Origin of the sequence: Serratia oryzae (assembly GCF_001976145.1) — a bacterium.
GTDB lineage: Bacteria > Pseudomonadota > Gammaproteobacteria > Enterobacterales > Enterobacteriaceae > Chania > Chania oryzae.
Genome location: NZ_MOXD01000003.1, coordinates 1 through 56,793, shown reverse-complemented (window position 1 = coordinate 56,793; position 56,793 = coordinate 1). Strand labels below are relative to the sequence as shown.

The 56,793-nt window shown below is 52.0% G+C and carries 58 protein-coding genes and 1 pseudogene (1 of these 59 only partly in view); 40 read left to right on the top strand and 19 right to left on the bottom strand.

Features of this window, described 5'->3' with window-relative positions; genetic code table 11:
- Both BMI79_RS06240 and BMI79_RS06235 read left to right on the top strand, forming a co-directional pair.
- A protein-coding gene (locus BMI79_RS06240; RefSeq protein WP_076941294.1) for a glycosyltransferase crosses the window boundary here: on the top strand, positions 1-253 show its 3' end. 755 nt of this gene lie to the left of the window's left edge; 253 of the gene's 1,008 nt are visible here — the last part of the coding sequence; the start codon falls outside the window, past its left edge; its stop codon occupies positions 251-253.
- 63 nt (positions 254-316) lie between these two features.
- Positions 317-556, top strand: a complete 240-nt coding sequence (locus BMI79_RS06235) for a YoaH family protein (protein WP_076941293.1) — start codon at positions 317-319, stop codon at positions 554-556.
- 36 nt (positions 557-592) lie between these two features.
- Here the strand turns inward: BMI79_RS06235 and purT are convergent, their stop codons facing one another.
- Together purT and BMI79_RS06225 are read right to left on the bottom strand one after the other, a co-directional pair.
- A complete protein-coding gene (gene purT, locus BMI79_RS06230) occupies positions 593-1,771 on the bottom strand; it encodes a formate-dependent phosphoribosylglycinamide formyltransferase (protein ID WP_076941292.1) in 1,179 nt (392 codons plus the stop codon).
- Positions 1,772-1,921: 150 nt separating this feature from the next.
- On the bottom strand, positions 1,922-2,479 hold the full coding sequence (locus tag BMI79_RS06225) for a fimbrial protein (RefSeq protein ID WP_125828741.1): 558 nt from the start codon (positions 2,477-2,479) through the stop codon (positions 1,922-1,924).
- Between the two features lie 425 nt (positions 2,480-2,904).
- Here BMI79_RS06225 and dbpA point away from each other — a divergent pair, with 425 nt between their 5' ends.
- The 5 genes from dbpA (at position 2,905) to BMI79_RS06200 (ending at position 7,952) form a co-directional block, all read left to right on the top strand.
- Positions 2,905-4,287, top strand: a complete 1,383-nt coding sequence (gene dbpA / locus BMI79_RS06220) for an ATP-dependent RNA helicase DbpA (protein ID WP_076941290.1) — start codon at positions 2,905-2,907, stop codon at positions 4,285-4,287.
- Between the two features lie 85 nt (positions 4,288-4,372).
- Complete coding sequence (locus tag BMI79_RS06215; protein ID WP_076941289.1) at positions 4,373-4,702, top strand: YebG family protein; 330 nt, start codon at positions 4,373-4,375, stop codon at positions 4,700-4,702.
- A 31-nt stretch (positions 4,703-4,733) separates the two neighbouring features.
- The gene (gene yqfB / locus BMI79_RS06210) at positions 4,734-5,042 is read left to right on the top strand and encodes a N(4)-acetylcytidine aminohydrolase (RefSeq protein ID WP_076941288.1); all 309 of its coding nucleotides are present in this window, start codon (positions 4,734-4,736) and stop codon (positions 5,040-5,042) included.
- 152 nt (positions 5,043-5,194) lie between these two features.
- Positions 5,195-5,848, top strand: a complete 654-nt coding sequence (locus tag BMI79_RS06205; RefSeq protein ID WP_076941287.1) for a tellurite resistance TerB family protein — start codon at positions 5,195-5,197, stop codon at positions 5,846-5,848.
- A 70-nt stretch (positions 5,849-5,918) separates the two neighbouring features.
- Positions 5,919-7,952 (top strand): S9 family peptidase, encoded by a 2,034-nt coding sequence (locus BMI79_RS06200; RefSeq protein ID WP_076941286.1) that lies wholly within the window; start codon positions 5,919-5,921, stop codon positions 7,950-7,952.
- 33 nt (positions 7,953-7,985) lie between these two features.
- On the opposite strand, the gene exoX is transcribed toward BMI79_RS06200, so the two are convergent.
- Positions 7,986-8,654 carry an exodeoxyribonuclease X gene (gene exoX / locus BMI79_RS06195; protein ID WP_076941676.1) on the bottom strand — a complete coding sequence of 223 codons (669 nt, stop codon included), beginning with the start codon at positions 8,652-8,654 and terminating at the stop codon, positions 7,986-7,988.
- Between the two features lie 403 nt (positions 8,655-9,057).
- On the opposite strand from exoX, the gene dksA reads away from it, so the two are divergent.
- Both dksA and pip read left to right on the top strand, forming a co-directional pair.
- Entirely contained in the window at positions 9,058-9,495 is a 438-nt protein-coding gene (gene dksA, locus BMI79_RS06190; RefSeq protein ID WP_076941285.1) for an RNA polymerase-binding protein DksA, read from the top strand.
- 109 nt (positions 9,496-9,604) lie between these two features.
- Positions 9,605-10,564 (top strand): prolyl aminopeptidase, encoded by a 960-nt coding sequence (gene pip / locus BMI79_RS06185; RefSeq protein WP_076941284.1) that lies wholly within the window; start codon positions 9,605-9,607, stop codon positions 10,562-10,564.
- Positions 10,565-10,598: 34 nt separating this feature from the next.
- On the opposite strand, the gene BMI79_RS06180 is transcribed toward pip, so the two are convergent.
- Complete coding sequence (locus BMI79_RS06180; protein WP_076941283.1) at positions 10,599-10,829, bottom strand: DNA polymerase III subunit theta; 231 nt, start codon at positions 10,827-10,829, stop codon at positions 10,599-10,601.
- A 384-nt stretch (positions 10,830-11,213) separates the two neighbouring features.
- Here BMI79_RS06180 and ftnA point away from each other — a divergent pair, with 384 nt between their 5' ends.
- The 4 genes from ftnA (at position 11,214) to BMI79_RS06160 (ending at position 13,673) form a co-directional block, all read left to right on the top strand.
- Positions 11,214-11,732 carry a non-heme ferritin gene (ftnA, locus tag BMI79_RS06175; protein WP_076941282.1) on the top strand — a complete coding sequence of 173 codons (519 nt, stop codon included), beginning with the start codon at positions 11,214-11,216 and terminating at the stop codon, positions 11,730-11,732.
- Between the two features lie 262 nt (positions 11,733-11,994).
- Positions 11,995-12,378 (top strand): CopC domain-containing protein YobA, encoded by a 384-nt coding sequence (gene yobA / locus BMI79_RS06170; RefSeq protein WP_076941281.1) that lies wholly within the window; start codon positions 11,995-11,997, stop codon positions 12,376-12,378.
- A 3-nt stretch (positions 12,379-12,381) separates the two neighbouring features.
- Complete coding sequence (copD, locus tag BMI79_RS06165) at positions 12,382-13,263, top strand: copper homeostasis membrane protein CopD (protein ID WP_076941280.1); 882 nt, start codon at positions 12,382-12,384, stop codon at positions 13,261-13,263.
- A 68-nt stretch (positions 13,264-13,331) separates the two neighbouring features.
- Positions 13,332-13,673: a YebY family protein gene (locus BMI79_RS06160; RefSeq protein ID WP_076941279.1), complete on the top strand. Its 342-nt coding sequence runs from the start codon at positions 13,332-13,334 to the stop codon at positions 13,671-13,673.
- 314 nt (positions 13,674-13,987) lie between these two features.
- Here the strand turns inward: BMI79_RS06160 and BMI79_RS06155 are convergent, their stop codons facing one another.
- Positions 13,988-14,239 carry a tyrosine-type recombinase/integrase gene (locus BMI79_RS06155; protein WP_338326067.1) on the bottom strand — a complete coding sequence of 84 codons (252 nt, stop codon included), beginning with the start codon at positions 14,237-14,239 and terminating at the stop codon, positions 13,988-13,990.
- 101 nt (positions 14,240-14,340) lie between these two features.
- Here BMI79_RS06155 and BMI79_RS06150 point away from each other — a divergent pair, with 101 nt between their 5' ends.
- The 8 genes and pseudogenes from BMI79_RS06150 (at position 14,341) to BMI79_RS06120 (ending at position 18,043) form a co-directional block, all read left to right on the top strand.
- Positions 14,341-14,649, top strand: a complete 309-nt coding sequence (locus tag BMI79_RS06150) for a hypothetical protein (protein WP_076941278.1) — start codon at positions 14,341-14,343, stop codon at positions 14,647-14,649.
- Between the two features lie 540 nt (positions 14,650-15,189).
- On the top strand, positions 15,190-15,384 hold the full coding sequence (locus BMI79_RS06145) for a hypothetical protein (protein WP_076941277.1): 195 nt from the start codon (positions 15,190-15,192) through the stop codon (positions 15,382-15,384).
- Positions 15,385-15,697: 313 nt separating this feature from the next.
- A complete protein-coding gene (locus tag BMI79_RS06140; RefSeq protein WP_076941276.1) occupies positions 15,698-16,279 on the top strand; it encodes a hypothetical protein in 582 nt (193 codons plus the stop codon).
- Positions 16,230-16,533 (top strand): annotated as a pseudogene (locus tag BMI79_RS24185) (LysR family transcriptional regulator); the annotation flags it as partial. The gene BMI79_RS06140 and the pseudogene BMI79_RS24185, both read left to right, overlap by 50 nt.
- Before the next feature lie 211 nt (positions 16,534-16,744).
- On the top strand, positions 16,745-16,900 hold the full coding sequence (locus BMI79_RS23755) for a hypothetical protein (RefSeq protein ID WP_158069105.1): 156 nt from the start codon (positions 16,745-16,747) through the stop codon (positions 16,898-16,900).
- The gene (locus BMI79_RS06130) at positions 16,897-17,289 is read left to right on the top strand and encodes a DUF2570 family protein (protein ID WP_076941275.1); all 393 of its coding nucleotides are present in this window, start codon (positions 16,897-16,899) and stop codon (positions 17,287-17,289) included. The genes BMI79_RS23755 and BMI79_RS06130 overlap by 4 nt, the downstream gene beginning before the upstream one ends.
- Positions 17,192-17,422 (top strand): Rz1-like lysis system protein LysC, encoded by a 231-nt coding sequence (lysC, locus tag BMI79_RS24550; RefSeq protein WP_076941274.1) that lies wholly within the window; start codon positions 17,192-17,194, stop codon positions 17,420-17,422. The genes BMI79_RS06130 and lysC overlap by 98 nt, the downstream gene beginning before the upstream one ends.
- 237 nt (positions 17,423-17,659) lie before the next feature.
- On the top strand, positions 17,660-18,043 hold the full coding sequence (locus BMI79_RS06120) for a hypothetical protein (RefSeq protein ID WP_083704381.1): 384 nt from the start codon (positions 17,660-17,662) through the stop codon (positions 18,041-18,043).
- Positions 18,044-18,283: 240 nt separating this feature from the next.
- Here BMI79_RS06120 and BMI79_RS06115 read toward each other — a convergent pair whose 3' ends face one another.
- On the bottom strand, positions 18,284-19,126 hold the full coding sequence (locus BMI79_RS06115) for a class I fructose-bisphosphate aldolase (protein ID WP_076941273.1): 843 nt from the start codon (positions 19,124-19,126) through the stop codon (positions 18,284-18,286).
- A gap of 491 nt (positions 19,127-19,617) precedes the next feature.
- Between BMI79_RS06115 and BMI79_RS06110 the strand changes: the two genes are divergently transcribed.
- The 3 genes from BMI79_RS06110 to BMI79_RS06100 all read left to right on the top strand — a co-directional run bounded on the left by BMI79_RS06110 (position 19,618) and on the right by BMI79_RS06100 (position 23,178).
- Positions 19,618-20,547, top strand: coding sequence for a sugar ABC transporter substrate-binding protein (locus tag BMI79_RS06110; RefSeq protein WP_076941272.1), 930 nt, complete (start codon positions 19,618-19,620; stop codon positions 20,545-20,547).
- 88 nt (positions 20,548-20,635) lie between these two features.
- Positions 20,636-22,120 carry a sugar ABC transporter ATP-binding protein gene (locus tag BMI79_RS06105; protein ID WP_076941271.1) on the top strand — a complete coding sequence of 495 codons (1,485 nt, stop codon included), beginning with the start codon at positions 20,636-20,638 and terminating at the stop codon, positions 22,118-22,120.
- Positions 22,121-22,137: 17 nt separating this feature from the next.
- Positions 22,138-23,178, top strand: a complete 1,041-nt coding sequence (locus tag BMI79_RS06100) for an ABC transporter permease (RefSeq protein ID WP_076941270.1) — start codon at positions 22,138-22,140, stop codon at positions 23,176-23,178.
- Positions 23,179-23,275: 97 nt separating this feature from the next.
- Here BMI79_RS06100 and BMI79_RS06095 read toward each other — a convergent pair whose 3' ends face one another.
- The 5 genes from BMI79_RS06095 to BMI79_RS06075 form a co-directional block, all read right to left on the bottom strand.
- Positions 23,276-23,806, bottom strand: a complete 531-nt coding sequence (locus BMI79_RS06095; RefSeq protein ID WP_076941269.1) for an NlpC/P60 family protein — start codon at positions 23,804-23,806, stop codon at positions 23,276-23,278.
- Between the two features lie 390 nt (positions 23,807-24,196).
- The gene (pcaD, locus tag BMI79_RS06090) at positions 24,197-24,952 is read right to left on the bottom strand and encodes a 3-oxoadipate enol-lactonase (protein ID WP_076941268.1); all 756 of its coding nucleotides are present in this window, start codon (positions 24,950-24,952) and stop codon (positions 24,197-24,199) included.
- Position 24,953: 1 nt separating this feature from the next.
- A complete protein-coding gene (gene pcaF, locus BMI79_RS06085) occupies positions 24,954-26,156 on the bottom strand; it encodes a 3-oxoadipyl-CoA thiolase (RefSeq protein ID WP_076941267.1) in 1,203 nt (400 codons plus the stop codon).
- Positions 26,134-26,814 carry a 3-oxoacid CoA-transferase subunit B gene (locus BMI79_RS06080; RefSeq protein WP_076941266.1) on the bottom strand — a complete coding sequence of 227 codons (681 nt, stop codon included), beginning with the start codon at positions 26,812-26,814 and terminating at the stop codon, positions 26,134-26,136. The genes pcaF and BMI79_RS06080 overlap by 23 nt, the downstream gene beginning before the upstream one ends.
- A 9-nt stretch (positions 26,815-26,823) precedes the next feature.
- Positions 26,824-27,510 (bottom strand): 3-oxoacid CoA-transferase subunit A, encoded by a 687-nt coding sequence (locus tag BMI79_RS06075; RefSeq protein WP_076941265.1) that lies wholly within the window; start codon positions 27,508-27,510, stop codon positions 26,824-26,826.
- A 242-nt stretch (positions 27,511-27,752) separates the two neighbouring features.
- Between BMI79_RS06075 and BMI79_RS06070 the strand changes: the two genes are divergently transcribed.
- Positions 27,753-28,586, top strand: a complete 834-nt coding sequence (locus BMI79_RS06070; protein WP_076941264.1) for an IclR family transcriptional regulator domain-containing protein — start codon at positions 27,753-27,755, stop codon at positions 28,584-28,586.
- Between the two features lie 6 nt (positions 28,587-28,592).
- Here BMI79_RS06070 and BMI79_RS06065 read toward each other — a convergent pair whose 3' ends face one another.
- Entirely contained in the window at positions 28,593-29,498 is a 906-nt protein-coding gene (locus BMI79_RS06065) for a LysR family transcriptional regulator (RefSeq protein ID WP_076941263.1), read from the bottom strand.
- A gap of 112 nt (positions 29,499-29,610) precedes the next feature.
- On the opposite strand from BMI79_RS06065, the gene BMI79_RS06060 reads away from it, so the two are divergent.
- The 8 genes from BMI79_RS06060 (at position 29,611) to BMI79_RS06025 (ending at position 37,500) form a co-directional block, all read left to right on the top strand.
- Positions 29,611-30,720, top strand: coding sequence for a muconate/chloromuconate family cycloisomerase (locus BMI79_RS06060; protein WP_076941262.1), 1,110 nt, complete (start codon positions 29,611-29,613; stop codon positions 30,718-30,720).
- A 29-nt stretch (positions 30,721-30,749) separates the two neighbouring features.
- The gene (gene catC, locus BMI79_RS06055; RefSeq protein ID WP_076941261.1) at positions 30,750-31,040 is read left to right on the top strand and encodes a muconolactone Delta-isomerase; all 291 of its coding nucleotides are present in this window, start codon (positions 30,750-30,752) and stop codon (positions 31,038-31,040) included.
- 153 nt (positions 31,041-31,193) lie between these two features.
- Entirely contained in the window at positions 31,194-32,114 is a 921-nt protein-coding gene (catA, locus tag BMI79_RS06050) for a catechol 1,2-dioxygenase (protein WP_076941260.1), read from the top strand.
- A 157-nt stretch (positions 32,115-32,271) separates the two neighbouring features.
- On the top strand, positions 32,272-33,663 hold the full coding sequence (antA, locus tag BMI79_RS06045) for an anthranilate 1,2-dioxygenase large subunit (RefSeq protein ID WP_076941673.1): 1,392 nt from the start codon (positions 32,272-32,274) through the stop codon (positions 33,661-33,663).
- A 17-nt stretch (positions 33,664-33,680) separates the two neighbouring features.
- Entirely contained in the window at positions 33,681-34,181 is a 501-nt protein-coding gene (antB, locus tag BMI79_RS06040; RefSeq protein ID WP_076941259.1) for an anthranilate 1,2-dioxygenase small subunit, read from the top strand.
- Positions 34,182-34,243: 62 nt separating this feature from the next.
- The gene (antC, locus tag BMI79_RS06035) at positions 34,244-35,257 is read left to right on the top strand and encodes an anthranilate 1,2-dioxygenase electron transfer component AntC (protein ID WP_076941258.1); all 1,014 of its coding nucleotides are present in this window, start codon (positions 34,244-34,246) and stop codon (positions 35,255-35,257) included.
- A gap of 36 nt (positions 35,258-35,293) precedes the next feature.
- Entirely contained in the window at positions 35,294-36,622 is a 1,329-nt protein-coding gene (locus tag BMI79_RS06030) for an MFS transporter (RefSeq protein ID WP_076941257.1), read from the top strand.
- 53 nt (positions 36,623-36,675) lie between these two features.
- Positions 36,676-37,500, top strand: a complete 825-nt coding sequence (locus tag BMI79_RS06025; protein ID WP_076941256.1) for an alpha/beta hydrolase — start codon at positions 36,676-36,678, stop codon at positions 37,498-37,500.
- A 177-nt stretch (positions 37,501-37,677) separates the two neighbouring features.
- Here BMI79_RS06025 and BMI79_RS06020 read toward each other — a convergent pair whose 3' ends face one another.
- Entirely contained in the window at positions 37,678-40,614 is a 2,937-nt protein-coding gene (locus BMI79_RS06020) for an HD domain-containing phosphohydrolase (protein ID WP_076941255.1), read from the bottom strand.
- Between the two features lie 312 nt (positions 40,615-40,926).
- On the opposite strand from BMI79_RS06020, the gene aegA reads away from it, so the two are divergent.
- From aegA to fdhF, 3 genes are read left to right on the top strand one after another with little or no spacing between them, the layout of a single operon-like run.
- The gene (aegA, locus tag BMI79_RS06015) at positions 40,927-42,936 is read left to right on the top strand and encodes a formate-dependent uric acid utilization protein AegA (protein ID WP_083704380.1); all 2,010 of its coding nucleotides are present in this window, start codon (positions 40,927-40,929) and stop codon (positions 42,934-42,936) included.
- A 21-nt stretch (positions 42,937-42,957) separates the two neighbouring features.
- Entirely contained in the window at positions 42,958-43,488 is a 531-nt protein-coding gene (locus BMI79_RS23055) for a 4Fe-4S dicluster domain-containing protein (protein ID WP_083704379.1), read from the top strand.
- A gap of 22 nt (positions 43,489-43,510) precedes the next feature.
- Complete coding sequence (gene fdhF / locus BMI79_RS06010) at positions 43,511-45,658, top strand: formate dehydrogenase subunit alpha (protein ID WP_076941254.1); 2,148 nt, start codon at positions 43,511-43,513, stop codon at positions 45,656-45,658.
- Positions 45,659-45,714: 56 nt separating this feature from the next.
- Here the strand turns inward: fdhF and BMI79_RS06005 are convergent, their stop codons facing one another.
- Positions 45,715-45,996, bottom strand: coding sequence for a hypothetical protein (locus tag BMI79_RS06005; RefSeq protein ID WP_125828739.1), 282 nt, complete (start codon positions 45,994-45,996; stop codon positions 45,715-45,717).
- Positions 45,997-46,442: 446 nt separating this feature from the next.
- Between BMI79_RS06005 and nagZ the strand changes: the two genes are divergently transcribed.
- From nagZ to BMI79_RS05990, 3 genes are all read left to right on the top strand, one after another.
- On the top strand, positions 46,443-48,329 hold the full coding sequence (nagZ, locus tag BMI79_RS06000) for a beta-N-acetylhexosaminidase (protein WP_076941252.1): 1,887 nt from the start codon (positions 46,443-46,445) through the stop codon (positions 48,327-48,329).
- A gap of 71 nt (positions 48,330-48,400) precedes the next feature.
- Positions 48,401-49,396, top strand: a complete 996-nt coding sequence (locus tag BMI79_RS05995) for an OmpG family monomeric porin (protein WP_076941251.1) — start codon at positions 48,401-48,403, stop codon at positions 49,394-49,396.
- 172 nt (positions 49,397-49,568) lie between these two features.
- Positions 49,569-51,671 carry a family 10 glycosylhydrolase gene (locus BMI79_RS05990; RefSeq protein WP_076941250.1) on the top strand — a complete coding sequence of 701 codons (2,103 nt, stop codon included), beginning with the start codon at positions 49,569-49,571 and terminating at the stop codon, positions 51,669-51,671.
- Positions 51,672-51,813: 142 nt separating this feature from the next.
- Here the strand turns inward: BMI79_RS05990 and BMI79_RS05985 are convergent, their stop codons facing one another.
- Genes BMI79_RS05985 through BMI79_RS05965 form a run of 5 tightly spaced genes read right to left on the bottom strand, consistent with a single transcriptional unit; the run spans position 51,814 to position 55,961 of the window.
- Positions 51,814-52,425, bottom strand: a complete 612-nt coding sequence (locus BMI79_RS05985) for a tetratricopeptide repeat protein (RefSeq protein ID WP_125828737.1) — start codon at positions 52,423-52,425, stop codon at positions 51,814-51,816.
- Positions 52,422-53,231, bottom strand: coding sequence for an SDR family oxidoreductase (locus tag BMI79_RS05980; protein WP_076941249.1), 810 nt, complete (start codon positions 53,229-53,231; stop codon positions 52,422-52,424). The genes BMI79_RS05985 and BMI79_RS05980 overlap by 4 nt, the downstream gene beginning before the upstream one ends.
- Entirely contained in the window at positions 53,228-53,884 is a 657-nt protein-coding gene (locus BMI79_RS05975) for an iron-containing redox enzyme family protein (protein ID WP_076941248.1), read from the bottom strand. Before BMI79_RS05975 ends, BMI79_RS05980 begins: the two co-directional genes overlap by 4 nt.
- Complete coding sequence (locus BMI79_RS05970) at positions 53,881-55,320, bottom strand: AMP-dependent synthetase/ligase (RefSeq protein WP_076941247.1); 1,440 nt, start codon at positions 55,318-55,320, stop codon at positions 53,881-53,883. The genes BMI79_RS05975 and BMI79_RS05970 overlap by 4 nt, the downstream gene beginning before the upstream one ends.
- On the bottom strand, positions 55,317-55,961 hold the full coding sequence (locus BMI79_RS05965; RefSeq protein WP_076941246.1) for a thermostable hemolysin: 645 nt from the start codon (positions 55,959-55,961) through the stop codon (positions 55,317-55,319). Before BMI79_RS05965 ends, BMI79_RS05970 begins: the two co-directional genes overlap by 4 nt.
- A gap of 628 nt (positions 55,962-56,589) precedes the next feature.
- Between BMI79_RS05965 and BMI79_RS24095 the strand changes: the two genes are divergently transcribed.
- Positions 56,590-56,793, top strand: a 204-nt coding sequence (locus BMI79_RS24095) for a hypothetical protein (protein ID WP_208611178.1), incomplete at its 3' end; no start/stop codon positions are given.

The following is a 56,793-nucleotide window of genomic DNA, read 5'->3' as shown; positions in this document are numbered from 1 at the left end:
GAAAATTTCCCTTTGCCCGGCGTTTCACTGGCAAATCACGCGCGAAGCGCTGGGGGTCTGCCACAGTATTCGCCGCGAACCCGAGCCAGAGGCGCGGCAACAGATCATCGAAGAGTTCTATCGGCGTGGCATCCATCGAGCGATGATCGCCAATATGCGTGGAATCAAGCAGGTTTGGCAGGTCATACTGTGGTTGCGCCGCCTGAAACAGTGGCGCAGCCACAGTCGCTACCCGGCGGGGGCTCCTGAATAACAGAGGTAGGGTTCAACGGTTTTAAGGCGTATAATCCACGTCCATTTTATCGGGGAGAAACACATGCTTGCAGGTATGCCATCACTGAGTCATCAAGAGCAGCAGGAAGCTGCTGAACGCATCCATTACTTGATGGAACAAGGCATGAGCAGTGGGGAAGCCATTGCGCGCGTCGCACAGGAAATCCGCGAAAAGCACCAAGGGGATCGGGTAACCGCCCTGTTCGACGACGAAGAGGAAGAAACGCAGGAAGAACCGACCGAATATCTGGAAGACGACGCGGAAGACGACGAAAATTATTGATCTTATCGGGGTTCGGCATGCCGAACCCCTGCGTTATCAGCCCTGAACTTTCACTGCCGCAGCCGCTTGTTTCGCCAATTCTACCGCTTGCTCAACGTTTGCCGCGCTGGCTAGTGCCACACCCAGGCGACGTTTACCACTGATCTCCGGCTTGCCGAATAAACGTACCTGATTGTGGCCGCTTAACGCCTGAGTCAACCCGCCGAATCGCACGTTTTGACTGGTCAGTTCAGGCAGGATCACCGCAGAGGCTGAAGGCCCGAACTGGCGGATGGTGCCGATCGGCAGCCCGAGAAATGCGCGCACATGCAGGGCGAATTCGGACAGACCCTGCGAAATCAGCGTAACCATGCCGGTATCGTGCGGGCGCGGCGACACTTCACTGAAAATCACGTCGTCACCGCAGACAAACAGCTCAACCCCAAACAAGCCAAAGCCCCCCAAGGCGTTCACCACGTTTGCGGCAATCGCCTGAGCACGGCTTAACGCCAGCTCAGACATCTGCTGGGGCTGCCAGGACTCACGGTAGTCGCCATCTTCCTGACGATGGCCGATCGGGGCACAGAAATGCACGCCATCAACGGCATTGATGGTCAGCAAGGTGATCTCGAAATCAAATTTCACTAACCCTTCCACAATCACCCGGCCACCGCCGGCGCGGCCGCCTTGCTGCGCGTATTCCCAGGCGCTGCCTAGCTGCTGTTCGCTGCGGATCAGGCTTTGCCCTTTACCAGACGAGCTCATGACCGGTTTGATGATGCACGGGTAGCCAATTTCCGCCACGGCCGCACGGAAACCCTCTTCGCTGTCGGCAAAGCGATAGGTCGAGGTTGGTAAACCGAGGGTTTCTGCCGCCAGGCGGCGGATACCTTCGCGGTTCATGGTTAGGCGCGTGGCTTCGGCGCAGGGCACCACGCGGTGCCCCTGTTGCTCCAACTCAACCAGCATGCTGGTAGCGATGGCTTCAATTTCCGGCACGATATAATCAGGGTGCTCTAACTCAATAACCGCTTTCAGCGCCTGACCATCCAGCATATTGATCACATGGCTGCGATGGGCGACATGCATGGCAGGAGCGTTTTGGTAACGATCGACGGCTATCACTTCTAGCCCTAAGCGCTGGCATTCAATGGCAACTTCTTTACCCAACTCGCCGGAGCCGAGCAGCATAACGCGGGTGGCGGACGGGCGCAGGGCGGTTCCAATGGTTAACATAGTTTCGTACCTGGGTCTGATAGGAATAATGCGGTCTGATAATGGTGGCGCATTATATACGAAAACGATTGCGTGTGCAGGTGAAGGCAACCTGCGAAGCTGCAAAAGAAGGCCGAGCCACCGCGCAATTAGCGGCCCGGCTGAGGAAAATTATGGATAGATGATGCTGAACTGGGTGGTTACATTGGCTGTGCCAGCCTTGATGTCGTTGCTTACTGCCACATAGCGGCCAGTGAAGATGAGTTTATTGATATTCCCGGGCGTAGTATCCAACTCGACCTTGTAGGAAAGGGTGTTAGGGGCTATTGAGGCATAGATATTGTACTTGGGATCGTTTTGTATCTGGAATGCAATGCCTTTAGCGGTTGTTGGCGCATCCTGATCATCAAGAGCAAAAGCGCGGTAAGCGGTGTATTCTGAAGCGGTACCTTCAAATCGAATTTGCGCATTTTTCACCTGTGGAGGGCAGTTGCTCAGTTCTATTTCAAACTCCTTTAGGGCAGCGGTTGCACCAGGCGAAGGAAATTGCCCGATAGCCATATCATCAAGCACAATATTTTGAGATGGAGTAATCATACAGGCGGTTCCCAGCAGCTTTGAGCTGAAAAGCAATGTGCCATCGCTGGCCATCGTCGCGTAGGTGCTTAATCCTGCCAGTATGCTGGCCAGGGTAATAACACGAGAAGTAAAGGATTTTTTCATCATCATACATTTCCTTATTTAATGGGGAGTTTCCTGGAAAATAAAAAATGACCGCCTGCGTAGTTATAATCATTTTTGTTTTTCAGTGAAGTTGCGAATTATCTTATTGAATATGTCTAATAAGGTGAGTTTTAAATGCTTCTTTTGTTTGTTTAAAAATGACGTTTTAATATTTTTCACTTTATGAAAATTCTTAACGTAAAAGTGATGTTTTTTGTTTCTTTATGGTTAAATATTTTATTGGCTTTTGTTTGATTTAAATCAAATCTTGCGTGGAACACTGACACTTTGTTGCCTGGTGCAACGCGATTTTGTGCAGTTTTTTTACTGCTGCAATCCGGAATCTGCATTAACTCTGTTATCATCTGCGCCTGATCCGGTGCCAGCCTGCGTGCCGCGCCGCCTTTCCACTTGCTATAAGAGTTATTGCCGTGAGCACAGTTTCCTTTTCTTCCCTGCCGCTGCCAGCCGAACAGTTGGCCAACCTCAACGAACTGGGGTATGCCGAAATGACGCCGGTACAGGCCGCAGCGCTGCCCGCCATCCTGAAAGGGCAGGACGTTCGTGCCAAAGCGAAAACCGGCAGCGGTAAGACGGCAGCATTCGGCATTGGCCTGCTGGATAAAATCAACGTTACCCAAGTAGCGGCTCAGGCGCTGATCCTGTGCCCGACCCGTGAATTGGCCGATCAGGTGAGCAAAGAACTGCGCCGCTTGGCGCGCTTCACGCAGAACATCAAAATTCTAACCTTGTGCGGCGGCCAGCCGGTAGGGCCACAGCTCGATTCGTTGGTGCATGCGCCGCATATCGTGGTGGGGACACCGGGGCGCATTCAGGAGCATCTGCGTAAGAAAACGCTGGTGCTGGATGATTTGAAGGTGCTGGTGCTGGATGAAGCCGATCGCATGCTGGATATGGGCTTTGCCGATGATATCGACGACGTGATCAGCTATACCCCACAGCAACGCCAGACGTTGCTGTTTTCCGCCACCTACCCGGCAGGTATCGAGCGCATCAGTGCCCGCGTGCAGCGCGAGCCGCTGAACGTGGAGGTGGATGGCGATGACGAGCCAACCACCATCGAGCAGCGTTTCTATGAAACCACACGCGATCAGCGCCCGGCGGTGTTGGTTGCGGCGATCCGCCATTACCAACCCGCTTCCTGCGTGGTGTTCTGCAACACCAAGCGTGACTGCCAGAGCGTGTTTGAAGCGCTGGAAGCGCGCGGCATCAGCGTGCTGGCACTGCATGGCGATCTGGAACAGCGCGATCGCGATCAGGTATTGGTACGCTTTGCCAACCGTAGCTGCCGTGTACTGGTGGCGACCGACGTCGCGGCCCGGGGGTTGGATATCAAAGATCTGGAACTGGTCGTAAACTACGAATTGGCGTTTGACCCGGAAGTGCACGTACACCGCATTGGCCGCACTGGCCGTGCGGGTATGGACGGGCTGGCCATCAGCCTGTGTACGCCACAGGAAATGGCGCGTGTCCATGCGATCGAAGAGTATCTGCAAATGACGGCTAATTGGCTGCCGGTTTCAGAACTCAGCGGTGCGTCAAATGTCTCGTTAGAAGCCGAAATGGTCACACTATGTATCGACGGTGGGCGCAAGGCGAAAATCCGCCCTGGCGATATTCTCGGTGCGCTGACTGGCGATGCCGGGCTGACGGCGGCAGAGGTGGGCAAGATTGATATGTTCCCGGTGCATGCTTATGTAGCGATCCGCAAGGCCAGCGCACGCAAGGCGCTGCAACAGCTTCAGCAGGGCAAGCTCAAAGGTAAAAGCTGCAAAGCGCGGCTGCTGAAATAATAAACGGCGGGGCGCTTGCGCTCCTGTCCGGTATGATATTATACTGTATAAAATTACAGTATAATTACCTTTGAGGAATGCGCACATGGCTGTTGAAGTGAAATACGTGGTAGTAAGAAACGGTGAGGAAAAAATGACTTTCGCTAACAAGAAAGATGCCGATGCCTACGACAAAATGCTGGATCTGGCCGACAGCCTCGGTGAATGGCTACAACAGGCACCGATCGCCCTGGAAGAGGAGCAGCGTGAAGGGCTGAGCTTCTTCCTGGCTGAAAATAAAGAAGCCTTAGCACAGATCTTGCGTGGTGCCGCGCCGCAGGAAACGGTGAAAAAACCGGCGAAAACCAAAGCAGAAAAACCGGTTGTCATCCTGCCAGAAGCGTCCGTACCAGAGTCAGAACAGCAGGCGGCATAATCTGCGGCACAATGATGAACCAGGAAGTGACATGGCTCGTGAGATAACCTTCTTCAGCCGCTTCGAGCAAGATATTATGGCCGGGCGCAAAACCATCACCATTCGGGATGCCAGTGAGTCTCATTTTCAACCCGGTGAGGTGTTGCGCGTGAGCCGTAACGAAGACGGCGTATTTTTCTGTTTTATTGACGTGCTGTCGGTCACGCCGATACGTTTAGGCGCGTTGACCGAGGCTCATGCTCAGCAGGAGAATATGACGCTCAGCGAGCTGAAGCAGGTGATCAACGATATTTATCCAGGGCTGGATGAGCTGTTTGTGATTGCTTTCAGCAAACGCTAATCCCTCGCTTTATACAACCTGCCAGCCTTCCGCGACACAATTTTGCACCTTTTATACATTTATTGACAAATAATCCCCTACTCTGAAGATTGATCGGCGCTTTGGCACTGGTAGTGCCTTCGTGCCACATTGCACCTGTTTAGAGGTAGATAATGAAAAATAACTGGATACAACAGATTCAATCCATGTTGGGTGATAAAGCCAACTCAATGGGAGGGGCGGAAGGCCTTGGTAAATTACTGGCCCCAACCGCGCTGGGCGGCCTGGTAGGCGTGCTATTAGCCAATAAGTCTTCCCGCAAAATGGTGGGCAAGTTGGGTAAAAACGCGTTGATAATCGGTGGCAGTGCGGCGTTAGGGGCTGTGCTGTGGAACAAATACAAACAGCGGGTCAAAGAAACGCATCAGGAAGAAGCACAGTTTGGCCAGCAGAGTACGCCAGCTGATTTGCGCGCCAAACGGCTGGTACAAGCGCTGGTGTTTGCGGCCAAAAGCGACGGCCATATCGACGAAGAAGAAAAGCAGGCGATCGACCACAGCCTGGAGCAGTTGCAGGTGGGTGAGGAAGCGCAACGCTGGGTGCAACAAGCCATTGAGCAGCCGCTGAATCCGGATCTGATTGCGCAAAGCGTGAAAAATGAAGATGAAGCGTTAGAAGTGTATTACCTGAGCTGTATGGTGATTGATGTCGATCATTTTATGGAGCGTAGCTACCTTGACGCGTTGGCACAATCGCTGAAAATTCCGGCTGACGTCAAGCAGGGCATCGAAAACGACGTTCATGAGAAAAAACGTGATTTGGTGTAGCTCCGCCGCTTGTTAATCCGAGGGGGATCGGTCACTCTTGTTTTAATCAAGGTAAGCGGATGATTTAGCAATGATGACACCCCCTAAGGCAGATAAACGTCCTTATCCGATCACCACTCACGGTGACACGCGCGTTGATGATTATTACTGGTTGCGTGATGACGAACGCGCAGATCCACAGGTACTGGACTATTTACGGGCTGAGAATGCCTATACGGATGCACAGTTAAAGCCGCAGCAGGCGCTGCGCGAAGCGCTGTATCAGGAAATGGTCGCACGTATCCCGCAACAGGAACATTCCGTGCCTTACGTAAAGCGCGGTTTCCGTTATCAGACCCGCTACGAGCCGGGTAATGAATATGCGCTCTATGTCCGCCAGCCAGAAGCGGCACGCGAGCAGTGGAGCACCTTGATCGACGGTAATCAGCGCGCCGAAGGGCACGAGTTTTATACGTTGGGTGGGTTGGACGTGAGCCCAAATAACCAGCGCCTGGCGGTGGCGGAAGATTTTCTGTCACGCCGCCAATATGATATTCGTTTCAAGAACCTGGATGATGATAGCTGGTTCGGTGAGGTGCTGGAGAACACCTCCGGCAATTTTGAGTGGGCGAACGACTCCGCCACCGTTTATTACGTTCGCAAACATGCGAAAACGCTGCTGCCATATCAGGTATACCGGCACGTGGTGGGCAGCGATCCGCAGCAGGATGTGCTGATTTATGAAGAACAGGATGACACTTTCTATGTCGGCCTGGAAAAAACCACCTCTGAACGTTTCATCCTGATCCATCTCAGCAGCACCACCACATCAGAGATTCTGTTGCTGGACGCGGATGATGCCAACAGCACGCCGCAGATGTTTGCCCCACGACGGAAAGATCACGAATACGGCCTTGACCACTACCATCAGCATTTCTATATCCGCTCCAACAAAGACGGCAAGAACTTTGGTCTTTACCAAAGCGAGCAAGGCGATGAGGCGCAATGGCAAACGCTGATCGCACCACGTGCCGAGGTAATGATTGAGGGGTTCAGCCTGTTTCGCGACTGGCTGGTGGTGGAAGAGCGTATCGCAGGCCTGACGCAGCTGCGCCAGATTCATTGGCGTAGCGGAGAAGACAAAAGCATCGTCTTCGACGATCCAACCTATGTCACCTGGCTGGCGTACAACCCGCAGCCAGAAACTGCTCTGCTGCGGTATGGCTATTCTTCTATGACCACGCCTTCCACGATGTATGAATTGAATCTGGACAGCGGCGAGCGCGTGCAGCTCAAGCAGCAGGAAGTGAAAAACTTTACTGCGGAAAACTACCGCAGCGAACGGGTGTGGGTGAAGGCGCGCGATGGCGTTGAAGTGCCGGTATCGCTGGTTTACCGTACCGATCGCTTTGCTCAGGGTGCGAATCCGTTATTGGTCTATGGCTATGGTTCTTACGGTAGCAGCATGGATCCGGCGTTCAGCGCCAGCCGCCTTAGCCTGCTGGACCGTGGCTTCGTTTTCGCTCTGGCACACATTCGCGGCGGCGCCGAACTGGGCCAACTGTGGTATGAAGACGGCAAGCTGTTCAAAAAACAGAATACCTTCAACGACTTTATTGACGTGACCGAAACGCTGGTGGCGCAAGGTTATGGTGACGGCCAACGGGTATTTGCCATGGGCGGCAGCGCGGGTGGGCTATTGATGGGGGCAATCATCAATCAGGCACCTCAGTTGTACCATGGCGTGGTCGCGCAGGTTCCGTTTGTGGACGTGGTGACTACCATGCTGGATGAGTCGATCCCGCTGACCACCGGTGAATATGACGAGTGGGGTAATCCAAACGACAAGGCCTACTACGACTATATCAAACAGTACAGCCCTTATGATCAGGTGCAAGCGCAGGATTACCCGCATCTGTTAGTCACCACCGGCTTGCATGATTCGCAGGTGCAATACTGGGAACCTGCGAAGTGGGTGGCAAAACTGCGTGAGCTGAAAACTGACGATCGCCAGCTGTTGCTGCATACCGATATGGATGCGGGCCACGGCGGCAAGTCAGGCCGTTTTAAGGCTTATGAAGATATCGCGTTGGAGTATGCGTTCATTCTTTCGCTGGCCGAGTAGCGAAAACGCGGGTGGCAGAAGCCGCCCGCACCGTTATCCGATCAGATAATACTTCAGCGTATGTTTCATGTCGGGGCTGAGATCGTCAATGGATTTCAGCATCCAGCGCAGATAGCCGGGATCGTCCTGCGCCACTCGTTCAATCTCTTGTCCACGATATTTGCCGAATTTGAACTTTTTCAGCAATACCGGCTGTTCGGTGATCTGCACCATCTGTTCTGGCGTCCAGCCCGAATCCCGCATAATGCGTTGCAGCAGCGCAGCGGTTACATAGCAGTCATACAGCGCACGGTGCGGATAAAGCGTGGTGTCCTGCGGCAGTTGGACATCCAGATTCAGGGCATAACGCAGGTATTGATTACCATATTTAATGTCTGGGTAGAGCGCTCGCGCCAGCTTTACGGTACAAATCCAGGCACCATGCATTTCTGGCAATACCCCGCGATCGAATGCCGCATTGTGTGCCACATAGTATTTACTGCCCTGATAGCGGCCAATCGCCACCGCGATGCGTGGCTTACCTTCAACCATTTGTTCGGTGATATGGTGAATGGCCATGGCATCAAGGCTGATGGGGCGATCGGGGCTGATCAGATCGTTCATCGGGTTGGTAATGCGCCCGTCAATAACATCGACAGAGGCCACTTCCACTACGCCGCCGTCCAGCCCGCAGGTTTCGGTATCTATGACACGTAAGCTCATATTTTTCTCGATGATAGTCGCTTGTTTTCGCTTAACGATACGTGACATAGGGGTTTTCAGACAACAAAAAACCCGCCTTGGCGGGTTTAACTACGGTCGGAAGTGCGCTTATTCGCCAGATGATTGACCTTTCTTGGCACGCTTGCCAGCCCGTTTTTCGGCTGGAGTTTTTAACGGCTTCTTCTTCGCATTTTTCTTGCTATCCATTCCCTTACTCATTATGGCCTCTCAGTTACCTATGGTTGGGTAGGTTGCCGCTCTATTAACCCTTTAACGGCTACCCTATGCAAGCAGTAAAGCGGGCTTGAGTATCAACACGTTGTTAATCCGATGATTATTCTTTATTAACATTCCATGCATTAAAAATGTTATAGTATAACAAATTTGCGTACCGGAGAGTTCCATGACAGTAATGACGTTGTTAAGCGAGCAGCAACTGCTGGCGATGCCGGAATCTGATTACATGAATACGGAGCAGCGGGCGTTTTTCCGCCAGCGTTTGCTGGAGGAACAACAGAGGCTTTGGCAACACATTGACGTGCTGAAGCGAGATATCGATAGCGGTGATGTGAGTGGTGACGAAGCTGACAAGGCAGCGCGGGAAGAAGATCTGCGTTTGCTGTTCCGCCAGTTGGATCGAGAAAGCCGCCTGCTACCGAAGATGACTGCGGCATTAGCAAGGCTGGAGAAGGGTGACTACGGCTATTGCCTGGAGACGGGGGAACCGATTGGGCTGGCGCGATTATTATTACGCCCGACGGCAGAGTTGTGCATTGAAGCCAAAACGGCTCAGGAGATGCGTGAACCGCATTTACGTAAGAACAAATCGGCGTCATTTTAAGCAACTATCGCTAACATACTGGCGTAATTAAGTGTTTTCTCGTTTTAACGTTGACCAGATGCGCGGCTTCGGCTTTGATGAATGAATAACTCACACAGACGGAAACGCCATGGAACAGTTACGAGGTTTGTACCCGCCATTAGCAGCTTATGATAGCGGTTGGTTGGACACCGGGGAGGGGCACCGGATCTACTGGGAATTGAGTGGTAACCCAAACGGTAAACCTGCCGTATTTCTCCACGGCGGCCCCGGCGGCGGGATTGCTCCTTACCACCGTCAGCTGTTTGATCCTGAGCGCTATAAGGTGCTGCTGTTTGATCAACGCGGCTGCGGTCGTTCCAAGCCCCATGCCAGCCTGGATAATAATACCACCTGGCATCTGGTGGCGGATATTGAACGGCTGCGCAAGATGATCGGTGTGGAACAATGGCTGGTGTTTGGCGGTTCCTGGGGCTCGACTCTGGCGCTGGCATATGCCCAAACGCATCCGCAATGCGTCAGTGAGATGGTGTTACGCGGTATTTTCACACTGCGCAAGCGGGAGCTGAGTTGGTATTATCAGGATGGCGCCTCACGTTTTTTCCCCGACAAATGGGAACGCGTATTGTCCATTCTGTCTGCAGAGGAGCGTAAAGACGTTATTGCCGCTTATCGCCAGCGTTTGACGTCGCCAGACCTGCAGATCCAGCTCGAAGCCGCCAAGCTATGGAGCGTGTGGGAAGGTGAAACTGTGACGCTGTTGCCAAACAGCGCCTCAGCTTCTTTTTCTTTCGGTGAGGATGATTTCGCTTTGGCCTTTGCGCGCATCGAAAATCATTACTTTACCCACCTGGGTTTTCTTGAGAGTGACGATCAACTCCTGAAAAACGTCCACCTGATCCGCCATATCCCAGCGGTGATTGTGCATGGCCGCTATGACATGGCCTGTCAGGTGCAAAACGCTTGGGATCTGGCGCAAGCTTGGCCGGAGGCTGAGCTGTATATCGTTGAAGGGGCAGGGCACGCAACGGATGAGCCTGGCATTCTGCACCACTTGATGCTGGCAACCGATCGCTTTGTTGGCAAGTAACTGACCAGTAAGCCTGCCGCAACGGCAGGTTCTTCTACTTCGCTTTAGGCTCATACGGCAGGCGCGAGAACTTGTGCGATTCAGCACGATAGTGTGCCACGCGCTCACGAAAGTAGTCCCGCAGGTGCGTAGGTTGTTCACGCTCCACCATCTCTGGGATCACCGGCATGTTGTAGCGTTCTTTGAATGCTACACCTGAAGCGGCCAGATCGACGTTAATTTTGTCCATCTCGTCTTTGGAGAGCTCGGCCAGATTATAACCCATGGTATCGTCCTTCCTGTTGTCGCATTAAATCAGCGCAGAAGGTAATTCACCCATGGCCACTTGGCAAGTCTGAAACAAGCATAAATTGCCAGGATATTCCTGCAGGCAAGGTTCACTGGAGAAAAGTAGGGTTATTTTATTACCATGTAATAGAAGAGGGGGATTTTCTCTCTAAATAATAACTATTCGCTTTACAAGCCAGCGTAAAGGCTGGGGATATTATCCTGGTGTTCTTTGAACTATTATGGAAAATATTTAACCGAATGAAAATTAAAAGTAATCTATATGGGTGAAGAGAGGTTAATCAAGAGTGTTTATTTTGTTTGAATCAGGGCATAATACGAGGAACTCAATTTTATGGTCTGAAAAATAAAAGGAATCATCATGTTGCCGCAAGAAATGATAAAAAAACTCAATGAACAACTTAACCTGGAGTTTTATTCTGCCAATCTGTATTTGCAGATGAGCGCTTGGTGTAGCGACAAGGGCTTTGAGGGGGCTGCAGGGTTCTTGAAAAAACATGCTCAGGAAGAGATGCAGCACATGCAACGTCTCTTTGATTACCTTAGTGACACCGGAGCTTTACCCCTGCTGGGCAGCATTGCGGCACCGCCGACCGAGTTTGAGTCGCTAGCTGATGTTTTCCAGCAAACTTACGAACATGAGCAACTGATCACCCGCCAAATCAACGAATTGGCGCATGTGGCAATGACTACCCATGATTATTCCACTTTCCACTTCCTGCAATGGTATGTGGCTGAGCAGCATGAAGAAGAAAAGCTGTTCAAATCGGTGCTGGACAAACTGGCGTTGGTGGGCAACAGCGGCAAAGCCTTGTTCTTTATTGATAAAGATTTGAAGAGAATGAGCGCAGCGTCTGAAGGTGGCAACGGCCAGGCTTGATGACAGCTTCTGTAAACCGCGTATCTTCAAGGTATGCGGTTTTTTATACCCTGCATTTATAGTGGCTTTACAGCGATACGTGCTGCCAAACACTAAAATACCAGTGATGTGCTCGACTTGGTGATTCACCATCGTTATTATTTAACGCGATACGTTGCTACAACCTGCAGCGCAATCATGTGGTAGGGTAAGGTTGCGGAAACATCGCTCCGGTTAACGGCCTGCCCCTGATCACCTTCATTATGATAAAAGGGACACCTCTGTGATCGCTAAAATCCGTTCATCCTATCGCCTGCTTTCTACCCTTTTTGTCCTGTTTGTCGGGCTTTCCTCCCAGCAGGCTCTGGCGCATGCTCATCTTAAAATGCAGACGCCAGCGGCTGATACCACCACCCATTCCGCTCCGAAAATGTTGACGCTGAATTTCTCTGAAGGCATCGAGCCGAACTTCAGTGGGGTGAAAGTCACCGGCCCTGACCATAGCGTGGTGAAAACCGGCAAGCTGACCCTGGATCCCAATAACAGCACGCAGATCAACGTACCGATTGAAACGGAACTGACGGCGGGGAAATATAGCGTCAGTTGGCATGTGGTTTCCGTTGATGGCCACAAAACCAAAGGTCAATACAGTTTTACCGTAAACTGACCGATGACTCTGGCGGCTCTTTTTATTCTGTGTCGCTTTGCGCACTTTGCGGCGGTGATGCTGATGTTTGGAAGCAGCCTGTTCACCGCCGTGCTGTCACCTCAGCGTTTCTCTCCGCTCATTACCCGCGATTTACACCCGCTACTGCTGGCATCGACCTGGCTTTCTGCGTTTACCGCATTGCTGATGCTGGCGGTGCAGGCCGGGCTGATGGGGGATGGTTGGGCCGATACCTGGCAGTTGGCAACCTGGTGGGCGGTTCTGGGCACGACGTTCGGTGAGGCCTGGCGCTGGCATTTGGCGGTGGCGTGGTTGGTTTTGTTGGCGCTACGCCTACCGGTTCCCTATCGTGCTAAGGTGCTCGCCGGGTGTTCCGCGCTGTTACTGGTCAGCATGGCGTTTATCGGCCATGCGGCGATGCACGCGGGCGCGCTGGGCGTTTTGCACCGTTTTAACCATGCGTTACACCTGTTGGCAGCAAGTTATTGGTTTGGCTGCTTGCTACCGCTGCTGGCCTGTCTGCGTTATCTAGTTCAGCCGCAGTGGCGCAGCGATGCGCTGGTGGCGCTGATCCGCTTTTCTCGTTGGGGCCATGCTGCGGTCGCGGTGGTGATCCTCACCGGCGTGATTAACAGCCTGATTATTCTTGGGCATTGGCCGTTGAATATCGACTCCCCTTATCAGCGTTTGCTGGTGCTTAAAATCGCGTTGGTGGCGCTGATGGTATTGGCCGCGCTGGCCAACCGTTACGCTATTGTGCCTGCGATGGGGAGCGTGCCCACATTGGCACAACGCGGGCTGATCTTGGCCTGCTGGTGCGAAGTGGTGTTGGGGGGGGCCGTTTTGTTACTGGTCAGTGTTTTTGCAACCTACGCACCCGTGTGACATTGCGGCTTGCCGCAGCCCCTTAGTTGCGGGAAAATCGAATTAAATTGCAACCTTAAGGCCATCTCATGAAATCTGTAATTCTTGGTATCGCACTGCTGGCGACGGCAACCAGCGCATTGGCGGCAGATAAACTGATTAACGTCACTAAACTGGAATACGGCAAACAGTGGGCGTTCACCAAAGAGGAAGTGACGCTGCAATGCCGCAAGGGTAATGCGCTGTTTGTGCTCAACAACAGTACGTTAATGCAGTATCCACTGAACGATGCCGCCCAGGCGCAGGTGAAAGCGGGGCAACAGCGAGCCCAGCCTCTGGATGTGATTCTGCTGGATGATGCCCATAATCCAGGCAAGAAAATGAGCGTTGAAGTTTTTCGTACAAGAGCGGAAAAACTTTGTGCCGAGTAATTGGTTGTCAACCAATAGGTTATGAAAAGGTTGACGGAGAAGTGGGATTATCTCTAATTAATTTCTTTGCGAAATTATCACTTGCCGTGCGGCTGGCTGGCAAAACTAGCACCTTAAGCTACTCTTAAAGTGCATGGCTGAGTAAGCCCTGCATAAATGCCAACTTTTAGCGCACGGCTCTATCCCAAGAGCCATTTCCCTAGACCGAATATAGGAATCGTATTCGGTCTTTTTTTATCCAATTGATTTATAAGGGAAATTTATCTCATGTCCGAAAATGTCCGAAATTTGTTCGAATTTTGATATCCGGTCTTTTATAGCATCACGTACTCTTTCCCCCTCGTATCGAGATACTTGTCCGTCATTTTCACCGATTTGTGCCCTAGTAATTTCATTGCAAACTCCTTCCCTTTCTCCCTCTCATACAGTCGCCCCGCCAGGCTCCGGATCTCATGGAATGTCGGCGGCGAATCCTCAAGAGCAATCTCGGCTGATTGCAGGAGTGCCGATAAAGTGCAGGAACAGCGATTTGGTGCAAGTAGGTTAGTGGGGAAATTTCGTGACACTAGTCACATTAAATAATTTTTAGGTAATTTTAAGTGGGATAGCCCCTAGTTAAGTGCTACTTTTTCCCGGTTGTTACCATTTGTATTTTTAAGGACAAAAAATGAAACGAAAATCAAAAATTATATTGTCTGCTGCGGTTGCTCTCACTTTGACAGGTTGTGCTACAGGCGCGCCAGATACGATGCTATTGCAACAAGGTACGGTCAATGTGCTGGGGCTGGCTTCAACCGATGAACTGACCCTTTCAAATATTCAGAAGGGAGAGGCAAATGCGTTAGGCAGCAGTAATGTTGTTTTTGATGCTGTAACTGCTAAAGGGCGTAAATTTAGCTGTCAGACGTTGATGATGCCTAGCTTGAACCCTCTGGATAAGCCAACGTACGGTGAGTTTAAGTGCCAACCTAAATAAAGCAAGTCTCAAGTTATCAAGTACGGCGAACATTGAGCTGCTACATAACGACTAGTACAACTAAAATCACATATGACGTAAATGAAATGCCTCGCAAATGCCGAGGCATTTTTTCGATAATTGCAAATTAAGAGTGTGAAGCAACATACCCGCGAAGTCTATTACCCCCCGACCGCAAGACTTCCAACGTTTTTGTGCAGGCGACAGAGAAGCCAGAAAAGACGTTATGGATAGCCAGCCAATACTGACCTTCATTATCATGCCAGACGCAGAACAATGCTACGGTGTCCGGATCGGGCGATGGGTAAACATTGTTCTTGTTCATTAAGGAAATGGCCATTCCCATGACGGTTAACTTCTGTATATACGGATCCTGGCCACTATCAATATCAGATGCAGATAGCGGCGTTGAAACTGGTTCTGTTGGCGAGTCTGACGGCGACGAAGCCAAGGATTAACTACAAAGCCGGGAGAAATCCCGGCCATGCGTTAATTGTTAATGTATTGTAGACATTTACATAAGGCAAAGGAGAAAACGGAATGCGGCCAGGCATCAGCAAAGAAGAGGTCACATTGTTTCTTGATGATCTCACCATGCTTTTAGAGGAGGGGATCGACAAGGCAGTGGTTTATAATGTGTTACGGATTTTAGAATTCAGGCGACAAACCGCGAAATTGGAGTTCATCAAACGCTTATTAACCACTTCAAGTGATAATTGCGATATCGACAGTTGAAATCCTCCAAACCGCCACTACATAGCAGTTAAGGCTGCCCCGTACCGGCTTCGTGATGTTTGTTTAGGGGTAAACATCGGGAGGGGCAGCGGTCAGAAGCTTTCTTCATCGCTCACGCCCATAGCCCTCAAAGGGCGGATTTTCCTTTCCCCTTCATTCCCATGCCTAATGATAGAGTGCAGTATGATACTGTGAAAATCTGATTTTATGTGTTGGTAACATAAGCATTAAAAAACCTGCAAAAAACATTGCCATATGATTGTTTTTTATTTAATAATTTCAAGGCTAATGAAATTATTCACGAGGGGCGATTGTGGGTACCAAATTCATTCTAAACCTATTTTTTTTCTCGTTTTTAAGTTGTCTATTTTGTCCTGATGCACGTGCGACTAAGACAGGAACAATTACGATAAAGTTTGGAGAAACAACAGAGGATACGTTTAAAAAAATACATCCTAGTGCAGTAAAAATAGGTTTCAATAAAGCCCTGAAGGGTAATATTTACCTATTAACCCCTAATTTAAACAAAGATGTGCGTAAGGATATCGTCCCTGAAGATCTCGACAAAGTATTATTACTCTTTGATGAAAGTAAAAACCTGGTTGCATTACAACTAAAATTTATAAAGGATTCTTTCGGATTGGGCAGTTCCGTGCTTGCTAAAAAATACGCTGTAATAACTGAGGAAAAGACAATTTTCGGCACTAAGTACATAGAGTTGTACAATGAGGGAGTTTTTATTTATCTTATTACGCCATCCTACTTCTCAGGTTCCACGCTGTTTTTTATAAGAAGTGACAGTAAAGAATATATTCTAAAAAAGGCTCCTGAAAGTCTATTGATGAATGAGGTTAAATTTCTTGATTTCATGGCAGATAAATGTTTTACGCCCTGATAGTCTTTATTTTTTCACCGTCGCCCGTGAAATAAGTTTTACCCGCGCGGCGGCCCATCTTGGTGTGACGCAACCTACGGATTTCTGCGCTAGAAGAACGCCCGAAAATCCAACTCATTACGCGAACCACACGCAGTGTATCGCCAACCGCTGCAGAAGAACGGCTGTTGCAGGCCATCGGTAACCGCCTTGATGAGATTGAAGCCGAATTGGATATGCTTACGGAGTTGCGTGACAAAACCGTTGGTACGGTGTGAATTACCTGTGGGCCAGGCGTTTTGCGCAACAGGAGCTTTTTCATGTCTGTTCCGAGCTAATGTGTGTTGTACCAGTGATAGCCAAACGCTTTCTGCTATCTGTTCTCCGGCCATCTTGAAATACTGTTTATTCAAACAGCTCTTTTGGGCTTTAGAGTCAAAGATGAAAAACGATTGTGCCTTGGGCGGATGAATATAAGGAGAAATTATGGCTAAACCTGTTACTACCACAACGGCAGCGGTGTCTGATACGGTGCACCAGGCTGGCAAAGAACGGGAGAGTCCCCTGTGTACCTGGACGAGCAATCTGCGTGACACGCCAGCCAAGTTCCTGGACGCGCCACATGCGGGAATTCCAGCATGAACCAATACGGATTAATTAGCCTGCTGCTGGTAGCCATCTGTCTCGGTTGGTATGCCTCTTCGCTGTCAGAAGATCTCAACATCACGAAGAAGGAAAACAAATCGCTGGTGGCTGCAGTGAAAGATCGTGACGGGACAATCAGTGCGCTGAAAGATGCCACAGATGCTGACCGCCGCGCCACCGAGGAACAGTTGAAGATTGAACAGCAGAAGAGGGCAAAAGCCGATGCTGAAAACGAAAAGCTACGCAAGGCGTTGGAGAATAACGGTTGCAGCAATCAGCAGTTGCCAGATGATGTTCGCCGTATCTTGCGCAGAGAAACCGAAGCCGCTGCCAGCCGCGCAACTGATCTACGTGTATCCCCCCGCGGCACTGCTCCAGCAATGTAAACAAACGCCATTTGCCGGAGAAACTTTCGGAGATGCGGTAATGGCGCTGCAGGTGACTCAGAACGAGCTTGATATATGCGCTTCGCGTATTGATGGGCTGATTAAGTGGCAGCGGGATAACGCAGGAAAGTAACATTACAGATGGCACTCAATAAGCGCCATCGCTAATGTGGCTTCACGGCTATAACAAACTGCAGGCAATCAAGTTGTCAGCAGCTGAATGTTCGCCGTCTTTCACCTAAGTACTTACACCCCTGCACCAGCAACGCAAGGCCTAGCCTCGTTGAAAAATAACGTTAATGATGATTGTCCTCTTCCCTTGCTCTGCTACCATGTAATGAATTGTTACTTGTCTATGGGAAGGGATGAAATGAAAAAGATTTTTGCCGTAGTACTGCTGGCATCGTTGTTGACGGGTTGCGCATCTTCAGCGGGCAACGAAAACCTACATAAAGAAACCCAAGCGAGCATAAAAAGTAAGATTAAAGAAGGTGTGACAACCAAGGCTGAAGTCAAAGGGATTCTGGGTTCTCCGGATAACGTTAGTTTTACCGATAAAAAAAATGAAATCTGGAAATACGAATATGTCGAAGCGACAGTCGCCGGGGAATCATACATTCCATTCTATGGCTTATTCCATAACGGGATGAAGGGCACCCAAAAAGATCTTGCCGTTATTTTTAATGGTGACGTGGTTGAGAAGTACACCATGTCAGAGTCACCTCTCGAAACCAAGACCGGATGGGCTGACTAAAGGTTATCGATTCTTCCGGCTAAATCACTCTATTAAGCCCACTTATGTGGGTTTTTTGTTGTAAAGTCAATAAAAGCGCTGAAATCCCGGCAGCGTCAGACAATGAGGAGGTCTATAAACATTTTCAAAGCCCCTAATAATCATTCAAACTGAAATAATGCGGTTTAATGCTTCAATAGGACGCTCCGTCGCATTTTGCCCGATATTGATTCGGGAGCGTTATCGGGCGTAGCAGCAAAATCAACCCTGCTGATAAATCTCCAATGCCTGCTCACCGCTGGCGCCTTGGTGGACGATCGCCATCAGTGCGCTGACCACCCGTGACGGATTGCTGTGCTGATACACGTTGCGGCCATACACCATCCCACTGGCGCCTTGAGCCATCAACGCGGCGGATTTTTCTAGTACCGCGCTCAATTCACCTTTGCCACCGCCGCGCACCAGCGTCGGGCAGCGCGCCGCCTCTACAATGCGGTGGAAGTCCTGCACCCGGTCGGTGGGATCGGCTTTAATGATATCCGCCCCCAACTCCCGTGCCAGCCTGACCAATGGCACCATTTTCTCGACATCCCCCAGTGAACCGTAGGCAGCCCCCAATCCCGCCGGGGCCATTACCAGCGGTTCAATCATCAGCGGCATGGCGTAGCGCTCGCAGGCGTGGCGCAGGCGGCCGATATTCTCTACGCACTGGCGGAAAATGCCGGGCTCGTCAGGAATCATGTACAGATTCACCACCACGGCGGCGGCGTCCATCTGCAATGCCGCCAGAATAGGGGCTTCCGGGTTGTGCAGCACCGCCCACATTTCGCGGTGGCGAGCGGCGTTATAGGCGTTGCCAACGTCGGTGCGCATCACCAGAGCCGGTTTATTGCGCAGCGGTGTATTTTGCAGCAGGTCAGCCTGACCATAGTTGACCTGAATCGCATCCGGCTGTGCCGCAATCAGGCTGTGCATAACCTGCGCAATATTTTCCAGCCCAATCAAGAAATCAGGCTCGTTAGCGATGCCGTGATCGATCGCGACATCAAGGCATTTTCCCTGATTAAACAGGCGGTTCATCCGTACTTTACTGCTCAATTGCATGCCAATACCTCCTGACGATGTGGTTATTTCAGTATTGCCGAGCGGGGGAGATTACGACAGGTGGGATGCATAAATTGCGTTGCTGTTCGCACATTTAAGCCAAAAAACAGGCAGGCCTGCCGAGCTATCGCTGGCAGTAGGGGGCGCTTAGGCGCCATTTGTTAGATCCGTGTCATATTTTTGTTACCCATTCATTCCAAAACGCATGTTTCGCTTGTTTAGGTTAAAAAATTTCAATATTCTAAATTATGAAATAAATATTTGATTTTAACGTGTGGAACAAGATCAGCATTAGAAAGAGTATTTTAATGCATTGTTTTTAATCTGTTTAAAGGTTTCACCGAAACGTTTTAATCCCGTGTGATTAGGGCAGTAAATCACCGCATAAAGGAGATCGTTACAGGCAAGTTGCTGTTTGAATGTAAAAAATATTTTTCATTGGCTGTCGAGTCAACCGGCCTCTTCATTCTAACGATAAAAGGGTACAGAACATGAAGCTGAAGAAATTGATCGTCACCTCGGTGCTGCTGTGTATGTTGCCAGTCAGCGTGTTTGCCAAAGACATCAAAATCGGCGTATCGATGGCGCATTTTGATGACAACTTCCTCACCATTTTGCGCCAGGCAATGCAAAGCAAAATGAAAGAAACCGGCGGTGTCAGCGGCCAGTTTGAAGATGCTAAAGGGGACATCGCTCAACAGATCCAGCAGGTGGAGAACTTTGTCAGCCAGGGGGTGGATGCCATTATCCTGAACCCGGTGGATACCCAAGGGGTGAAACCGATGATCAAGCTGGCAGAAAACGCCAAAATCCCGCTGGTATTTGTCAACCGTCGCCCTGAAGCCACGTTGCCTGCCAGCATGGCCTATGTCGGGTCCGATTCCAAGCTGGCCGGCAAACTGCAGATGGAAGAACTGGCCAAGCTGATGAAGGGTAAAGGCAACGTCATGATCTTGCTGGGTGAGCTGTCCAGCGAAGCGACTCGCGATCGGACTCGCGGCGTTGAGGAAGTGGCTGCCCAATATCCAGGTATTCATATCGTCGATAAACAGACGGCCAAGTTTTTCCGTAAAGAAGCGGTGGATGTCACCACCGATTGGATCCTTTCCGGGCAGCAGATTGATGCCATTGCTTCCAATAACGACGAAATGGCGATCGGGGCGATTCTGGCGCTGAAACAGGCGAAAAAAAGCGGCGTACTGGTTGCCGGAATTGATGGTACACCGGATGCGCTGGAGTTTATCAAGAAAGGCGATCTCAGCCTCAGCATCTTCCAGGACGCTAAAGGCCAGGGGGAGGGAGCGGTCCAGACTGCCATCCAACTGGTGAAAGGTGAAAAGGTCGATAGCAGCGTGATGATCCCTTATCAACTGATCACCGAAGCTAACTATCAGCAATTTGCTGGTAAAAACAACAAGTAAAGGTTAGCTCCTGAGCTTTCCCTTCGTACCTGATTGCTGCGATCAATCAGGTACGGATGCGATAGGTATAAAGGCGGAGGTGAGCGATATGCATCCCTATGTGCTTGAGGCTGAGGGTATCAGCAAGCAATTTCCCGGTGTCAAAGCGTTGGATAACGTCTCTATTAAAATCAAACCGGGCAGCGTGCATGCGTTAATGGGCGAAAACGGTGCCGGTAAATCGACGCTGATGAAATGTCTGATCGGTATTTATCGTCCTGACGCAGGCACAATAAAAGTCAAAGGCCAGACTATGGCGTTCAGCGATACGCTGGAGGCCCTGCATTCCGGGATTTCGATGATTCACCAGGAACTGAATCTGGTGCCGCATATGACGGTAGCCGAAAATATCTGGCTGGGGCGCGAACCAGCCAGATTGGGTTTTGTGAACCACGGCGAACTCAACCGGAAAACCCGCGAATTGCTGCTGCGGCTCAATATTAAATTAACGCCGGAAACGTTGGTGGGGGATTTAAGTATCGCCAGCCAACAGATGGTGGAAATTGCCAAGGCGGTGTCCTACAACGCCGACGTATTGATTATGGATGAACCCACCTCGGCATTAACCGAAGGGGAGGTCATACACCTGTTTGCGATTATTCGCGAGCTGCGTGAGCAGGGGAAAGGGATTATTTATATCAGCCACAAGATGGATGAAATCTTTGCGATTACTGATGAAGTGAGCATCTTCCGTGATGGCACCTTTATCGCCAGCGATAAAACCGCAAACCTGACCAAACAATCGCTGATCACCATGATGGTGGGCCGCGAATTAACCCACATGTTCCCCAAGTTCAATAACAACATTGGTGAAGAGGTGCTGCGGGTTGAAGGTTTGCGCCGTGCAGGCTGGTTCCAGGATATCTCTTTTAGCCTCAAACGCGGTGAGATCCTCGGTGTGGCCGGGCTGGTGGGCGCGGGCCGCAGCGAAGTGATGGAGAGCCTGTTTGGCATGCATCCTGCCGAGGGGGGCAGGATCTTGATTGAAGGCCAGCCGGTGAAAATAGATTCACCGTCAAAAGCCATCGAGCAGGGGCTGGCTTTTCTGACGGAAGATCGCAAAAAGTCCGGGCTGTTTCTGGTGCTGTCGGTGGTGGAGAACATGAGTATTGTCAATCTCTCCGAATATATCGGCAAAAACGGTTTTGTCAGCCATGTGCAAATGGCGCAAGACTGCATGGAGCAGATTAAGAAGCTCAATATCAAAACGCCAACCATGGATCAGATTATTAATAATCTCAGCGGCGGTAATCAGCAAAAGGTGTTAATTGCCCGCTGGCTGTTAGCGCAACCGAAAATATTGATCCTCGATGAGCCTACGCGCGGTATCGACGTCGGGGCAAAGGCGGAAATATATCGGCTGATCAGTGAACTGGCGAACCGTGGCGTAGCCATTATTTTAGTGTCATCGGAATTGCCAGAAATTCTTGGCATGAGCGATCGCGTCATGGTCATGCATGGGGGGCGCATCACCGGGATCCTGGATAAAAATGAAGCAGACCAGGAAAAAGTCATGGCGCTAGCCTCGGAATAACCTAAAGGTGACCCACAATGAGTAACGCAAACCTGGATAAATCTTTCACGGCCGCAGCGCCGAATAAAACCTCGCTGCTTTCCGGCCTGAATGGCAAGATGCCGAAAGACACCGGTATTTTTATTGTCATGATCGGCATTGCGCTGATCTTTGAAATTCTCGGTTGGTCGATACGCGATCAATCATTCCTGCTGAACCCCAACCGCTTGTTGCTGATTGTGCTGCAGGTGGCGATTATCGGGATTATTGCGGTGGGGGTGACGCAGGTCATTATTACCACCGGTATCGATCTTTCCTCCGGCTCACTGATCGCCCTGACGGCGGTGGTGGCCGCCAGCCTGGCGCAAACCTCAGACAGCATCTCCCCTATGTATCCTGCTCTGCTCGATCTGCCCGCTGTTATTCCGATCGGCGCTGGGATCGGCGTTGGGATCCTCTGCGGATTTATCAACGGTTTCCTCATTACCCGTACCGGTATTCCACCGTTTATTGCCACGCTGGGGATGATGGTTTCGGCACGAGGTCTGGCGCAGTACTACACCAAGGGGAACCCGGTCAGTTTCCTGTCAGACGGTTTTACGGCGATCGGGCAAGGTGCGATGCCGGTGATTATTTTCCTGGTGATCGCGGTGATCTTCCACGTCGCCCTGAAGCATACCCGCTATGGTAAATACATTTATGCCATTGGCGGCAACATGACTTCGGCCAAAGTGTCGGGCATCAACGTCAATAAATATCTGGTGACGGTCTACACCATTGCCGGGGGATTGGCGGGGCTGGCTGGCGTGGTACTGGCGGCGCGCGTCAGCAGCGGGCAGTCGAGCATGGGGGTTTCTTATGAGCTGGATGCTATCGCAGCCGCGGTGATCGGCGGCAGTAGCTTGATGGGGGGAGTCGGGCGCATTACCGGCACCCTGATTGGGGCGGTGATCCTCGGGCTGATAAAAAGTGGCTTCACCTTTATCGGCGTGGATTCCTATATTCAGGACATTATCAAAGGCATCATCATCGTGGCCGCAGTGGCCATCGATATGCGTCGCAACCGCAAAAAAGTATAAGCGCCTTACTCAACATAATTCGAGTTGCTTGTAGGCGACAGTACGTAGCTTACAAGCAGCTTGAAGTATAACGAGTATAACCGCCGGCTGAGTGAACTCAGACTTCGGCATGATTGATGCGCCGTGCCTGAACGTACTTTGTCTTCCAGTATTGATTGTCCAATTCTGAAACCGTCACGCCCACTTTGGTGGAAGCATGCAGGAATTTGCCATCCCCGATGTACACGCCAACATGGCGTTCACGCGCAGAGGTTTTAAAAAATACCAGATCGCCCGTAGCAAGATCGTCTTTGGCAACGTGCGAGCCTAACTTGCTCTGTTCATGCGAGCTTCTTGGCAAATTGAGCGAAAACTCATCGGCAAAAATGCGCTGCATGTAGGCAGAGCAATCGATGCCTTTACGCGAATTGCCACCGAATTTGTAGCGTACGCCTTCCCATTCATCATAGTGTGACAGGATTTTTTTAAGTCTCTGCGTGTCGCTATCGCCTGATTTATCAGGGCTATTGCTGCTGGCAAAGGATGAATTAAAAAAATCCTGCTTGATGTTGGTACTGGTGCTCGCTGCGGCAGAAAAAACGGATAACGAGGTTAAAACAACAAGTAACGGAGTAAAAATCTTTAGCATGAGTGACATCAAAAGTGAAAACTAAACAACTATCCCTGGTTACAACGCCCGGATGGATCCTTGAAGAAGGCGAAACTCTACACATTTTTTGCTCAAAAATAAACCAATAATTGGCTGTAAATTGTCCTGTTTTGGAGTGGGTGAGTTAAGCCACTGATCGTAATCTTTTAATTAATATGATTTTTAGCCGTGAGTCTGAGTTTATTACCGTATTAAACCAGGTAATAAGGACGCAGCGCCTGGCGTTACCGAGCCGGGCTGCGAGGGCAGATCGGGAGAAAACGTTCTCTTGAAGGAGCGCAATACGGAATATGGCTTAGCGCCAGAAAAAATAGAGTCGTCCAGCATGTTAAAGCCAGACAGGTCACCCAACCTGCCTGGCTTGGAGACTTACGCTGTGAAGAACTGCATTACCTGCTGGCTGAACCGCACCGGGCAAGCCACGTTAGAGATGTGCGAGGTGGGTAAGATGGCCAGCACGGCATTCGGTGCGTTGGCCACCAGCCATTCGGCATCGGTGACGGTGGTAACCGGATCATGTTCCCCGGCAATCGCCAGCAGCGGGGCCGCCATGTGCGGCACTTCTGCCCGCAGATCGGCCTGTGCCAGCGCTTGGCAGCAGGCAGCGTAGCCCGCCGCATTGCCCTGTGCCAGTTGTTTTACCAAGCTGGCGACCAGTTGCGCTTGGTCACGCTGGAAATCCTCCGTAAACCACCGGGCGGGAGAAGCGGCAGCGATAGGGGCCAACCCTGTTTGCTGCACTTGTTGCGCGCGCTGTTGCCAACCTTCTGCGCTGCCGATCCGCGCGGCGGTGTTGGCCACCGCCAGCTTGTGGAAACGTTGCGGATGATAACGGTTGAGCCACAGGCCGGTCAGCCCGCCCATCGAAATACCGCAGAAATAGGCGCGTTCCATATCCAGCTTATCGAGCAGGGCGATCACGTCCTGCCCCAAAATATCAAGCGTCAGCGGCATCGCTGGCAGCGGCGTGGTGCCGTGGCCCCGCTGGTTGTAACGCAGCACGCGGAACCGTTGCGTCAACGCTGCCATTTGCGGTTGCCACAGTTCAAAAGTGGTGCCCAGCGAGTTAGACAGCACCAACAAAGGTGCTGTACTTGGGCCATCCAGGCGATAGTCGATAGTCATCTCACACTCTCTCGATAATCAGGGCGATACCTTGGCCGACGCCGATACACATAGCGCACAAGCCATAGCGACCACCGGTTTTTTGCAGTTGCCAGGCGGCATTCATCACCAGCCTGCCGCCAGAGGCACCCAAAGGATGGCCGAGAGCAATGGCACCGCCGTTCGGGTTCACCTGCGGCGCGTCGTCCGCCAGCCCCAGTTCGCGGGTAACCGCCAGCGCCTGTGCGGCAAAGGCTTCGTTTAGTTCGAATACATCCATCTGATCCAGCTTCAGCCCGGCAAGATTCAACACTTTGCGCACCGCTTGCACCGGGCCAAAGCCCATAATGCTCGGTTCAATGCCGGTTACGGCACTGGCCACGATGCGCGCCAGCGGTTGCAGGCCATGCTGCTGCATACCGTGTTCGCTGGCTAACAGCAATGCACAAGCGCCGTCGTTAAGGCCGGACGCGTTGCCCGCGGTGATGGTTCCCTGTGGGGTGACTACTGGCTTCAGTTTTTCCAGCGCCTGAAGCGTGGTCGCTCTAGGGTGTTCATCCAGAGTGAACAGCAGCGGCTCGCCCTTTTTCTGCGGGATACTGACTTCCGTCAATTGGCTAGCGAAGAAGCCACTCTCTTGTGCGGCGGCGGTGCGTTGCTGGCTGCGTAACGCAAAAGCATCCTGATCGTGGCGGTTAATGCCAAACTTCAGCGCTACGTTTTCAGCAGTTTGAGGCATGGATTCCACACCGTACAGCGCTTTCATCTGCGGATTGATAAAGCGCCAGCCCATGGTGGTATCTTCCAGTTGCATGCTGCGGCTGAACGCGCTTTCCGCTTTGCCCATCACGAACGGCGCACGCGACATGCTCTCTACGCCACCGGCGATCAGCAAATTGCTTTCCCCGGTTTTGATGGCGCGTGCGGCCATCGCTACCGCATCCAGGCTGGAACCACACAGGCGATTAATGGTGCAACCGGGGACGGAGGTAGGCAGGCCCGCCAGCAGCAGCGCCATCCGCGCCACGTTGCGGTTATCCTCACCGGCCTGATTGGCGCAGCCCAGTAGCACATCGTCCAGCGCACTCCAGTCCAGCGCCGGGTGGCGCTGTTGCAGAGCTTTAAGCGGCAGGGCGGCCAGATCGTCGGCGCGGATGCTGGCCAGGCTGCCGTTGAGCTTGCCGAACGGGGTACGGACGGCATCACACAGATACGCTGGATTCATGCTGTTTCTCTCTCTGTTGAAGGGCAAAAGTCAGTTCGACCGGGGTGATGTCCTGCAGCTGCTGTGGCGTCAGGCCGCCAAAGATTTCGCGCACCACCAAACCCTGTGGCGTAACGTCGATCACCGCCAGATCGCTGTAGATGCGGTCGATACAGCCAACGCCGGTCAGAGGATAAGTGCACTCTTTGACGATCTTACACTCGCCTTTTTTGGTCAGGTGTTCGGTCATTACATACACCTGGCGAGCACCGATCGCTAAATCCATCGCGCCGCCCACCGCCGGGATGGCACCAGGCGCGCCGGTGCTCCAGTTGGCCAAATCACCACGCTGCGAAACCTGATAGGCACCCAAGACACAAATATCCAGGTGCCCGCCGCGCATCATGGCAAAAGAATCGCCGTGGTGGAAAAAGCAGCCGCCGGGCAGCAGGGTGACCGCCTGTTTGCCCGCATTGATCAGCTCGGGATCTTCTTCACCGGCGGCGGGGGCTGGGCCCATACCAAGAATACCGTTCTCGCTATGCAGGAAGATCTCTTTGTCGGCGGGCAAGTAGTTGGCGATCTGGGTCGGGATCCCAATCCCCAGGTTCACGTAGGCCCCTTCCGGGATATCACGGGCAATCCGCTCGGCCAGTTGCGCATGAGTGAGTTTTGACATAACCATTCCTTAAGCTGAAAGCTGTTGAGCGTTGGCGGGGGAGATGACCAGGCGCTGTACGAAGATCCCGGGGGTAATCACGGTTTCCGGATCCAGTTCACCCAGCGCAACCTGCTGATTAACCTCGGCGATGGTACAGGTGGCGGCCATTGCCATGATCGGGCCGAAGTTGCGCCCGGTTTTGTTGTACACCAGGTTGCCCCAGCGATCGGCACGCTCGGCCTTGATCAGCGCGAAGTCGGCTTTCAGCGGCAGTTCGAACACATATTGGCGGCCATCGATCTCGCGGGTTTCCTTATTTTCGGCCAGCAAGGTGCCATAGCCTGTCGGGGTATAAATTCCCCCCAGCCCAGCACCACCGGCCTGAATGCGTGCGGCCAGGTTGCCCTGCGGGATCAGTTCCAGTTCCAGTTCGCCACGGCGGTAGAGATCGTCAAATACCCATGAATCAGACTGGCGCGGGAACGAACAAATCACCTTGCGTACGCAACCGGCTTTCAGCAGCGCCGCCAGGCCGAAATCGCCGTTGCCCGCGTTGTTGCTGATCAGCGTCAGCTCACGCGGGCGGCGGCGGATCAGGGCATCCAGCAGAGCATAAGGTTGGCCTGCCGGGCCAAACCCCCCCACCATCAGGGTGGCGCCGTCATGAATATCGGCCACGGCGGCGTCGGTGGAAGGCATGCTTTTGTTGATCATTGCTTCTCCTGAGTATGCGGTTGATTGCGGTGCCAAGAGGTTTGGCTGGTTTTAACTTAGAGGAGTAAAAATTGAGCGACAAGTGCGATTATCATCATATTGTGCGATTATCGGAACATTTGTTATTTTGATGTTAATTTTGTGACGCAGGTAGAGAATTTGGCATTTGCCGCCGCCTATCAGGCTGTTTCTGGTTGCTGAGGGTATAGTGCGGTGATTCGTAGGAGTAATTGGAGGCAAGGATGAGTGATAAACCAAAGTGTGCTACCGAAGAGTTGCAGCGGCTGCAGGAAATCAGCGAATTGGCCAACGACCAATACAAGGGCGATCCGAATTTTATGGCCTCGCTGGCCAGAGGCCTGGAAGTGTTGCAGGCGTTTAAGCCGCAATATTCGGAGATGTCGGTGTCAGAGATCAGCCAGATCACCGGCATTCCGCGGGCTGCGGTGCGCCGGTGCCTGTATACGCTAAATGCGCTGGGGTTTGTGCATTGCCCGGATGGCCGCCACTATCGCCTGTTACCCCGCGTGTTAACCCTGGGCCACGCCTATCTTTCATCCTCAGAGCTGGCGAAAGCCGCGCAGAACTCACTGGATTACCTGAGCAAGCTGCTGAACGAATCTTGCTCGGTAGCGACGCTGGACGGCGACAATATCCTGTATATCGCCCGTGCTTCGGTAAAACGCATTATGACCATCGATCTGGGGCGCGGCAGCCGCTTGCCAGCCTACGCCACTTCAATGGGCATGGTGCTGCTCAGCGCGCTGGATGCTCAACAGCTGGAAGAGTATCTGTCGCGTGTCGCGATCGAACCGTTGACCGGTTTCACCGTGACCAGCGCCGAGGCGTTGCGCGCTGAACTGGCGCAGGTGCGCCGCCAGGGCTATGCGATCAACGATCAGCAACTGGAGCTTGGCCTGCGTTCTATCGCGGTGCCAATGTATTCGCGCAAAGGCGGGGTAGTGGCGGCGATGAACGTAGGGGTTAATGCCTCGCAGGTCCAGGCCTCAGAACTGCGTGAAAGAGTCTTGCCTCAGCTCCAGCGTGCGGCGATGGAGCTGGCGTTGTTGCTGTAGTTCATCTCAGGGCTTGATATAGCTGATGCCTTCCTCTTCATACAGGCTGTAGATCATGTGCAGCAGCGTCTTGATATCTTCTGATTCATCCAGCAAGCGGGTGCTCATGATGATCGGGGAAACCAGATACTGCTCATTCAAGGCTTTGTAGATCACATCCTGGCGCTTCAGGCTGTGCAAACATTGAGGAACCAAGGTGACGCCTTCGCCTGCGGCCACCAGGCCTAACGCCACTTGCAGCTCGCGAACCTCCATGATTTTGCGCGGCTCAAGCGCACGATCGCGAAAGGTTGCCAGCACCTGATCGGCAAAGCTTGGCCGGGGAGTTTGCGGGTAAACGATCAGGGTTTCTGCCTGCAAATGGCGCAGCGTCAGTTCAGACGCATTCGCCAGCGGGTGATCGGCCGCTAAGGCTGCCATCAGGTTTTCATCGCGCAGGATGATGCGCCGCACGTTGGCATCTTCATGGCGGATGCGGCCAAAACCCACATCGATGTGGCCCTCTTTCAGCGCCTGGATCTGCTCCATGGTGGTCATCTCCTGCAGGCTCATCGCCACTTCCGGGTATTGCGTGCGGAAACGGCGGATCAGCCGCGGCAGGATCCCGTACAGCGTTGAGGCAACAAAACCAATCGACAGCGAACGATCCAGTTGCCCAACCCGCTGGGTCATTGATTTCAGTTCCACGCTCTGGGCCAGAAATTGCAGCGCATGGCCGTACAAGAAACGGCCTGCTTCGGTGAGCTTCAGCGGGCGGGAACCGCGCTCAAACAGCACTACCCCCAAATCGTCTTCCAACTGTTGAATCTGTCGGCTGAGCGGCGGCTGGCTGATGTGCAGCCGTTCTGCCGCGCGGCTGAAGTTCTGCTCTTCCGCGACGGCGATAAAATAGCGCAAGTGCCGTAATTCCATGTTGATACCTTTAAGGTATGAAGACGATGCCAAATCGGTGTTAGACGGCCAGCATATGTTGGATATAGGGTCATATACAACCTCAATCCGCCAAGTTTGATACCGGAAAAATATGATTAAAGCCATTGAAACTCTGCTGCTGGACGTGCCGGCAATCCGCCCTCACCGCCTGTCGGTGGCCACGGTGAATGTGCAAACCCTGGTGTTGGTGCGTGTGCTGTGTGACGACGGGATCGAAGGCTGGGGCGAAGCAACCACCATCGGTGGCCTGAGCTACGGCGAAGAAAGCCCGGAAAGTGTGAAGGTAAATATTGATACCTATCTGGCACCGTTACTGATCGGGATGGAGGCCAGCCAGGTGGCACCGGCCATGGCTCGGTTGCGCAAGTCGATTCAGGGCAACCGCTTTGCCAAATGTGCGTTGGAAACGGCGTTGCTGGATGCACAGGCGCGGCGGCTGAATATCCCGCTCAGCGAACTGCTGGGGGGGCGGGTGCGTGACGCACTGCCAGTGGCCTGGACGCTGGCCAGCGGCGATACGCAGAAGGATATCGCGGAAGCAGAAAAGATGCTGGAGCTGCGCCGTCATCGCATTTTCAAACTCAAGATTGGTCTGCGGGCGGTGGAAGCCGATGTGGCACACGTGCTGGCGATCAAACGGGCGTTGGGCGATGAGGTGAGCGTGCGCGTTGACGTCAACCAGGCCTGGAACGAGCTGGACGCGGAACGCGGCATCGCCGCACTGGAGGCGGGTGGGATCGATCTGATCGAACAACCTATCCGTGCAGAAAACCGCGCCGGTATGGCCCGGCTCGCCAGGCGTTTTACCGTGCCGATTATGGCGGACGAAGTATTGAAAGGGCCGTTGGATGCCTTTGATCTGGCAACCCATGCCGCTGCCGATGTGTTCTCGGTGAAAATCAGCCAGTCCGGCGGCCTGACTCAGGCGCGCCAGGTGGCCGATATCGCTACGCTGGCGGGGATCGGCCTATACGGCGGCACCATGCTGGAAGGGGCGATCGGTACTGCGGCATCTGCCCATGTATTTGCCACCTTCAGCGATCTCAGCCAGGGCACCGAGCTGTTCGGCCCGCTGTTGCTGACCGAAGACATCCTGACCGAGCCCTTGGTTTACCGCGATTTTATGCTGCAGGTGCCCACCGGAGCGGGGTTAGGTGTTGAGATCGACCGCGACAAAGTCGCCGCTCTGCGCCGTGGCTGACAGAACTCTAAGCTAAAGGACCTATCGCTATGCTGTTTCACGTAAGAATGGACGTTAATTTACCCGCCTCGATGCCGGAAGCAGAAGCTGCCGCACTAAAGGCAACGGAAAAAGCCCAGTCGCAGGCGTTACAGGCCAGCGGTCAATGGCGCCACCTGTGGCGCATTGCGGGGCAGTATTCCAACATCAGCCTGTTTGACGTCAGCAGTATTGATGAGCTGCACCAACTGTTGTCGCAGCTGCCGCTGTTCCCCTACATGAAGATTCAGGTTATGCCGCTATGTCGTCACCCTTCCTCAATCAGGGAGGACGATCGCTGAGTTAGGCCGCGGGTGCATCACCTGCCAATGTTTATGTCGCTGTTCCCTGCCGGGCAAATACCGGTGGGGAGAATAAAAAAGAAAGCCGTTAAAAACCAAAAATAGCCGCAGGACTGTACCCCCTCGGCTCAGTAAACAATACGGAGCAATGACATGACTCATAACGATATCGACACCCTGGTCAACAGCTTTATTGTTGACACCGCCAAAGGCGAAGTTAACCCACGTGTTCAACAGGTTACCGTGCGCTTGCTGGGCGATCTGTTTAAAGCGATTGAGGATCTCGATCTTCAGCCGAGTGAAATTTGGAAAGGGTTGGAATACCTGGCGGAAACCGGTGCCAGCCACGAAATGGGGCTGCTGGCCGCAGGGCTGGGGCTGGAACGCTTCATCGATATTCGCGCTGACGAAGCCGAAGCCAGAGCCGGCCTGACCGGCGGCACGCCGCGTACTATCGAAGGGCCGCTGTATGTGGCCGGTGCACCGGTCTGCCAGGGCTTTGCCCGCCTGGATGACGGCACAGAAAGTGCCGAAGGTGAAGTGCTGTTTATGCAGGGCACGGTGATGGACGCCAACGGCAAGCCGCTGCCGGGGGCCACCGTCGAGGTCTGGCACGCTAACCTGATGGGCAACTATTCGTTCTTCGATAAGAGCCAATCGGCGTTCAACCTGCGCCGCACCATCGTGACCGACAGTCAAGGCAACTATCAGTTCCGCAGCATCGTGCCTTCTGGCTACGGTTGCCCGCCGCAAGGCTCCACTCAGCAGTTGCTGAACCTGTTGGGCCGCCATGGCCGCCGCCCGGCGCATATCCACTTCTTCGTCTATGCCGACGGTTACCGCAAGCTCACCACGCAGATCAACATCGACGGTGATGAGTATCTGTGGGACGACTTCGCCTTCGCCAGCCGCGAGGGGCTGGTGCCGCAGGTGAAAAAGATTTCGGCACCGGATCAACTGGACAGCAAACAGCTCAGCAAGCCTTTCTCCTCGATCGACTTCAACTTCACGCTGCATAAAGAACGTACTGCCGCGCCAGAAGCCGAAGTGGAACGCAAACGCGCTCAAGCGTAGCCCGGCCTGTCACTGCCTCTGTTCAGGGGCAGTGAGTCTCTGTTGAATAACGCCCGCCGGAGCAAAACCTGTCCTCATTATTTTAATATATTCTGCCACTTGGTGCTGCATGCGCACGCGCACAACCGGGGGCCAAGGGTATAACAGGAGCATGAATGTGAGCACGCCACAAGAGTTACAACACTGGCAGCATGTGATTGAAAACAGCCTCGACTTTCGGCCAGCGGAGGGCGTTTATCGCATCGCCCGCTCAATGTTTACCAACCAGGAGTTGTTCGACCTGGAAATGGAGCTGATTTTCGAAAAGCAGTGGATCTTTGCCTGCCATGAAAGCCAAATCCCTAATCCGCACGATTTCATCACCGTGCAAGCGGGCCGCCAGCCGATGCTGGTCACTCGCGACGGTAAGGGTGAGCTGCACGCGTTGGCGAATACCTGTCAGCACCGTGGTGCAACATTGACCCGCGTTTGCCAGGGCAACCAAAGCACCTTTACCTGCCCGTTTCACGCCTGGTGCTATAAATCTGACGGTGCGCTGGCGAAGGTAAAGGCCCCGGCGGAATACGGCAGCGACTTTGATAAAAGCCGTCATGGCTTAAAAGCGGCGCGTATCGCCAGCTATCGCGGCTTTGTGTTTATCAGCCTGGATACCGAATCCGAGCAGAGCCTGACCGATTTCCTGGGCGACACCACGCTGTTCTTCGACATGATGCTGGAGCAGTCTGAAAACGCTGAACTGGAAGTGTTGCCCGGTGTTTCGACCTATACCTACCCCGGCAACTGGAAGCTGCAGAATGAAAATGGGCTGGATGGTTACCACGTCAGCACCGTTCACTATAACTATGTCTCGACGGCCAACCACCGCCGTGAGCTGAATATTCAGCGTAACGGTGCCAGCGACAGCACGCTCGACTACAGCAAACTGGGGGCCGGGGATAAAGACACCGACGACGGCTGGTTCTCGTTCAAACATGGCCACGGCCTGCTGTTCAGCGATATGCCGAACGCCGCCGATGTTCGCCCCGGCTATGCCCGCATCATGCCGCGCCTGCTGGATAAATACCCACAGGAACGTGCGCAGTGGACCATGCATCGCCTGCGTAACCTCAACATCTACCCCAGCCTGTTCTTTATGGATCAGATCAGTTCCCAACTGCGCATTATCCGCCCAGTTAGTTGGAACAAAACCGAAGTGATCAGCCTGTGCCTGGGGGTGAAAGGGGAGTCCGATCGGGATCGCGAAAGCCGTATCCGCCAGTTTGAAGACTTCTTCAACGTATCCGGCATGGGGACACCGGACGATCTGGTGGAGTTCCGCGAACAGCAGCGTGGCTTCGAAGCGCGCAGCACGCCGTGGAGCGATATCTCCCGTGGGCATCAGCACTGGCAGTACGGCGCAACGCATAACAGCGCCATTCTCAACATTACGCCTGCGATCACCGGGACCGAAATTACCCACGAAGGGCTGTATGTCAACCAGCACCGCGCATGGCAGCAAATGATGCTGGCGGGGCTGGAGAAAAAAATAGCGCAGGCGCCGGCCCGCTGAAATGACGGAGATAAATCATGCAAAACATCACGCCTGAGCAGCACTATGCCGTTGAACAATTTTTATACCAGGTGTCAGAGGCCTGCGATCGGCAGGATTGGGATCGCTATCTCAGCTATTTCACCGAAGAGGCCGAGTTTCACGTGCCGCAGTGGCGCAGTGAACATGAATATACGCAGGATCCGAAGCGGGAAATGTCGCTGATCTACTATGCCAACCGTTCTGGCCTGGAGGATCGGGTATTCCGCATTCGCACCGGCAAGTCGGCCGCCTGTACGCCGATGCCGCGCACGCTGCACCTGATCGACAACGTGCGCTGCCAGGCAGGGGCTGACGAGCAACTTGATGTTAGCGCCAACTGGGTTACGCATTTCTACCGCTTTGGTGAAAGCCGCCACTTCTTTGGCCGGGCTACCTATCGCCTGTGTTGGCAGGAAGGGCAGTTAAAAATCACCAGCAAACACGTGCTGCTGCTGAATGACAAGATCGATTCAGTGCTCGATTTCTACCATCTCTGATTAGCCTCAGGACGGCGGCTGCGGCCGCCGTTGTTATAAACAGTATTGATACAGGAGTGACAATGACCCATCGCGCCGCCATTATTTTCCGGGATGGACTCACGCAGTTTATTCAGGTTGAACAGAATGAAAAACTGCTGGATGCGGCTTTTCGTCACGGGATCTCGTTGCCGCTGGACTGCCGCGAAGGGGTTTGCGCCACCTGCCGTGGCCGTTGTGAATCGGGAACCATCGAAATGGAATACGTCGATGATGAGGCGCTGAGTGCCAGCGAGCTTGAACAGGGCTATATGCTGGCCTGCCAGACTCGGCTGACGTCGCCAGGTTCTTTCTACTTTGATATCGACTCCAGCATCTGCAACCTCAGCCAGCAGCACTATCGCGGACGTGTGAGTGCGCTGAACCTGCTCTCGGATACGGTTGCCACCCTGGAGATCACGCTGGATGAAGGATCGCCGGAACTGCACTACTTGCCCGGGCAATACGCGCGCATTCAGATCCCTGGCAGTGAGGAAACCCGCGCCTATTCGTATGCCAGCGCCAGCGCGCAATCGGCGGTAGTGCGCTTTTTGATCCGTTTATTGCCGAGCGGGTTGATGAGTGACTATTTGCGCCAGCGTTGCCAGGTGGGGGACAGCATCAGCTTTACCGCCCCGTTCGGCGCATTCTATCTGCGTGAGGTGAAGCGCCCGCTGCTGTTTGTTGCCGGGGGCACCGGGCTGTCGGCGTTTCTCAGTATGCTGGAAAGCCTGGCCGAACAAGGGGACGGAGGGCAACCGATCGCACTGTATTACGGGGTAAACCGCGAGAGTGAGATCAGCGAGCTGGCGCGGCTCGACGCTCTGAGCCAACGACTGACTCATTTCAGCTATCAGGTGGTGGTGGTCGATCCCAGCGCTGCATGGCAGGGTAAAAAAGGCTGGGTGACTAATGCATTGGAAAGCCACCTGCTGCAACAACCGTTCGATGCCTATCTGTGCGGGCCGCCGCCGATGATCGAAGCGACCTGCAACTGGCTGTCTGCTCAACCGGTAGCCGAACATCAGGTGTATTTTGAGCGTTTTGTTTCTAGCTGATTCCCGTTTGATACCTTTACGCTAAGGAGAGCTTGTATGGCTCAGATCGAGATAAACGTCGTTGATATTACGCCAATAATCGACAATGCAAAATTTCAGAATATCCATCGGCTGACTATTTTCTGGTGTGCCTACATTATTATATTCGATGGTTACGATCTCGCCGTGCTGGGGGTGATTCTCCCCAAATTAATGGCTGACTGGGGGTTAACGGCAACGCAGGCCGGTTTATTGGGGAGCTATACGCTGATTGGCATGATGGTGGGGGCGCTGTCGTTAGGCTCACTTTCAGACAAAATAGGTAAGAAGAAGGTGATTACCCTTTGCGTGATCACCTTCAGCTTATTTACCTTCCTGTGCGGATTTACCGTTAATGCCTCGCAGTTTGGCTGGTGCCGCTTTATCGCTGGCATTGGTCTGGGTGGCGTAATGCCTAATGTGACCGCACTCACCAGCGAATACTCGCCGAAAAGCAAACGCAGCTTGATGGTGGGCTTGATGTTCAGTGGCTATTCCATCGGTGGGATGTGGGCCGCGATATTAGGTATCTACTTAATTCCGCTGCTGGGTTGGCAGTCTATCTTTTACGTCGCCATTTTCCCCATCCTGTTTTTGCCCTGGATGTTAAAGCACTTACCAGAGTCAGCGGCCTTCTTGATTAAAACCAAGCAGAATGAACGTTTAAAGAATGCGCTGGAAAAAATCGCACCAGATTATATTCATCAGCCAGGGACCGAGTTTGTCAGCCAATCCGCCCTCGGGGCGGGGCCGGTAAAAATGGCCATCGGCGACTTGTTTGCCGATCGCCGAATGCTAAGCACTCTGATGTTCTGGCTGGTGTTCTTTATGTCGCTGTATGTGATCTATGGCATGACCTCCTGGTTACCTAAACTGATGCTGCAGGCGGGTTATCCGTTGGGCTCCAGCCTGATGTTTCTGTTTGCACTGCACTTTGGCACCATCTCCGGGGCGTTAACGAGCTGCTGGCTGATGGATAAAGTGAGTGGCAGAACGGTGCTGATCGCCTATTTCCTGCTGGGCTCGGTGACAATTGCGTTGCTGGGGGTGCAAAGCTCAATGAGCCTTCTTTATTTGTTATTAATTATTGCCGGAGCCAGCACGATTGGCACTCAGATCGCCATGACGTCTTATGTTGCGCGGTTTTACCCTAGTACCATGACCGCAACGGGGCTTGGGTGGGGATTGGGGATCGGGCGCATCGGTGCTATTCTCGGCCCTTTCGCGGGGGGGTTATTAATCGATCTGGAATTAACCTTGCAACAGAACTTCATGGCTTTTGCCTTGCCGTCGTTACTGGCCGCAGGCTGCATGTTTTTTGTTAACCCACGGCTGGCTGCCTCTTAATCTCTACGCAAGCGATGAGAGGCATGGGACTTGAGCAAAGAGGGAAGAACGGTATGCCACCCCTTTATCGGAATATGGATCGTTTACAGCTTGATGCGGCCTACAATAACACCAAGGCCGTGCGTGATTTCCCAGCGTTATTGGCTGAATTTCAACAGCGGAGTGCGGCCTGGTATGCCGCGGCCAATGTTCAGCGTGATATCCCTTACGCTAATGGTGCCAGAACCCGTTTTGACCTTTTCCCGGCTCACGGGAAGGATGCGCCAACGCTGATATTTATCCACGGCGGTTACTGGCAGAATTGCAATAAAGAAGATTTTGCTTTTATCGCGCAAGGCCCGTGTAACAGCAATATCAACGTTATTCTGGCGGAATATACCTTGGCACCTGAAGCCTCGATGACAACCATCGTCAATGAGATTGGGGCGCTGTTGGATTTTCTGCATAACAACCAGGCAATGTTTAATATCACCCCCGGCAAGGTGTGCCTGTCTGGGCATTCTGCGGGTGGGCATCTTACGGCGCTTCACCGCGGGCATCCGTTAATCTCACATGCGATGCCGCTCAGCGCGCTGGTGGATCTGGAGCCCATCAGTTTGAGCTGGCTGAATGATAAGCTCGCGCTGACCCCAAAAGAAATCAGTGACTATAGCCCGATACATTCTGTCAGTTTAGGGGGGCCGATTGCTGTTCAGGTGGGGGACGATGAATTACCCGAATTGATTCGCCATTCGCAAGAGTACGCCGAAGCGTTAGCACAATGTGGTAATCATGTGATGTACCAGCGCGTTGCCGGGTGCAACCATTTCTCTTTGCTGAATGAGTTCCAAACCGGGGGCAAACTGTTGCAGACGTTGCGGGATTTACTGACTCAGTAGCCTGCTGGTGGTCGGAACAACAAGGAACGTATAACGCTTGCCTGTTAAGGTGAACGAGTCCCCTCTCCCACAGGGAGAGGGGGCGTTTCCTTTAGCCATTGATGCCTGATTATGTAGTTTTGTGCTTAACTGACCGGCATGAGCTGATAAGCATCCCCTTTCTTAACAAAACTATTATCACAGGGTGATATTTTGCGGGCCGAGCTTTTGGATCAGCGCCGCAATATCCACTTCATCAACCTTATCTGCCTGTAAATAGGCCACGCCGTAATCATGCCAGACGCCCGATTGCAGGAAGAGAATAAACAGCTCACGATCCAGGTGATTTTCGTTCACCATTGCCGCCATGATCTTTAGCGATTCCGATAACATTTTCCCCTGTTTATAAGGGCGATCGGCGGCGGTCAAGGCTTCAAACACGTCGGCAATCGCCATCATCCTGACCGGAATGCTCATTTGCTGATAGTTCAATTGATAAGGGTAACCCTTACCGTCCATACGCTCATGATGACCACCGGCAATTACCGGCACATTGGCCATGGTGCGCGGGAACGGCAGCTTTTTCAGCATGATAATGGTCTGCATAATATGCTCGTTGATCTTATAACGCTCTTCTTCGTTCAGCGTGCCCCGGCGAATTGAGAGGTTATAAATCTCCCCATAGTTATACAGATAAGTGGGCTCCTTGAGCTTAAAGTTGTAGCTCTCCGGCAGGTGGTTTTTGCTATCCCGGTAGATGATATGCTCTTCTTTATCTGCCAGCATGGCTTCCTGCACCGGCAGCTCAGGGGCTGGCTGGCGCGTTTTACGAGCCCATTCAGCCTGGGACACCCCGGCGGTATCGTCCAGCGTTCGGGTCCACTGATAGCTGGCGATTTGCCGAATGCGCGCGAGCGCCTCGTCGGAAAGAAACTCACCGCCAACGTTACATTGAGCGATAAAATAGAAATCCTCATCCAACTGACGCAATTCCTCAGCCAACTGCTGTTCCGCCAGATCATCGTTGCCAGGCAGGCGGTTACGCAGAGAGAGGATCTCCTTTTCTCTTTTCAGCACCTCAAAGCGCATGCGTATTTCATGGATGCGATCGTAAATCAGTTCCAGCTTGGTGGCTTTATCAACCACAAATTCCGGCGTGGTGATCTTGCCGCAGTCGTGCAGCCAGCAGGCGATATGGAGCTCTTCCCACTCGTTTTCCGATAGGGTGAAATCCGCGAACGGGCCGTCTTGCACGTCAACCGCCGCTTTGGCCAGCATTTTGGTGATCTCAGGCACCCGTTGGCAATGGCCGCCGGTATAGGCGCTTTTGGCGTCGATCGCCCCGGCGATCAGTTCGATAAAAGCATTCAGCAGATTTTTTTGCTCTTGCAACAGGTACTGTGTTTCTATGGCGACAGAGAGGCTGCCGACCAGCGCGTTAACCAACTGTATTTTGGCGCTCTTGCGTTCGGTAGTTAATTCAGCGGTGTTAAGCAGCAGTAAGAAACCCAATAACTCTTCATCATGCGTCTGCATAGGGACGGCAATATACTGCAGAGGAAGATGAGCTTGGAAGAATGTACGCAGCGGATTGGGAATATGTTCGTTATCCAATACCCCGGAAACCGACTGGCCTTCGCGTATTTGCCAAAAGGTGGCGAGATCGTTTTTATCAAATTGGAGTGAGGCAATTTCCGTCAGCGGGATATCTTCATCATTCCAATGAAAAGCGATAGGGGTAAAGATCTCGCTGTTTTTATCCGCCAGGAAAATCACACCGCCGTTCATGGCCGCGATATCTGCGGTTTCATTCAGCAGCCCCTGCATTTGCTGCGGGAAATTATCTTTGGCTGACAATATGCTGCCCATCGAGATGAATTGCTTCAGCGTTCGTTTCATCTTTGACATGGCACGATGTAAGTCGTCAACCTCCTCAATAACCGAGTGCTCACGTTCTCTATCATCAAAGATCAGATTGCTGATGGCTTCGGCGTCTTTGCGCAGGCTAATCAGTGGGCTGGAGATGCGTAATGAGAAATACCAGACTACCGGCAGGCTAAACAGCAACAGGATAAAGGCAACCAGCGTTGAGCGGTTACGAATTGAATTCGCCCCGATGGTGAGATAAGCAGAGGGTGTGGCGATCACCAGATGATAGTGGTGGCTCGTGTTTTCAATGTTGATTACGGCTCCATACCAGTCTTGGCCCTGTGCTTTAAACTGAATGCTGTTATTGGTGCTATTAGTGGCATTGTCATGGTGAAAAGCGAGTAACGTTTTTAATACGGGCATACGTTCAATGCGGTTAAAGCCCTCATCATCCAGCCTGCCATCACGGTTTAGCTGTGGCTGGCTGGCGATAACTTCATTAGCAAAATTAACGATAGCGGCCTGGCTACTGGGGGGCAGCCCCTGGCGGTGCAGGAATTGAGAGAGCGATGCCAAAGAAACATCCATGCCGATCACTGCATGTTGATTATCTGCCCGTCGGCTGTAAGTGAAACCGGTCTCGCCAGTACCTTTGAAGGTATAAGTTGGCGAGACCACCAAGCCAGGTTGCTTTGAGGCCAGGATAAACCAGTCACGGGAGCGGGGATCAAACGGAGGGTCATCGACGACTTTACTGCTGAGCACCTGTTGGTTAGCGTCAAGATAAGTGAGGAGCTTTTCCGGTTTACTGGTAAAAAAACGGTTACTCTGCACCAGCCAGTGCACATTATCCGCTGCGTTAAAAAAAGCGCGGTTGGCGGCCGTAATACGACGCAGCATAAAGAAATCCCCATTGGGGTAGCCGACGTAGACCGAACTGGCATAGTCATTCTGGTTGAGTATTTCGACAAATTTGCCCACGGAGGCCATTCGCTGCTCTAACACTGCGGCTTCGGTAATGGGCATCCCCGCCAGGATATTGACCGACATCATCATGGTGCGCGTCACCGCATCCAATTCAGCGGCAATGGCTTCACCGGTTTTCTGATACTGCTGGTTGGTGCTGATCTCGCTTAACTTGGTCAGCTGGCTATGGCTGAAAATCACGATCACGCTGCCGATGGTAACAATCAACAGTGTAAACAGTGCAGCAATCTGGATATGCAATGGGTAACGATTTTTTAGCCCGGATAAATGGCTTAGCATAGGAATAACCTTAGATGCGTGTTTCCAACAGTTCTAATCATAGACGACGTGCGGCAAGCTGCTGAAGTTTGTACCCTAAAGTGCTTTTTCCCATTGCCCTATCTCGCACAAGTTCTCCACTTTTCTGAGCAATTTTGCATAAATTTTTGCAGTACGCTTTTTCATGCGGAATGTCATGGAATGTCATTAATTTTAACCATTACATTTACATGGTTATAACCCAGAAGATACCTGCCTACGCCAGCGATATAGAAGGTCATAACGCTAACTCTATTTATGCCTTTTTCAGCCAAATTGTTCGGAAAGGATACTATGAATCAATTTATCGTTGCAGAATCAGAGGCCTGTATTGGCTGCCGAAGCTGCGAAGTGGCTTGCGTGACGGCTCATCATCATGGGGACTATCCCAGCCAGCGGGAGTATTTCACGCCGCGGGTGAAAGTGATCCAAGGCCCGAGTGCCAATACGGCGGTGTTCTGCCATCACTGCGAAGATGCGCCTTGCGCTAATGTTTGCCCGACCGGGGCGATAGTCCAAGGCCATGACAGCATTCAGGTGAGCCAGGAAAAATGCATTGGCTGCAAAGCCTGCGCGCTGGCTTGCCCGTTTGGCATGATGACGGTGGTGACTGAAACCGTGCAGCCAGCCAATCATCGTTTGGCGGACAGCTATCAGAAAACAGAAGCACAGAAATGCGATCTGTGTAGCGATCTCAACCAGGATCCGGCCTGCGTGCGCGCCTGCCCGACCCACGCGCTGAGCCTGGTTGATAGTAAAACGCTGGTCGAACAGCAGATGCAAAAGCGCCAGCGCACGGCGGCGCGCGATCTTCATAGCCAGCTGTTTGGCAGCGTTGCCAAACAGCCAGCAGTGCAGAACCATCAGGCGCAGCTAAAACCGATCCGCAATCTGTTGCAACAGCCCCGAGCACCGCGCTTGGAAGCCAACAAGATCCCGCTTGAGTTACGTAAAACCACTTTTGCTGAAATCTACCAGCCATTCAACGAACAGCAGATTCACCAGCAGGCGGAGCGCTGCCTGAACTGCGGCAAGCAAAGCATCTGTTCCTGGACCTGCCCGCTGCATAACCAGATCCCACAATGGATCAAACTGGCCGATCAGGGCCGCATCTGGGAAGCCGCCGAGCTGTCACACCAGACCAGCAGCCTGCCGGAAGTCTGTGGGCGGGTTTGCCCACAGGATCGGTTGTGCGAGCAATCCTGCACCCTGAACGGCCACGGCGGCGCGGTCACCATCGGCAATATTGAGCGCTATATCACCGAAACCGCCTTCGCGATGGGCTGGCGGCCGGATATGTCCGCGGTCAAAAGTAGCGGCAAGCGGGTGGCGATTATCGGCGCTGGCCCGGCGGGGCTTGGCTGTGCCGACATTCTGGTGCGTAACGGGATTAAACCGGTGGTGTTTGATCGTTACCCGGAAATTGGCGGCCTGCTGACCTTCGGTATTCCCGCCTTCAAGCTGGAAAAAGACGTAATGGCCAGAAGGCGCGAAATCTTCAGCGATATGGGGGTCGAATTCAGGCTGAATACCGAGATTGGCAAAGATGTGTCGATGGAGGCTCTGCTGAACGAGTATGACGCGCTGTTTCTCGGGGTCGGGACGTACAAATCCATGAGCTCTGGGTTGGAGAATGAGGATGCGCCGCAGGTTCATGCCGCGTTGCCATTCCTGATTGCCAATACGCAACACCTGATGGGTTACCCCGAGAATCCGCAGAGCCCCTATATCAACATGGCGGGCAAACGGGTGATTGTGCTGGGGGGCGGTGATACCGCCATGGACTGTGTGCGCACCTCGCTGCGCCATGGGGCAACGCAGGTGATCTGCGCCTATCGCCGTGATGAGAAGAGCATGCCGGGTTCCAAGCGGGAAGTGAAAAATGCCCGCGAAGAGGGCGCCGAATTTATGTTCAATCTGCAACCGCTGGGCATAGTGCTAGACAAACATGGCAACGTCAGCGGCATTAAGATGCAGCGCACCGAAATGGGCGCGGCCGACAGCCAAGGGCGGCGGCAGGCGGTGGTGGTGGCGGGTTCTGAGCATGTCGTGCCTGCCGATGCGGTGATCATGGCCTTTGGTTTTAGCCCGCACCGCATGAGTTGGCTGGCCGAGCACAATGTGGTGCTGGATCGCCAAGGGCGGGTGGTGGCACCGACCGTAGCGGGTTATCCCTACCAGACCAGCAACCGTAAGATTTTTGCCGGTGGCGATATTGTGCGCGGGGCCGATCTGATCGTAACGGCCATCGCAGAAGGGCGCAAAGCCGCAGAAAGTATTGCTTATTATCTCAATGTGTTATAGCGCGGCCGAAGGAGAGAAATGATGAATCAATTTGTGATCGCCGACATGCAGCAGTGTATCGGTTGCCGCACCTGTGAGATTGCCTGTGCAATGGCGCACCAGGGGGAAAACCCACAGCCGCTGACGCCAGAAAACTTTAACCCGCGGCTGAAAGTGATGAAAACCTTCAGCGTCAGCGCCCCGATGCTGTGCCGCCAGTGCGAGAATGCCCCTTGCCTGAATGCCTGCCCGAATGATGCAATCTATAACCATAACGGCAGTGTACAGGTGATGCAGTCGCGCTGTATCGGCTGCAAAACCTGCATGGTGGTCTGCCCGTATGGTGCGATGGAAGTGGTGGTTAATCACACCAGCAGCCGTGATGGCAGCACCCATAGCCGCGCACAGGCCAATAAATGCGATCTTTGCGATGGCCGCAGCGCTGGCCCGGCCTGTATTGAGGTTTGCCCAACGGCGGCGCTGAAGCTGATCAAACCCGCAGACCTGCAAGCGATGCAGCGGGAAAAACAACTGCGCGCAGCACTCGGCGCGACGCCGAATCTGTTGCAATAACCACCGTACAGGAAGAAACATAATGGAAAAGATCACAACCGTTTGCCCGTACTGCGGTTCTGGCTGCAAACTGAATCTGCTGGTGGAGAAGGGCAAAATTGTCAGTGCCCAACCGGCTAATGGCGTTACCAACCAGGGTGAACTGTGCCTGAAAGGTTATTACGGCTGGGATTTCCTGCAGGATACCAAACTGCTGACCCCGCGCCTGACTTCCCCGTTGATCCGCCGCCAGCGCGGCGGTGAGTTTGAAAAAGTCAGTTGGGATGAAGCCATCAGCTACATCAGCGCAAAGCTGTCGGCCATCAAGCAACGGCACGGCGCGGATGCGATCATGATGACGGGTTCTTCGCGCGGCCCAGGCAACGAAGCCAACTATGTTATGCAGAAATTTGCCCGTGCGGTGATCGGCACCAATAACGTTGACTGCTGCGCCCGCCTGTGCCACGGCCCCTCGGTGGCGGGGTTACAGCAAACGCTCGGCAACGGGGCAATGAGCAATTCGATTAATGAGCTGGAAAATACCGAATGTTTGCTGATCTTTGGCTATAACGCGGCGGATTCACACCCGATTGTGGCGCGGCGCATCCTGAAGGCGAAAGCCAAAGGGGCCAAAGTGATCGTCTGCGATCCGCGTTACATTGAAACTGCGCGCATTGCCGATCAATGGTTACCGCTGCAAAACGGCAGCAACATGGCGCTGGTCAATGCCTTTATCCATGTACTGATCGAAGAAGGGCTATACAACAAGAGCTATGTCGAAGCCTATACCGAAGGGTTCGATCAACTGCGCCAGACGGTGGCGAAATACACGCCGGAATACGTGGCCGGTATCACCGGTTTATCGGCGCAGCAAATCCGCGCAGCCATTCGCACCTATGCCGCCGCTCCGACTGCCACCATTCTTTGGGGGATGGGCGTCACCCAGTGGGGGCAGGCGGTGGATGTGGTCAAAGGGTTATCTTCACTGGCGTTGCTGACCGGCAATCTGGGGCGGCCAAACGTTGGAGTCGGCCCGGTGCGTGGCCAGAATAACGTGCAGGGCGCCTGCGATATGGGCGTGCTGCCCAATACCTTCCCCGGTTATGAGAAAGTCAGCGATGCGGTGGCCAGCGCCAAATTTGCCAAAGCCTGGGGTGTTGACCGTTTGCCGATGGAGATTGGTTATTCCATCACCGATGTGCCGCACAAGGTGGCCGAAGGCAAGCTGAAAGCCTATTACATCTTTGGCGAAGATCCGATCCAGACCGAACCGGATCTGGCGGCGATGCGCACTGCCTTTGAACAGTTGGAACTGGTGATTGTGCAGGACATCTTCATGACTAAAACCGCCTATATGGCGGATGTGGTCCTGCCCGCCACCTCTTGGGGGGAGCATGAAGGGGTTTATACCTGCGCCGATCGTGGTTTTCAGCGCTTCAGCAAGGCGATTGAACCGGTCGGTGATGTGAAGCCCGATTGGGAAATCATCAGCCTGCTGGCCAGTGCCATGGGTTACCCAATGTCTTATCACAACACCCAAGAAATCTGGGATGAGCTACGCCAGCTATGCCCGAACTTCTATGGTGCAACCTACGAAAAAATGGCCGGTTTGGGATATGTCGCCTGGCCTTGCCCGAGTGAAGATCACCCAGGCACACCTTATTTATATCAAGGCAATAAATTCAGTACGCCGACGGGCAAGGGCTACCTATGCAGTGCTGAGTGGATCCCGCCGCATGAGAAAACGGACCAAGCCTATCCGCTGGTGCTGTGTACGGTGCGTGAAGTGGGCCATTATAGCTGCCGCTCAATGACCGGTAACTGTTCGGCATTACAAACCTTGGCAGATGAACCTGGCTATGTGCAGATACACCCGGATGACGCGGCTCAGCAGGGGGTTGCCGATCGGGCGCTAGTGTGGATCGCCTCACGCCGTGGCAAGGTGATGGCACGTGCCGAAGTCACCGAGCGGGTGAATGCTGGTGCGGTTTATATGACCTATCAGTGGTGGATAGGTGCCTGTAATGAGCTGACGCTGGACCATGTTGATCCGGTATCCAAGACGCCAGAGTTCAAACACTGTGCGGTGCGGGTAGAGGCTATTGCCGATCAGTCCTGGGCCGAGGCGCAGGTACAGCAGCAATACAGCGCCCTGAAAAAACAGCTGCTTGAGGCAGTTGCGAGCGCCTGACAGGACACCACGCCCAATGGGCGTGGTGATTTAATCGCCGGAAAGGCGGAACCCCGCTACGTAATCGATAAAGAAACGCATATTTTTTGCGTTTCTGTTCTCAAAACTCTGATAGCACCATTAAACTCGGGGCACCAGGGTTGCTGGTTTGGTTCAATATTCAGTGAAAATCTGCTTTCAGAAAAAGTAAAGTGGGGTATAGATAACTCCCTGTTACTCCATTGTGGCAGGTAATAAGGTAGCCAGCGCGTTTTATCAAGTTCCTCCTGATCAAAACCATCATAAAACTCCAACTGATACTTTTTGCCACTAATGACCTTTTGGTGTGTCACTTTCATGGTTTCAGCCTGAAGTAAAGGATATAGAAATTCGCTAATTTTTAACAAATATAGCCCACCACTATCTGTAAAAAACATGCGTAAGAGCAAGTAGCAAACTCATTGCCTATTTTTTCTTCATGAACTGAATGTTAATCATTGAAATAAATAATTTCCCAGAATAATTCACTGTATGAATGTGTTGGTGTTAACAGTTGCACAACCTGTCTTGATGGGTTTTTTTAACCATTTTATTGATTTTTATAGTTTTATGTATCGAGCGCTTGCCGTGTAATCTTTGCTTGAAATCACTGCCTTACAGCATAAGGTATATCTTAAATTCGGGAGGAATTCTTACGTGAGTCGATGTGGAATGTGACCGATGACAAGAATATTAAATTCTTTTTTGTTTTATTTTTAGGAATTTATTATTTTAAATTTACTGGGGATAATAATGAGGAAATAGAATGAAAAAAATTGGAATGACGGTCATTGCAGCATGCGTAGCCGGATTATCTTTTACGGCCATCGCTGTGCCGTTGACTGCCAGCCAACAACAGCATTTGTGGGCAGCACCAAAAGAAAATGCTGAACGGATCGTTGCACAAATGAATACCAGGGAAAAGATCGGTCAGGTTTTGATGCTGGACGTACGTAACTGGGGTAAAAATGCTGCGGGAGAGCCTGAGAATGTGACGGTTCTGCCAGCCGAACTTGCCAAAGTCATTACTGATTATCGTTTAGGCTCAGTGATCCTGTTCCGTGAAAACTTTATTGATACGCCGCAAAGTTATCAACTGATACAAGACTTGCAAAAAGCCAGCTATCAACTGCCTTTGCTGATCAGTACCGACCAGGAAGGAGGCTATGTGACGCGTCTGCGCGAGGGCACAGAAATGCCGGGCAATATGGCACTGGCTGCAACGCGTAATGAAAGTATGGCGCAGCGGGTGGGTGAGGTGCACGGCGCAGAACTTAACGCCTTGGGTGTGCATATTAACTTTGCCCCGGTGTTGGACGTTAACACCAATCAAAATAACCCGGTGATCGGCGTGCGTTCTTTCGGCAGCAATATTGAGTTGGTTAACGGCATGTCGGCCGCCTATATTAAGGGGCTGCATCAGAACTCGGTATTAGCGACGGCGAAGCATTTCCCTGGCCATGGCAACGTCGCAACCGATTCGCACTTTGGCTTGCCGCAGGTTGCTTATTCGGAAAGTGAATGGCGGCAAACGGATCTGGTGCCGTTCAAAAACGCAGTGGACCATGGTCTTGATGCGGTGCTGACGGCGCATATTATCGTGCCTGCACTGGATAACAGCAAAGTGACTTCCAAAAAAGATGGCACTGAAATTGGTCTGCCAGCCACATTATCTAAGAAAATCATCAGCGGTGTTCTGCGTGATGAGCTTAAGTTTAAAGGGCTGGTATTTACAGATGCGTTGGATATGGGCGCGATTGTCGATAATTTCGGTGTTGCTGAAGCGGCTGAAAAGGCCTTGATGGCGGGTAGCGACGTGCTGGTTATGCCGGTGCATATCTGGGATCAGCAAGGTATTGCTCAACTGGAAGATCTCTACCGCTATCTTGAGACGGAAAGCCAGAAGAACCCGGAACTTGCTGCGCGGTTGCAGCAGGCAGCCACGCAGGTGGTGCAGAGCAAGTTGGCAAACAAACTAACGCCTTACAGCCCACATACGCTGGATTATGCGAAATCTGTCGTGGCATCGCCAGAGCATAAGCGCTTTGAGAAGCAGGTTGCTGAAAACGCCATTACCCTGATCAAGAACGATCGCCTGTTGCCTTATCAACTGAAGGCACAAAATAATCTGCTAGTGATTTCCGATGAAAACGCCCGTAATAAGATTGTCAGCAATGAGCTGCAAAACATTGCCAGCGAACTTAAAGGGCAGCAGATCGCGGTAACCAGTTCAGCATTCAAACTGGATGAAAATACGCTACCATCCAATTTGGCAGAAAACATTCGGGCGAACGATCTGGTTATTCTGATCACCTATAATCTGAAAGCCAAACACACGGCGGCACAGAAAGTGATCGATCAAGCTGCAGCGTTGAATAAACCCGTGGTAGTTATTTCTTCCCGCAACCCTTACGATATTGCCTATCTGGATAATGTGAAGGCTAACATAGCGATTTATGGCATTACTGGCTTTGATGTGACCAACAATAATCGTAACTCCCTGGAGGCCAATATTAAAGCCGGTGTGAGAACCTTATTTAAAGCTAACGGCGAACGGGCGGCACTTAATTCACCAAAAGGCAAGCTGCCAGTAGACATCAGAAATCCACAGGGCGATATTATTTACCCATTTGGGCATGGGTTAACTTACTGATTTCACCTTTAATGATATAGCTCGTTAACGCGGGCATGGACTACTTTTAACCAAATTTGGCATGGTATTATATGAAAAACTATCAGTTGGCATTAGTTTCGCTGGCCCTTTTCGCTCATCCTTTTTCTGCGCTGGCTAAAGTCGATGACCAGATTGAAGCCCAGGAGGTGCAGGCTCTACCATGGAAAATAAATACTAACACCTTTTTAGAGGTTGAAGACTTTAAAGGGCACAGGGTTAATGGTGAACGTGTATTTGATAAGGTCAGCCCTGCGTTACAATTAGGTCTTAATAAACCTGATTCTGACTGGAGCTACTTTATGGAATATAAAGCCTCTATGCGAAACTACACCACTAATTATGAATCACGGCCCACGTCCTATAATCGTAACCGCTTGCAGTTACAGGCTAACCGTAAACTTTATAAAGGGACTGACGGCAACCTGAATCTTAGCCTGGTTTACCGGAAAGAGTCGAATGATGTTAGGGCAGAACAGCCGCCTAAAAACTCCTATCATTCCTACTGGCTAATCCCAAGCGGCGGGTATAACTTTAATGAGCAACTATCCTTTGTTTTCTGGGATGCGGGCTATTATTACGACAACACCTTCTCTGGCCCATATATTAATCAGTGGGAATGGGAAAGTGAGCATGGCTTCCAGTATCGCTTCAACGATTCTTTCAGCGCTAAGCTGATGTATTACACCGATTGGACCTGGAATAGCAGTGGTACTAAAACTTGGGAGCAAAATCAGATCCGTGGCTATTTCCCTACTAAGATTAATGAAGAGTGGAATTTGCAACCTTATTTCCGCTTCTTCCTGAGCGAGAAAAACTATAACCCGTTAACTGGGGAAACTACCAACAGCGCAGATTTAGGCGGGTTAAGACTCGGTTTGATTGTTAACTATAACCTGACTTCCAAGGTCACCTTGTGGAGCAACGTGGCATGGGAAACCACTCACTGGGATAAGTCGAAGAATAACCAGGTTGTCACCATTACCTATGGGGATAACAACCGGCAGGACTTCCGCTTATATTCAGTCGGCGTTAAATATTCTTGGTAATGCTATTGCCTGAGGCTGAAGCGGTAAAGGCCCGCTTTGGCCGTTTTTTGGGCAGAGTATGGACATATACCCAAAATAATTCGATTTGCAGGAGGGTGACAAGCATCGTCAACTCCCTGCAACTTGGAGGATGGCGGGTATATATATTAACGGCACATAAAGGACTCTGTATATGCACAATAATTCTCTTTCCATCGCAGCAAAAATGATTGCACTGGTTCTTGCTAGCGGAATGCTGTTTGGTTGTGATTCTGGTGTAACGACGACGAACAACGGTACTCCCACGACGGATACGGGGAGTACTGATAACAACAATACGGACAGCAACACGACGGATAACGGCAGTACCGATAACGGTAACACCGATAACGGCAATACCGATAACGGTAACACCGGTAACGGCAACACCGATAACGGCAATACCGATAACGGCAATACCGATAACGGCAATACCGATAACGGTAATACCGATAACGGCAATACCGATAACGGCAATACTGATAAACCGATACAAACTTACTCACCTTTATATAAATACGTTAAAAACAGTGACGGAGTGTACGGTTACGACAGTAATCTTCCCGTTGATCTTTATAAAGGCGCTAATCAGTTTATCAGTATCCCCGATAACTATATTGCACCCAAGCATGCTTTCAGAAGTGCTTGGGTAGCGACCATCGGCAATCTCAACATGCCGTTTGTCAATAGCGAGCAGGCCTTTAAGCAGACCTATCTGAGCATATTGGATCGCTTCAGTGCGCTAAATATGAATGCCATGATCTTTCAGATCCGTCCGATGCTGGATGCTTATTACTCATCCGAGATTAACCCCTGGTCGCAGTATCTCAGCGGTAAGCAAGGTAAAGATCCTGGCTATGACCCTTTAACCTGGATGGTTGAGCAGACTCACGAGCGCGGTATGGAATATCATGCCTGGTTTAACCCGTACCGGGTGACCAATGCCAAGATCACCAGTCTGTTAAAAAATAATAGTCAGGGCTTATCGAGCGATGAGATCTTGGCCTTGAGCACGGAACAGCAGATTGGCTATCTGGTCAGCGCGGGGATCATGTCTTCAGAGAACTTTGCGGCTAAAAATCCGCAATGGGTGCTGAGTTTTGATGAAAAGCTGTTTTTAAACCCGGCGATTCCGGAAGTAATTGAACATGTGGTAAGTACGGTGGAAGAAGTGGTTCGCCGCTACGACGTTGATGCCATTCATTTCGATGATTACTTTTACCCGTATCGCATCACGGTTAATGGTGCCACTGTGCAATTTGGGGCCAAAGGCGAGGATAGGGCGGCATTTGAAACCTATGGTCTGGTGAATAATCAGTATCCCGATACACCACAAGGCATCGAGGACTGGCGGCGCGACAACGTTACCCGTTTGATTAGCCGTGTGCAGAGCGTGATCGCTCAGCATAATCAGCAGCAGGGTACGGCGGTGCAGTTTGGGATCAGCCCGTTTGGTATTTGGGAGCATAAAGGGCGCAACGAACTGGGTTCCAACACGCCACTCGGCTCCTCCCAGTCGTACAGCGGCAGTATTTTTGCCGATACGCGTAAATGGGTTAAAGAGGAACTGGTTGACTATGTTGTGCCGCAGATTTACTGGAGCTTTGACCAGGCGGCAGCACCTTATGGCGAACTTGCCAGTTGGTGGAATAACCAAATGGAAGGTTCGCATACCCAGCTTTACATCGGCCATGCTAACTACAAACATGTTTCCAACGGTTCTTCCGATGCTGCCTGGATGAACCCTGAGGAGATCCCTAACCAGATGCGCTACAACCAGGATCTCAGCTACGTTTCTGGCAGCGTTTTCTTTAGCTATAACGATCTGCTGGTTTCTAACGTTGCGTCGCAACCGGTGGCACAGCAGGGGGCTTATGGTGCGAAGAATGCGGCTATTGAAAAGTTGTCGCAAACCTATCTCAGTACGCCGACTCTCCCTCCTAGCAAGCCTTGGCTGGACCAAAAAGTGACCACGCTGCCGCAGCAGGCTCGCTTCGTCTCTGGCAGTAAAAATGCCTTTAGCTGGGCAGATAGCCCGGATAACGATACGCGTTACTATGTGGTTTATCGCGGTAGCGGCAAGTCAGGTGCGATCTTTGCCGATCCCAAAAATATCATTGCCAAAGTATGGCGAGGGAAAGCCAATACCTTCAGCTATCAGGATAATAACGCTGTGGGTGAAGGCTACACTTACCTGATAAGCGCGGTCGACGCAGCACAGAATGAAACTGCGCCGGTCACCGTGAAGGTTGATTGATCGGCGAACCGTTCGCCAGCGGAGATTTCCGTGGCATATTGAAAGTAAAAAAAAATCCACGCAATTGCGTGGATTTTGCGTTTATTGTCTGCAATCCTGCGGGGTTCTGCCGGTTACTTGCCTCAGGCTATCCGCTAGCATTTCACAGTTTTTCTAGCCGTTTTTGAATCTCTTCGCGGCGCCCTTTATCTGCCAACTCGCGGCCTGGGCGCGCCGTGGCGGCCAGCGCTTTTTGTAAATAGAGTTTGGCATCGGCTTTACGGCCCTGTTCTAAGAGAAAGTCGCCGTAGAAATAGTTTGGATCTATACCGGTTGGGTTAATCTGTAGCGCCTGTTTAAGCAACGATTCAGCCTGCTTTTTATCGCCAAAGCCGATGGGCCAGCCGGGAACCTGATAATAGAGCGTGCCAAGGCTGGTGTAGGCTGAACCATCCAGCGCTTTCGGATCCAGCTTCAGCGCCAACTCCAGCTTCATTTTCGCGTCCTTGACCAGATCTAAAGCGCCGAGTCCCCCTTTTTCACCGGCCCAACTGCTTTTGACGATGGCAGACCAAATCAGCAAATCTGCGCGTGAGCCATTGGCTGCGCTGGCCTGGTCCGCAATAGTGCTGAGTTGTTCCAGACAATGCTCTTTTTGCTTTGCGGGAGCCTGATATTGGCAAACGGCCCATTGATTTTGAATATTAACCAAATCGCTTTGGGCATAGGCAGCGGTACAGCCCAGTAGCATGAGCGACAACAGTCGTTTTTTCATTGAGGATCCTCCTTTGCAAGGGACGCTTTGGCGTGGCGTGCAATGATGTGCCGCTGCTTGGCCAACGCTTTATCTACAACACCAGGGAAAAGTGCATTCAGCTTGATAAAGAACCGCTCCGGCCAGCCTAACCAGCGTCGTTTTATTTCTTTGTTAAGTGCGATGATGGCCTCTTTGGCAACAAATTCAGCACTGTCGCTTTGGGTGCCTAACTCCTTATTCATAGCGTAAACCGCGTCAGAGTTAAGCGCGGTTTGCGTGGCTCGTGGGGCAAAGTAGAGCACGTTGATGCCTGAGCCGGTGAGCTCCCGCGAGAGAGCCTCACTAAAACCACGTAGCGCAAACTTACTCGCGCAATACACGCTGTACCCGGCATAGCCAATGCTGCCAAAGCTGGAGCCGATATTCATAATGATTCCGGGCCGATTGATGTAAGGCAGCAGGGCCTGCGTTAACAGGATCGGCGCTTGAATATTTAACGATAACTGCTGAGTTATCTGTTGCTCACTGTGATCTTCAAGCCAGGCAAAGTGATTGGTTCCGGCATTGTTGATCAAGATATCAATCTGCTGTTGTTGGCAGAGAAAGCCTTTTGGCTCGGCCAATGCTGCAGGATCACAAAGATCGGCTACCCATAGGGTGTGTTTTTCTGCGTTAGGCAACGCATTCTGGAGCTGTTTGAGCGTGGCTTCATTGCGCCCTTGTAAGATGAGCGTCGCCCCTTGTTTGGCCAACGCGTGGGCCAGCGCTTGCCCAATGCCACCGCTGGCGCCGGTGAGTAAAATACGGCAGTTAGCGAGTTTCATTGTGATTTTTCCAGCAGGCCACGCAGCATGTCGCCGTAAAGTTGGTAAACAACTTTGGCAGAGTGAACAATGGCGGCGCGATCTTCTGCTTTCTCGACCTTGTCCATTAAGGTGGCAAAAAAGGCCAGGTGTTCTTTGTCTAACTCACCGTGTGAACTGAGATAACTCATGGCTTTCGCAGGCAACCCCAGCCCTTGTTTCAGCTGCTGGGCAACCGTCGTTGCAATCGCTACGCTGGTTCCCTCAAGGACGTGCACCATACCGAAAATCCCCATCGGATTAGAACGCGAGATAAAGTCATAGAGAAACGCAATCATCAACTCAATGGCTAAAACCGGCTGGCCGTGGCGAACCGCTTCGGCATCGCCACCGCAAGTCCTGATATCATTTAAGATCCATTCCTGGTGCCCATATTCTTCGTCAATATATTCTGCAATCGCGCCCCGCACCCATTCATACTCTGAGTTCATGCGGCCACCCGCCGTCATCAACAAAGGAACGGTATGACTGACGTGATAGAAAGCCTGTGTCAGAAAGGCGATATACATTTCGACATTTATATTGCCATTCCGGCATGCCTCAATGATCGGAGCAGCAAGGAGTTTTTGTCTGTCTAACGCTGTATTATGCTGTAGCTGTTGATAAAAACTCATACAATATCTCCTGAGGTTAACTGGTGGATGCGGGATTGATACTGGGATAAGATTTGCGCCCGCCGTGGCCGCCCGTTAGCGGTTAACAAACCGTTTTCGACCGTGAGCTGCGCCAAAATATAGTGGTGAATCCGTGCATAATCAGGTAAACGGCTATTTAGCTGGGATATCTGCTCTGCCAGGCTATTTTCATAACCGGGTGTTGGGTGAATTAAGGCAACATTACTGGGTAGCCCGTCACCAAAGACGACAATGCGTGATACTGCCGGGAACAGCTGGGCTTCGGCTTCAACCCATTCCGGTGAAAAATTGCGGCCGAAGGCGCTGATCTGGACGTTCTTTTTACGCCCGGTAATATGCAGAAAACCCTGGTCATCCAGATAACCTAAGTCGCCGGTTGCTATACAAGAACCGGCGGCAGGTTCCCCTAGATACCTCAGCATTGCCGCACCGGAAACGTGGATCTCACCTTCTTCGGTGATGCTGATTTGACAATGCGGTAGCGGTTTTCCTGCCGAACCCGGTAAGGCGTTTCCGGGGGCATTCAGGGTTACAACCGAACCGCATTCTGACAGCCCGTATCCCTCAAAAACCGGCAGCCCTAGCTGATGCGACTTGGCCACTAACTCTTCAGCCACTTTGCCGCCACCGACCGCAATAAAACGTAAGCTTTTTGCCAGTTCGGGCTGCATGCCGCATAGCATAACCAGCAAGCGCAACAGTTCCGGTACCAGCACCAGACTATGTGGGCGCCATAGCCCAATCGCTTGAGCGAGGGTTTGGTAAGAAAATTGGCTGGAGCCGGTAAACCCCACTTCAGCCAGGGCGGGTATTCGGCTGCAGGCACCGCTTAACAGCGGAACATACAGGCCAGTGATATTTTCAAGCAGGGTTGAAAGGGGCAGCAGTGTTAGATGTTGCTGAATCTGTGCCGGAGCCACCCGTTCTGCCAACGATACACTGACTCGCATCAGATGCTCCCAACTCAGGCAAACGCCTTTGGGTTGCCCGGTGGTTCCCGAGGTATAGGTGATCTTCGCCGTATGCGCCGGTAACTCAGCAACGGACAACGGCAGCCGGCGTTGCAAGGCTGGTGCAAAGTTGGGCGTTGTCGTCCAACCGATGCGTGCTGCGCCAATCAGGGCATCGGCCCCGCTGCTTTCAAGCAGCCACTGTTGCTGCTCGGCACTGAAAAAAACCGGCACTGGGATGAGAACAACATTGGCCAAGGCGCAGGCAAGATCGATAACTGCCCACTCCAGCCCATTATCAAGAAACAAGGCCAGCCGCGATATTTTCTCGGCTTTAAGTTTCTCGGCCAGGGAGGCTGTTTTTTGCAATAGCTCAGCGTAGCTAATGACTTGTTGGCTATCACATAATGCGGGCCGAGAAGGATCTGCCGCCGCGATCTGTTGCATACGCTCAAAAAGGATCATAGTTGCACGCTCGTCTGCACTGGGAAAATGCCTGGCATTGGGCCAAATAGTGAGAGTAATAAACTGGTTTTACTCAGAACTTGGCGGCCTTGGTTCAGCTCACCCATCATGACGTAGGGTTGGTGCTGGTAATATTTTCCCCAGTTTTTGACCTCTTCGCCTATTTTCTCAGGCTGGGCCCGAGCCAGCTCAACGGGGTTCAGATGCAGCCGATGGAAGATATTCCTCAGTTTCCTGGTGCCGGTAAATACTACATATTCGAGTTGGTTATCGCACAAGAGCTGACAGATGGCGGCAAACATGATTCGTGCGTTACCGGCTTCAGCGCAGGCAAAATTGCCTATTTCAACTAAGTGGCTGCGCGATATGGTTTTACCCGTGTGAACGGCAATGACCTCCTCAATAGGAGCAGCCAAATAATGTTCAAGATACAAAGGGCCCAGGTCTGCCCGGTTCAGGCCGCAGGCTCCCACCAACTTCCCATCTGCCCGGTACATGCCCAGAAGGTAAGGAAGGAAGTGAGGGATGGTTGCATTGAACTCCCGTCTATATTCGTTCTGTATATAGTCCTGCAATAGCGCCCTGTGGGCATTATCACGAGAGAATAAAAGCTTATAAGGGGCTTGGATGTGCACGCTCATATTCACTCCTTCTGCTGGTAAGAGGAAATATAGCGATAAAGGCTTAGAAAAGGCTTAAGAAAGGAGGAATGTTACATTTTGATATAAAAAATGGCTGCGTTGAGCGAGCCTGGTGGCATGTGGGGTATGAGAAATAGACGAGAATAAATCTCAACTTGTTGAAATTTATCTTCTTTACGACACATTGCTATATACCACCTTGTGATATCCGTAGATTAACCAAAACGAGTGTTGAGATTACGCCTATGTGTACGCTAGCTTTTGCAGATAGAGAGTGATCCGCAAGACGGCAGCGTTGGTGAGCAGCCTAGGTGCGCCTAACGGGTTTCTTGGGGGGCGATAACATCAGGTTATACATCCATTATTGACGAATACCTCACCGAATTTAGGCGCTGTTATACAGTTGTTTTTAGTGCTCAGGGGTGATTACGTTATCGGCATCATGAGGTTAAATGAGCGTTTAAAATTCAGCACATGTGGTTCTCCTCTAAAAAATAAGAATAAAACCGTTTTTTACCCTTTGGGTGACACCGCAACTATTTATTATGTCGAGATTCTGAGCTGGCTGGAGTAGGTTTTTGGGCCGGGGTTTTAGGGGGCTTTTTAGCACAATAGGCATAATGTAAACTTGGGATTCCGAGATTATTCCTTTACGGTGGCAGGGAAAAGCTATGCGGCTAAAAAAAAATGGCGGCAGCGATGCGTTGCGTTGCGTCAGCGACAGTTATTGACGCAGTTGATTCAACAGGGAAAACAAGAGGAAGCCTGGAAAAAAATTCGTGCTCGGCTACTGTTTGCGCCTAATGACGTTTGGTTTATTCATGAAGCTGCT

Bases quoted from the DNA above. Each gene is read 5' to 3' on its own strand.
- antC (WP_076941258.1), top strand. From the start codon at position 34,244: ATGACCCATCGCGCCGCCATTATTTTCCGGGATGGACTCACGCAGTTT.
- BMI79_RS06070 (WP_076941264.1), top strand. From the start codon at position 27,753: ATGAGTGATAAACCAAAGTGTGCTACCGAAGAGTTGCAGCGGCTGCAG.
- lysC (WP_076941274.1), top strand. From the start codon at position 17,192: ATGATGTTCGCCGTATCTTGCGCAGAGAAACCGAAGCCGCTGCCAGCC.
- copD (WP_076941280.1), top strand. From the start codon at position 12,382: ATGACTCTGGCGGCTCTTTTTATTCTGTGTCGCTTTGCGCACTTTGCG.
- BMI79_RS06145 (WP_076941277.1), top strand. From the start codon at position 15,190: ATGCGGCCAGGCATCAGCAAAGAAGAGGTCACATTGTTTCTTGATGAT.
- fdhF (WP_076941254.1), top strand. From the start codon at position 43,511: ATGGAAAAGATCACAACCGTTTGCCCGTACTGCGGTTCTGGCTGCAAA.
- BMI79_RS06025 (WP_076941256.1), top strand. From the start codon at position 36,676: ATGCCACCCCTTTATCGGAATATGGATCGTTTACAGCTTGATGCGGCC.
- BMI79_RS06150 (WP_076941278.1), top strand. From the start codon at position 14,341: ATGAAACGAAAATCAAAAATTATATTGTCTGCTGCGGTTGCTCTCACT.
- BMI79_RS06100 (WP_076941270.1), top strand. From the start codon at position 22,138: ATGAGTAACGCAAACCTGGATAAATCTTTCACGGCCGCAGCGCCGAAT.
- antB (WP_076941259.1), top strand. From the start codon at position 33,681: ATGCAAAACATCACGCCTGAGCAGCACTATGCCGTTGAACAATTTTTA.
- BMI79_RS05975 (WP_076941248.1), bottom strand. From the start codon at position 53,884: ATGAGTTTTTATCAACAGCTACAGCATAATACAGCGTTAGACAGACAA.
- BMI79_RS05980 (WP_076941249.1), bottom strand. From the start codon at position 53,231: ATGAAACTCGCTAACTGCCGTATTTTACTCACCGGCGCCAGCGGTGGC.
- BMI79_RS06075 (WP_076941265.1), bottom strand. From the start codon at position 27,510: ATGATCAACAAAAGCATGCCTTCCACCGACGCCGCCGTGGCCGATATT.
- aegA (WP_083704380.1), top strand. From the start codon at position 40,927: ATGAATCAATTTATCGTTGCAGAATCAGAGGCCTGTATTGGCTGCCGA.
- BMI79_RS05965 (WP_076941246.1), bottom strand. From the start codon at position 55,961: ATGAGCGTGCACATCCAAGCCCCTTATAAGCTTTTATTCTCTCGTGAT.
- BMI79_RS06110 (WP_076941272.1), top strand. From the start codon at position 19,618: ATGAAGCTGAAGAAATTGATCGTCACCTCGGTGCTGCTGTGTATGTTG.
- BMI79_RS06115 (WP_076941273.1), bottom strand. From the start codon at position 19,126: ATGCAATTGAGCAGTAAAGTACGGATGAACCGCCTGTTTAATCAGGGA.
- BMI79_RS06225 (WP_125828741.1), bottom strand. From the start codon at position 2,479: ATGATGATGAAAAAATCCTTTACTTCTCGTGTTATTACCCTGGCCAGC.
- BMI79_RS06105 (WP_076941271.1), top strand. From the start codon at position 20,636: ATGCATCCCTATGTGCTTGAGGCTGAGGGTATCAGCAAGCAATTTCCC.
- pcaF (WP_076941267.1), bottom strand. From the start codon at position 26,156: ATGAATCCAGCGTATCTGTGTGATGCCGTCCGTACCCCGTTCGGCAAG.
- BMI79_RS06130 (WP_076941275.1), top strand. From the start codon at position 16,897: ATGAACCAATACGGATTAATTAGCCTGCTGCTGGTAGCCATCTGTCTC.
- BMI79_RS06065 (WP_076941263.1), bottom strand. From the start codon at position 29,498: ATGGAATTACGGCACTTGCGCTATTTTATCGCCGTCGCGGAAGAGCAG.
- BMI79_RS06060 (WP_076941262.1), top strand. From the start codon at position 29,611: ATGATTAAAGCCATTGAAACTCTGCTGCTGGACGTGCCGGCAATCCGC.
- catC (WP_076941261.1), top strand. From the start codon at position 30,750: ATGCTGTTTCACGTAAGAATGGACGTTAATTTACCCGCCTCGATGCCG.
- BMI79_RS05995 (WP_076941251.1), top strand. From the start codon at position 48,401: ATGAAAAACTATCAGTTGGCATTAGTTTCGCTGGCCCTTTTCGCTCAT.
- pcaD (WP_076941268.1), bottom strand. From the start codon at position 24,952: ATGACTATCGACTATCGCCTGGATGGCCCAAGTACAGCACCTTTGTTG.
- BMI79_RS05985 (WP_125828737.1), bottom strand. From the start codon at position 52,425: ATGAAAAAACGACTGTTGTCGCTCATGCTACTGGGCTGTACCGCTGCC.
- purT (WP_076941292.1), bottom strand. From the start codon at position 1,771: ATGTTAACCATTGGAACCGCCCTGCGCCCGTCCGCCACCCGCGTTATG.
- BMI79_RS06235 (WP_076941293.1), top strand. From the start codon at position 317: ATGCTTGCAGGTATGCCATCACTGAGTCATCAAGAGCAGCAGGAAGCT.
- dksA (WP_076941285.1), top strand. From the start codon at position 9,058: ATGACAGTAATGACGTTGTTAAGCGAGCAGCAACTGCTGGCGATGCCG.
- BMI79_RS06080 (WP_076941266.1), bottom strand. From the start codon at position 26,814: ATGTCAAAACTCACTCATGCGCAACTGGCCGAGCGGATTGCCCGTGAT.
- BMI79_RS06020 (WP_076941255.1), bottom strand. From the start codon at position 40,614: ATGCTAAGCCATTTATCCGGGCTAAAAAATCGTTACCCATTGCATATC.
- BMI79_RS06005 (WP_125828739.1), bottom strand. From the start codon at position 45,996: ATGAAAGTGACACACCAAAAGGTCATTAGTGGCAAAAAGTATCAGTTG.
- BMI79_RS06215 (WP_076941289.1), top strand. From the start codon at position 4,373: ATGGCTGTTGAAGTGAAATACGTGGTAGTAAGAAACGGTGAGGAAAAA.
- yqfB (WP_076941288.1), top strand. From the start codon at position 4,734: ATGGCTCGTGAGATAACCTTCTTCAGCCGCTTCGAGCAAGATATTATG.
- BMI79_RS06095 (WP_076941269.1), bottom strand. From the start codon at position 23,806: ATGCTAAAGATTTTTACTCCGTTACTTGTTGTTTTAACCTCGTTATCC.
- pip (WP_076941284.1), top strand. From the start codon at position 9,605: ATGGAACAGTTACGAGGTTTGTACCCGCCATTAGCAGCTTATGATAGC.
- BMI79_RS06160 (WP_076941279.1), top strand. From the start codon at position 13,332: ATGAAATCTGTAATTCTTGGTATCGCACTGCTGGCGACGGCAACCAGC.
- BMI79_RS06205 (WP_076941287.1), top strand. From the start codon at position 5,195: ATGAAAAATAACTGGATACAACAGATTCAATCCATGTTGGGTGATAAA.
- BMI79_RS23055 (WP_083704379.1), top strand. From the start codon at position 42,958: ATGAATCAATTTGTGATCGCCGACATGCAGCAGTGTATCGGTTGCCGC.
- BMI79_RS06030 (WP_076941257.1), top strand. From the start codon at position 35,294: ATGGCTCAGATCGAGATAAACGTCGTTGATATTACGCCAATAATCGAC.
- nagZ (WP_076941252.1), top strand. From the start codon at position 46,443: ATGAAAAAAATTGGAATGACGGTCATTGCAGCATGCGTAGCCGGATTA.
- BMI79_RS06180 (WP_076941283.1), bottom strand. From the start codon at position 10,829: ATGGGTTATAATCTGGCCGAGCTCTCCAAAGACGAGATGGACAAAATT.
- ftnA (WP_076941282.1), top strand. From the start codon at position 11,214: ATGTTGCCGCAAGAAATGATAAAAAAACTCAATGAACAACTTAACCTG.
- BMI79_RS05990 (WP_076941250.1), top strand. From the start codon at position 49,569: ATGCACAATAATTCTCTTTCCATCGCAGCAAAAATGATTGCACTGGTT.
- BMI79_RS06120 (WP_083704381.1), top strand. From the start codon at position 17,660: ATGAAAAAGATTTTTGCCGTAGTACTGCTGGCATCGTTGTTGACGGGT.
- exoX (WP_076941676.1), bottom strand. From the start codon at position 8,654: ATGAGCTTACGTGTCATAGATACCGAAACCTGCGGGCTGGACGGCGGC.
- BMI79_RS06200 (WP_076941286.1), top strand. From the start codon at position 5,919: ATGATGACACCCCCTAAGGCAGATAAACGTCCTTATCCGATCACCACT.
- BMI79_RS05970 (WP_076941247.1), bottom strand. From the start codon at position 55,320: ATGATCCTTTTTGAGCGTATGCAACAGATCGCGGCGGCAGATCCTTCT.
- catA (WP_076941260.1), top strand. From the start codon at position 31,194: ATGACTCATAACGATATCGACACCCTGGTCAACAGCTTTATTGTTGAC.
- BMI79_RS23755 (WP_158069105.1), top strand. From the start codon at position 16,745: ATGGCTAAACCTGTTACTACCACAACGGCAGCGGTGTCTGATACGGTG.